The following is a 55,418-nucleotide window of genomic DNA, read 5'->3' as shown; positions in this document are numbered from 1 at the left end:
GGATCCCCGCCTTCGCGGGGATGACGGGACTATATGATACGCGACTAATATTTGGGCCGTACTGAGACCTGAAAGATCATCTCCGCACTCCCATCGTCATCCCCGCGAAGGCGGTCCTGAAAGCATTCGGGCCTAGCCCACCCGCTGGTTTCCCGCCCGTTCGGCAATGTCATTGGCGGCAACAAACCCGAAGGTCATGGCCGGCCCGATGGTAGCCCCCGCCCCCGGATAGGTATCCCCGAACGGCGTCCCCGAATTGTTGCCAGCCGCGTAAAGCCCCGCAATCGGCTGCCCCACCCCGTCCAGCACCCGCGCGCGAGCATCGCAGCGCAAGCCGCCCTTGGTGCCCAGATCGCCATTGTTGATCGGCACGGCGTAGAACGGCGCCTTGTCGATCGGCCCGATGTTCGGATTGGGCGTGGAGGAGGGATCGCCGAACATCTGGTCATAGGGATTCATGCCCCGCCCGAATTCGGGATCGACGCCGGTCTTCGCATAGGCGTTCATGTTGGCGACGGTCTGCCGCACGGCCTCCACCGGCAGATGCGTCTTGGCGCAAAGCCCCTCGATCGTATCGGCGCGGAACACGTAGTGATCCCACCAGTCGTCCGGCACTTTGTGCTCGGGCGTGTGGACCGTGGGCATCAGGCCGCCAGCGCTGAATTTCTTGCGGAACTTCGCATCGAAGATCAGCCAGCACGGGCAGTTCGCACCGCTCTCGATCTGATCGCGCACCATGGCCTGCCCGAACTGGTCGTACCCGCAGGCCTCGTCCACAAAGCGCACGCCCTTGCGATTGACCACCACGCTCCACGGACGGCCCACATCGAACGCGGCCTGATGGATCTCGTGGAAGTTCGACGCGCCCTTCATCGGCAGCGTCATCGTCGGGATCCACCAGCCCTGCGAGGTATGCTCGGTGGACGCCCCCACCGCCTCCGCCGCGACCAGCGCCTCGCCGCGATTGCCATCCTCGGGCGTGGAGGAGTGCCGCGTCAGCCCCGGCACCGGATAGAACCGATCCCGCAGCGCCTGATTCCACTCGAACCCGCCCGCCGCCAGCACCACGCCGTGCCGCGCCTCAACCGTATACTTGCGGCCGAAGTTGGACACCTCGATCCCGGTGACACGGCCGCCCTCATCGACGGTCAGCCCTTCCAGCGCAGTTTCCATTCGAAGGTCAACCCCGCGCGCAAACACCTGCTCGTACGTCGCCCCCATCAGCGCCGCACCTTGGGTGAAGCGCTTGTCGCGGTGCGAGACCTTGCGCGTCGAACGGTCCATCCAATACCGCCCGATCATCTTGCCCGCGACCATGCGCCAGCCCTTCGACTGCATCATCAGCGCAAACGTCTCGGTCAGGTCCATCGCATAGCGGCCGAACAGCTTGAAGCGGTTGTACTGCTCCCGCATCAGGGCATAGCGCCCGTCGCCCAACCGCCGCCCGTCGAAAGTCGGCACGATCACCGAACGATCCGCCCGCGCGCCGGCACGGTTCGGGAAATAGTCCGGCCATGCCGCCGCCGCCACTTGCACGCCGGTCGATTTCAGAAAGTGCAGCATCTTCGGCGCTTCATCCACGAAAGCTTCCAGCCGCTCACGGTTCACCGGTACGCCGATGGTGGCATCCAGATACTCCAGAGCGGAGGCCCGGCTGTCTCCCTGGTCGCCGTCCAGACCGTGGTTCGGTATCCACATCACCCCGCCCGATGTGGCCGAAGTGCCACCGAATTTGTGCGCTTTCTCGACGATCAGCACTTTCAGGCCAAGGTCCGCGCTGCGCAGCGCCGCCATCGCCCCGGCCGAGCCCGATCCCACCACCACGACATCGAAGCTCTCGTCGCTTCTGCCTTTGGCTGCCACCCGTATTCTCCCGAAGCGCATGTTCTTTCACGCGTCTTATCGCGTCGGCGGCTTGCCCACGAAATGACCGCCACGGTACAGCCTCTTGCTTGATCCTGCTTGCGGCCCGCCGACCCTTGCGTCACGAAGGCGCGACAAGCAGGTCGCACAGCAAGACCCCACGCAAAACCGGGAAGAAGATGACCGAAAAGACCTTCGTTGCCGCAGCCAAACTGGAAGACGTTCCCGCCGGCGCCAAGATCGTTGTCGAGGTGAACGGGATCAGTATGCTCTTGTGCAACACGAAGGATCGCATCTTCGCCGTTCGCAACTTGTGCAGCCATGCCTACGAAACGCTGGAATGCGGGCGAATGCGCAATGGCTGGATATCGTGCCCGGTCCACGGCGCACGCTTCGATCTGGAAACCGGCGCGCCGATGAACCCGCCTGCGACGATCGCGATCGAGACTTACGAAGTGCGGATAGAGGGCGACACCATCGAAGTGGGCGTCTGAAAAACGCCGGCAAGCCCGGAGCGCCTAGCAATCGGCGCCCCGGTCTCTGCCGCTATCCCTGAAACTTGTTGTCGCGCGGGAAGCCGGTCGGCGGTAGACGGCCCGCCGCGCCGCGCGCGACCTTCCACAGCCCCATGTCCTTTTCCGTCCGCGTGCGGCCGCTGTCGCCGCCCATCGTCCACGAAAGGCCATCCTCAAGCTTCAGCGTGATCAGGTCGGACAGTCCGCCATCGCGATAGCGCTGGAGCGTCACGCCCTGCCCCTTTGCCATCAGCGGCAGTTCCTCAAGGCTGAAGATCACCAGCTTGCGATTGTCGCCAACAACGGCGACGTGATCGTGCTCCGCCGGAATTTCACGCACGATCTTGAGCTGAACGCCCGGCTTGGTGGACATGACCGCACGGCCCTTGCGGGTTTCGGCGAGCAGTTCCTCGGCTTCCACCGCGAAACCGCGCCCGATGTTAGAGGCCAGCAGGATCTGCGACTTCGGCTTGTAAACCAGGGCCGCGATGATGTGCGCGTCTGCATCGATATCGACCATCGTTCGGATCGGCTCGCCAAACCCACGCGCCCCCGGAAGCTTATCGGCGCCGACCGTGTAGAAGCGGCCATTGTCCAGCGCGATCAGCACCTTGTCGGTCGTCTGCGCGTGGAAGGCGAAAGCGGGGCCATCGCCTTCCTTGAACTTGAAATCGCCATCCAGCGGCACATGCCCCTTCGCCGCACGCACCCAGCCGCGCGCGGAGAGGATCACCGTCACCGGCTCCTTCTCGATCATGGCGTCCATGCTGAATTCCACCGTCGGCTTGGCCTGCGCAATGGTCGTGCGGCGACGACCAAGCTCGGTATCCTCGGCATATTCCTTGCGCAGCGTCGTCAGGTCACGCTTCAGGCGCGTGCGCTGGCGGGCCGGGCTTTCGAGCAGCTTGTTGAGATCGTCCTGCTCCTTCAGCAGGTCCTCATGCTCCTTGCGAAGCTCCATTTCCTCCAGCTTGCGCAAGCTGCGCAGGCGCATGTTGAGGATGGCTTCCGCCTGCCGGTCGGTCAGCTCGAACTCGGCCATCATCACCGGCTTGGGCTCATCCTCGGTACGGATGATCTCGATGATTCGGTCGAGGTTGAGGTAGGCGATGATGTAGCCGGCGACCAGTTCCAGCCGCGAAGCGATCTTCTCCAGCCGGTGCCGGGTACGACGCAGCAGGATGTCGATCTGGCTGTAGACCCATTCGGACAGCAGCAGTTTCAGGCCCATCACCCCCGGCGTGCGGTGCGAATCCAGCACGTTGAGGTTGAGCGAGAAGCGGCTCTCCAGGTCGGTCAGCTTGTAGAGGCTCTCCTTGAGCATCTCAGGATCGACGTTGCGGCTCTTGGGCACGAAGACGATGCGGATCTGCTCGTCGCTTTCGTCGCGCACGTCTTCCAGGATCGGTAGCTTCTTGTCGCCGATCAGCGCGGCAACCTGCTCGATCAGCTTGCCCTTGGGCAGCATGTAGGGGATTTCGGAAATGACGAGCTGCCACTGGCCGCTGCCAAGCCGCTCGATCCCGGTTTCCTCCCAATTGCCCGCCGCATCCTTGCCGGTGGAGAAGCGGCCGCGCACGCGGAAGGCGCCCTTGCCGGTCTCATAGGCGTGGCTGATCGCTTCGGGGCTGTCCACCACGAGGCCGCCGGTTGCGAAGTCCGGACCGTGGAACACCTGCATCAGCTGTTCGTGCTCGGCATGGGGATTGTCGACCAGCATCATCGTCGCATCGATGATCTCGGCAACGTTGTGGCTGGGGATCGAGGTCGCCATACCCACGGCAATGCCCGTGGAACCGTTCGCCAGCAGGTTCGGGAACATGCCGGGGAAAATTTCCGGCTCGCTCTCTTCACCATTGTAAGTGGGGATGAAGTCGACAGTGCCTTCATCCAACCCTGACATCAGGTGGATCGCCGTGCGCGTCAGGCGCGCTTCGGTATAGCGGTAGGCCGCCGCGTTATCGCCGTCGATATTGCCGAAGTTGCCCTGGCCCTGCACCAGCGGATAGCGCAGCGAGAAGTCCTGCGCGAGGCGGACCATAGCATCGTAGACCGAGGCGTCGCCATGCGGATGGTACTTACCGATCACGTCGCCGACGACGCGGGCCGACTTCTTGTAAGCGCTGGCCGGATCCAGCTTCAGCTGGCGCATCGCCCAGAGCAGGCGGCGGTGCACCGGCTTCAGACCATCGCGCAAGTCCGGCAGCGAGCGGGCCGTGATCGTCGAAAGCGCATAGACGAGGTAGCGCTGAGAAAGCGCGGCATCGAAAGGCGCGTCGACAATGGCGTCAAACGGATCGGAGTCTTCGTCAGTCGTGGTCACCATGGGCGGAACCTAGCAGCGCTCCGCCCGGTGCCAAGTCAGATTCCCGCGTTTTCCAGAGCTTGGTTTCCCGATTCGTTCCAATTTATGCAGATCAACCGATCTGCATGTCCCGCGAGAAGCCGGGGATTCGCACTTCCAGACCGTCGAGCGCGTCGGTCAGTTCGATCTGGCACGACAGGCGACTGGTGCGGGTGACGCCGGCAGCCAGGTCCAGCATGTCTTCCTCGTCGTTGGAGGCAGGTTCCAGCACGTCGAACCATTCGGGCGAGACGATCACATGGCAGGTGGAGCAGGCCATCTGGCCCTCGCAGGTTCCCTCAAGCGGCATCCCGCAACGCTGCGCGAGGGCAAGGAGGCGCGTGCCCGGCTCGGCCTCAGCCGTGACGGACGCCCCTTCGGCGGTAACAAATCTGACGTTCAACAATTCAGACTCCCTGCGCCGCTGCTGCGGCATCAATACGTGCGCAGGCATCCTCGATTTCCCGGAGATCAGTATATCTCCCGAATCCCAGACGGATAGAGCTTTTGGCCTGTCCGTCGGAAAGCCCCAGTGCCTTCAGCACATGGCTAGGCCGGCCAGAGCCGCTGGCGCAAGCGGAACCGGCGGAAAAAGCCACGTCGCGCAAGTCGGACATCAGCCGGGCGACATCCAGACCATCGCGCCGCAGATTGAGATTTCCGCGCCAGCGATGCTCGGCCGAGCCGTTAAGCGTCCAGCGAGAGAGAATTTCGCGTGCGTGGGTCCAGAGCGCTTCGACATGGGCGATATCTTCCGCCATGTGCCGAGTTGCCAGCATGGCTGCCGTTCCGAAGCCCGCGCAAAGGGCGGGACTCAAAGTGCCGGAGCGCAAGCCCTGCTCCTGCCCGCCACCGAAAACCAGCGGCTTGAGATCGATGCCGTCGCGAATCCAGAGCGCGCCGATGCCCTTGGGGCCGTAGAGCTTGTGCGCCGAGATCGCGATAAAGTCGGCCCCAGCGGGCGGCGCGATCTTGCCTGCACCTTGCACGGCGTCGCAAAGGAACAGCGCGCCGGCGCGGTGCGCGGCTTCGGCCAGTGCATCCACGGGTTGGATGGTGCCGATCTCATTGTTCGCCTGCATGACCGCCACGAGTCCGACACCCGCCGGGATCACCGCATCGGGATCGACCAGCCCGTCATCGTCGACCGGCAGAACGGTCACGGCGGGATCGATCACCCGCGCGGTGTCGAGCACGGCGGCGTGTTCGATGGCCGAGACGGCCAGCCTGTTCCTTCCGCTACCGAATAGCGCGAGGTTGATCGCCTCCGTCGCGCCCGAGGTGAAGACCACCCTGCCCCCCGGCGGCAGCAGCGCCGCGACCTGTTCGCGTGCGACTTCCACGATGGCGGCGGCACCGCGACCGGGCCGATGCGGGCTGTGCGGATTGGCGAAGCCGACGCCTTCGGGCCCGCCCAGCCATGGCAACATCGCCTCACGCGCCTCAGGGGCGAGCGGTGTCGTCGCCTGATAGTCGAGGTAGATCACCCGTTCACCTGCCGCCACGCCTCTGCGAAGGCATCGAGTTCGGCCGGCGTTGTGTTCCAGCCGATGCTGATGCGCACGGTGCGGCGCGCGAGATCCTCATCGATGCCGAAGCCTTTCAGAACACGGCTTTGCTTGAGCGTGCCCGAAGAACAGGCGCTGCCGGCCGAAATCGCAAAGCCCATCGCATCCATGCGGATCAGCATCGCGGTCGCCGCCAGGCGCGGCGCGGCGACAGCAAAGATGTGCGAGCACTGCACGCCGGGCTGGATCACCTCACCATGTTCGAACAGGGCATTCTTGAAGTCGAAGCGCTGTTCGGTAGTGGTGGCCCAGTCCTCAAGCCCGCGCGCCTCCAACGCCGCCGCGAAGCCCAGCGCACCCGGTAGGTTCTCCGTTCCGGCCCGATAGCCGCGTTCCTGACCGCCGCTGGGTTCAAGCATCGCGAAGTCCTTCACCAGCAGCGCGCCGATACCGATGGGGCCGCCCAGCTTGTGCGCCGAGAGCACCACCATGTCCGCATCGGGAAGCGCGGCCTTGCCCGCCGACTGCGAACAGTCGGCCAGAAACAACCCGCCTGCCTCACGCACCTGCTGGATCAGCGGGTCCTGCGCATAAGGCAGCAGCACCGTGCCGGTTTCCGAATTGATCGACTGCACCGCCACCACGGCGCGTCCGCTTGCCGCCAGCGCAGTCGCAAGGGCATCGGGATCGACCTCCCCTTGCCGCATCGGCAGTTCCTGCGCGTCAGGCGCGGCGCGGAACACGGCGTCATGCTCCACGGCCGACACCAGTCGCCGCTGCGCTTTGGCCCGGCCGAGGCCGATTGCCAGCGCTTCGCTGGCGCCGGAGGTGAAAATCAGTTCACCCTGCCAGCCAAGCGCCTTTTTCAGCCGGTCGCGCGCGTCTTCCAGCGCGGCGCGGGCAGCGCGGCCGGCCTTGTGCGGACTGGAAGGATTGGCCCAGATCGTCGCGCCTTCCAGCCAAGCGTCGCGCGCCTCGGGCATGATCGGAGTGGTCGCAGCGTGGTCGAGATAGATCGTATGAGAGGCCATTGCTTGCAAAAGTTGTTTTCGGGGCGGTTGTTTCTATATAGCGAACCATTCCTTTTCCACTCCCGTGAGTGCCGACGCGGCAAATCGCCGCCGGTATTTCGCGGGAGTTTCAACAGGTCAGGCCCGCAAACACATGCCCGCAGTCATTTTTCCCGGACCCGAAGGCCGCCTCGAAGGCCGCTTCCAGCCCGCAACGCGCCCGCGCGCGCCCGTGGCCATGATCCTTCACCCGCACCCGCAGGCGGGCGGCACGATGAACGACCGCGTCACGCAGAACCTGTACAAGGCGTTCGTGGCCCGCGGCTTCGCCACCCTGCGCTTCAACTTCCGCGGCGTTGGCCGCAGCCAGGGCAGCTTCGACAACGGCGTGGGTGAATTGTCCGACGCCGCCGCCGCGCTCGACTGGGTGCAGTCGATCCACCCTGAAGCCTCCACCACCTGGATCGCCGGCTATTCGTTCGGCGCGCTGATCGGCATGCAGCTGCTGATGCGCCGTCCGGAGATTCGCGGCTTCATCTCGGTGGCGCCGCCGGCCAACATGTACGACTTCTCGTTCCTCGCCCCCTGCCCCGCTTCGGGCATCATCATTCAGGGCGCAGCTGACACCGTTGTTACGCCGAACGCGGTGCAGAAGCTGGTCGACAAGCTGCGCACACAGAAGCACATCACCATCCACCACGATGAAATTCCGCGCGCGAACCACTTCTTCGAAAACGAGATGGACGACCTGATGCGCTCGGTCGACAACTACCTCGATATGCGCCTCTCGCCGGATTGCCCGATCAAGTAATCGGACCGGGTTTCGATCAGGAATGCAAAAGGCGTCGGAGGGTTACTCCGGCGCCTTTTCCTTTGCCGCGGCGTCGGCCAGCGAATTGCCGTCGGGTGTCGGAACCACCAGAATCGCCACGTTCACCGCCATCACCCCGGCCAGCACCAGCATGAGCACTGCCTGCTTGCGATAGCCGCCACGCCGAAACAGCGCGATAGCGCCCAGCACAAGCGCGGCAATGGCGAGAACGAGCAGGGAAAGCGCTATATCCATCGTTTTCCCCTAGCCCAGCATGGTCCGGCAATCGAGCGGGTTTGACACACGCTCCACCGCTCGCCAGTTTCGCCGCCCATGAAGAACCAAGTCATGGGAACCGCGCCCCTCTCGCGCCGCACCACCCTCCAGCTTCTGGCCACCGGAACCGCTGCGCTAGCCCTGCCCGGCGCGCGGGCACTTGCCGCTGCACCTTCCGGCCAGAAGGCGGCTTCCGATCTGCTCGATTCGATCGCCTGGAACCTGCTGGAACACGCCCCTGAAAACGCCACCAGCCTGGGTGTCGATACTGGCGCTCACGCGGGCCTGCGTTCGCGCCTTGAGGATCGCTCCTTCGCCGGCCGCAATGCGCTGGCAAAGACGTTGCGCACCGATCTGGCCCGTGCCGAGGCGTTCGACACCACAGGGCTCGACCATGCCGATCGTACCAGCCTTGCCGTGATCCGCAGCGCCTATCGCACCGCGCTGGACGGTCTGGCCCAGCCTTATGGCGACGTGGCCGTGGGTGGCTGGCGCAACACGCCCTACGTCGTGATCCAGAACGTGGGCGCCTATCTCGATACGCCCAAATTCCTCGATGCCGACCATCAGGTAAAAACGGCCGAGGACGCGGAGGCTTACGTCTCACGCCTTGCCCAGTTCGATTCGCAGCTAGACGGCGAGCTGGAGCGGATGCGCGCGGCCACCGACAAGGGCCTAGTCCCGCCGGACTTTCTGCTGGACCGCGCCATCGCCCAGATGGAAAGCACGATTGCCGATGCCCGCAATAACGGCGGCGGGCTCGTTTCTTCGCTTGTGGGCCGCACCAAGACTATCCCCGGCGACTGGGAAAACCGCACCAAGACCATCGTCGCGGGCGAAGTGGTGCCGGCGCTGGAACGTCAGCTGGCCGAACTCAAGCGCCAACGCGGCCTTGCCAAGAGCGATCCGGGCATGGGCGCCCGTCCGCATGGCCCCGAATTCTACGCCTGGGCCCTGCGCGCCAGCACCACCACGACCGTTCCGGCAGAGGAAATCCACCAGCGGGGGCTGGAGGAACTGGCCGCGCTCCACGCCCGCATGGACCCGATCCTGAAGTCACTGGGCTACACGCAGGGCAGCGTGGGTGAGCGCATGACCGCGCTGGGCAGCGACAAGCGCTTCATGTTCCCCGAAGGCGATCCCGGCCGCGCCGAGATCATGGCCTTCATCCAGAAGCGCATCGACTGGATCCGCGCGCAGATGCCGCGTGCCTTCCGCGATCCGGTCAGCGGCAAAGTGGAAGTGCGCCGCCTGCCGCTTTCCGAAGAGCCCGGCGCGCCCACGGCCTATGGCGGCGGCGGCTCGAAGGACGGTACCGTGCCCGGCAAGATGTGGATCAACCTGCACACCACCGATCTGCACCGCAAGTTCGACCTGCCCACCTTGGTCCATCACGAAGCGATCCCCGGCCACGTCTGGCAGGGCGAATATGCCAACCGCCTGCCGCTGATCCGCTCCATGCTGGCGTTCAACGCCTATTCCGAAGGCTGGGCGCTTTATGGTGAGCAGCTTGCAGACGAGCTTGGCGCCTATGACGACGATGCGGTCGGCCGTCTGGGCTACCTCCAGTCCATCGCCTTCCGCGCCTGCCGCATGGTGGTGGATACCGGCCTTCACGCCAAGGGCTGGAGCCGCCAGCAGGCGGTGCAGTTCTTCGTGGAGAAGAACGGCAGCAACGCAGGCGAAATCGCCAGCGAAGTGGACCGTTACTGCTCGTGGCCGGGCCAAGCCTGCGGCTACAAGATGGGCCATTCGGAAATCAACCGCCAGCGCACCCGCGCGCAGCAGGCGCTGGGCTCGGCTTACGACCTGCGCGATTTCAACCAGGCCGTGGTCGATGGCGGCAACGTCCCGCTGGACGTGCTGGCGACCAATATCGACGAGTATATCGCGGGCCGAAAGACGCGCTGATCACTCCATCGCACTCACGGGGCACCGTGCCCCGTGGGTGCGGACATGGCGTAGGCAGAGCACCGGCTAACGGGCAGGATTGCTGCGCCGTGGGCACAAGGCCGACTCCGGCCCTTGTCGTTCGCGGCGTTCTGTACCCTGCCCCCCGGAACTCTGCCCCATGCGGCTTAGCCTCATGCGGTTCAGCCAAGGAGTACGTCCATGTCCATCTTCGGCTCGATCAAGGATGCCATCTTCGGCAAGAAGAAGGCCGCGCCCCCGCCTGCCGCCACAACTCCTGCTGCGGCGGCCCCAGCCCCGGCTGCAGCCGCTCCGCCACCCCCGGTCGCCGAAGAGCCGGTGGACGTGAACGCAGTGCTGACCGAAATGGCATCCGGCACCAATCTCGACTGGAAGCACTCGATCGTCGATCTGATGAAAGTGCTCAACATCGATTCCAGCCTCGGCAACCGCAAGGAACTGGCGCAGGAGCTGGGCTATACCGGCGCGCTGGACGGATCGGCCGAAATGAACCTGTGGCTGCACAAGGAAACGCTGCGCCAGTTGGCCGCACATGGCGGGCAAGTGCCGGCCGACATGCTGGACTGAACCGATCGCCGGAACCCCCGGCACGAGAAAGGCCGCCCCGCTTTGGCAGGGCGGCCTTTCTTCATCGCAGCAGAGGTGTTCAGCTCTTGCCGAACAGGCCCTTTGCCATGTCGGTAATGTCGTCGATCACGCTGCCATCGCCGTCCTTGTCCAGGAACGAGGCGAACTTGCCGGGGTCGCTCGACACCATGCTGGCGAACTGGCCCAGCGAACCTTCGCCGCCGATCGACGCGATGATCTGCTGAATGGTGCCGACGCCAAGGCCGGTCTTCTCCGCCGCCAGTTGCGCGGTATCGCCCTCTTGCTGATGCGCGAAGCCAAGCGCGGCAATAGCCTTTTCAGTCGTGGCCGTATCGAGGCCCAACTTGCCGGCAAGATTTTCGACATCGGGGTGATCGCTGACCTGGCCGAGAATTCCGTCGAAAAGTCCCATGGTGCAGTCTCCTTGATGAGTGCCGCCCGAATATGGGCGCAAACGATGACGAACGGAAGGCTTTCCGCAGTGTCCATTCGGCTACACGCGATCAACGCCCCGGATTGCAGGCCGTGACGATCCAGGCAACCCCTTCTATCTCCACCGAGCGCGCGCCGGAGCAAGCGGAAAAGGCGGCATGGACGGCTTTCTCGGCACGTTCGCGTATGGCCTCCGGCTGATCGGCCAGCGCGCGGGACAGCGGGCCGACCTCAAACGCCATGTTCACCGCATCGGCCACGGCGGTCGCACGATCCTCGCCCAGTCCGAAGCTGATAGTGTGGTCGAAGGGGCGCATTTCGCAGTCCACGAAGCCGGCCGCGGCCAAAATGCCTTCCACCCGCGCACGGTCTCCGAACGAGAACGGCCCGGGGGCGTCGGCGCTCGGCGGCTCGGACGGCGGAACGATGCCCTTGATCGCGCCCATCGGCAGGCGAACCCAGTCGTTCTCCGCAGCACCGCGCCAACAGACAAAGACCAAACGGCCGCCGGGTCGCAGCGAAAGGCGCATGTGCGCGAATGCTGCAACGGGATCGTCAAAGAACATCACGCCGAAGCGCGAATAGAGCAGGTCGAAGCCTTCCACAGGAAGCGGCGCAACGCTGACGTCCGCCACGTCGAAAGTGATCGGCAGGTTCGGCGGCGTGGTCTGGCGCGCCCGCTCGATCAGTGGTGTCGAGATATCGAGCGCCAGAACATGCCCGCGCGAACCGATCTGCCTGCCGATCTCGAACGTCTGCGTCCCGGCCCCGCATCCCACGTCGAGCACGTGCTCCCCAGTCTGCGGTGCGGCGGCTGCCAAAGCGGCCTGGCCGAAAGGCTGCAGCATCGCGTCGAGCCGCGCCTGATTGGTCACCCAGCGCTGGCCACTCGTTCCGTTCCAATCCGAGACCTGATAGACATTTTTGCGCGACATCGATGCTCCTTCGATATGCTATTGCGACTTAATATCATATTTGAGGAGCGCTTCAAACGCTATCCGATCGGGATAGCAAAAGGGCCCCGGAGCGTATGCTCCGAGGCCCTCGTGATTGCTTTCGCCTAAGCCGATCAGGCCGAGACGGGAGCCGCCCGGCGAACGCCTTCGTCGACATGGGCTTCGAACTGGGCGAAGTTGTCGATGAACTGCTTCACCAGCGTCTGCGCGGTCTTGTCGTATACCGCGCCATCAGCCCAGGCCGCACGTGGATCGAGCAGCTTGGCATCGACGCCCGGCACCGCCACCGGAATTTCGAAACCGAAGTTCGGATCTTCCTTGAACTCAGCGGTGTTCAGGCTGCCGTCGAGTGCAGCATTGAGCAGCGCCCGGGTGGCCTTGATCGGCATGCGCTTGATGCCTTCCATCGTGGCCTTGCCGCCCGACCAGCCAGTGTTAACCAGCCAGCACTTCACACCGCCCTTGGCGATACGCTCCTTGAGGAGGTTGCCGTAGACCGACGGGTGACGCGGCATGAACGGCGCGCCGAAGCAGGTGCTGAAGGTGGCTTCCGGTTCGGTAACGCCGATCTCGGTACCGGCGACGCGCGCGGTGTAGCCCGAGAGGAAGTGATACATCGCCTGATCGGGCGTGAGACGCGCGATCGGAGGCAACACGCCGTAAGCGTCGGCAGTCAGGAAGATGATGTTCTTCGGAACCGGGCCGAGGTTCTTTTCCGACGTGTTCGGGATGAAGTCGATCGGGTAGGAACCGCGGCTGTTCTCGGCCAGCGAGTTGTCGTCGAGGTCGATCTGGCGCGTCACCGGATCGATCACCACGTTTTCGAGAACGGTGCCGAAGCGCTTGGTAGTGGCGAAGATTTCCGGTTCGGCCTCTTCGGAGAGACGGATCATCTTGGCGTAGCAGCCGCCTTCGAAGTTGAACACGGCGGTATCCGACCAGCCATGCTCATCGTCACCGATCAGCGTGCGCGAAGCGTCGGCCGAAAGCGTGGTCTTGCCGGTGCCTGAAAGGCCGAAGAACACGGCTGTGTCACCTTCAGGCCCGATGTTGGCCGAGCAGTGCATCGGCATCACGCCCTTGGTGGGCAGCAGGTAGTTGAGAATGCCGAAGACCGACTTCTTCATTTCGCCCGCGTAGGAGGTGCCGCCGATCAGGATCAGCTTCTCGGTGAAGTTGACCGCGATTACGGTCTCGCTGCGGCTGCCATGACGCTCAGGATCGGCGCGGAAGCTGGGCAGATCGATGATCGTGTACTCGGGCGCGAAGCCTTCGAGTTCGGTCGCGGTCGGGCGCACCAGCAGGGTGCGGATGAACAGGTTGTGCCAGGCGAATTCGTTGATCACGCGCACGTTGACGCGGTGCTCGGGCTGCGAACCACCGAAAAGGTCGGCGACGTAAAGCGTGTCTTTCTCAGCGACCGCTTTAAGGAAGTCTTCCTTCAGTGCAGCAAAGTGCTCCGGCGTCATGGCGACGTTGGTCTTGCCCCACCACACCGTGTTCTCCGTCTCGGCATCCTTGACGATGAACTTGTCCTTGGCCGAACGGCCGGTGTGCTTGCCGGTGGCGACCACGAACGGGCCGTCGACGCTCAGCACGCCCTCTCCGTTCCTGACCGCATGTTCGACGAGCGGGGCCGTGCCCAGATTCGCGAATATTTCCGCGCTTGTTTCAATGCCTTGTTTGGCGAGCGAGTAGTTAAGGGTAGCGGTCAATGTCATCTCCTCCATTTTCAGACACCTCTCGATCGGGATCGAGAGGTACCCGGACATTTTTACGCAAGACTCGGGGGCGCGCTTAATCGCGCCCCTCTTTTCCGTCAAATCCACAGGAAAATAAACCAATCGGGTTGCGACGAACGTGATCTCTTTTGCGTCCGGAACGGAGATTGTCAGCCGGATGGAGTATCGCTAGGCGTTATCACCAAGCGAAAAGAGGAACCCGATCAGCCCCATGGCAGAGCCGTCGACACCGCCCGGGCAGAACGAGCCGCAGCGCAGCGACAGCGCCGCGCGACCTCAGACGATCGCGCTGGTCGACGATGACCGCAATATTCTGGCCACGCTGTCGATCGGTTTGCAGGCCGAAGGCTTTGTCACCCGCGTCTATACCGACAGCGAGGCAGCCTTGAAGGCGTTGCTCGACAATCCGCCAGACCTTGCGATCTTCGACATCAAGATGCCGCGCATGGATGGCCTGTCTTTGCTGCAGGCCCTTCGCGCACAATCGAGCCTGCCGGTCATCTTCCTCACCTCCAAGGATGAGGAGCCGGATGAAGCGCTGGGCCTGGCCATGGGCGCGGACGACTACATCACCAAACCCTTCAGCCAGCGCCTGTTGGTCGCGCGCATTCGCGCCATCCTTCGAAGAAGCGAACTGGTACGCGCTCCGGCGGATGCGGCATCCGGGGAAGCGGTGCCGGAAACCGTGGTGCGTGGCCGCCTGCAGCTCGATCCCGCGCGCCATCAGGTCTCCTGGCAGGGCCGGCCGGTCTCGCTGACGGTGACCGAATTCCTCATCCTCGAAGCACTCGCCATGCGCCCCGGTGTGGTCAAAAGCCGCAATCAGCTGATGGACGCCGCTTATAGCGACGACGTCTATGTCGACGATCGCACGATCGACAGCCACATCAAACGCCTGCGTCGCAAATTCCGCGCTGTGGATGCGGAGTTTGCGGCGATCGATACGCTCTACGGCGCCGGCTATTCGTTCACCGATGGCTGACCGCTCGCGCGCGCACCGGCCTACTGCGCGCAAGGCGCCTAAGCGGGTTCGCCTTGGGCTGCCGTGGCGCGTCTCGCTCACTGCACGCATCCTGGCCGTCAACGTCATTGCCCTGGCCCTGCTGGCGGGCAGCCTGTTCTATCTCGACAGCTACCGCCGCGAACTTCTGGACGAACGCTATCGCCTTGCCGCTTCGCAGGCGGAGATCGTCGCCCATGCCCTGGCCGCGACGCCGCGAGACCAACACCGGAAGCTGATCGCACGGATCGGATCGAGCGAGACACTCCGCCTGCGGCTGTTCGACGCCAAGGGCCAGTTGGTGGCAGACAGCTTCGCGCTTGCCCCGCCGTCGTACACGCTGGTCGACCCCGCCAAGGAACCCTGGCTGCAGGATGCCGCGCGCGTTCTCGATCGCAGCATGGACTTCGTGCTCGGCTCGCCCCCGGTTCCACCCTATCATGACAATCCCGGCGCCGATGCGCGGGCCTGGCCGGAGATTTCCGCCGCCCTCACCGCCGGACGCACGGAGGTGAGCCACGAGGCCGCGCCGGACCGCACACCCGTCATCATCGCCGCAACCCCGGTCGGCGCAACCGGCGGCGCACTGCTCGTCACCCGCAACGCCCGCGACATTACGGAAAACGTGCGCATGGCACGCCAGACGCTGGCCTTTATTGTCGGCGGCGCACTGGGTGTCTCGATCCTGCTCTCCCTGTTTCTTGCCCGCACGATCGTCGAGCCACTGCGCAAGCTGGTGCGCGCCACCGTCCGGGTGCGGTTGGGCCGCGATCGCAGCGTCGTGGTCCCCCGCCTGCCCGACCGGCGCGACGAGATCGGCCTGCTGGCCCGCGCGGTATCCGACATGAGCGGTGCGCTGCGCCAGCGCATCGACGCGGTGGAAAGCTTCGCAGCCGACGTCGCCCACGAACTCAAGAACCCGCTCACCTCGCTGCGTAGCGCGCTCGAAAGTCTGGACCGCGTGGATGAACCAGGCCTGCGCCGCCAGCTGATCGGCATTGCCAAGGACGACGTGCGGCGGATCGATTTCCTGGTGACCGAGATCGCTGACGCCAGTCGCATCGATGCGGAACTCAGCCGCACTACTTTCGAGCCGGTTGACATGCTGCGCCTGGTACGCGCGCTGGTGGCGGAGCGCGAGCAGCGCGGCGTCAACGGCAATTGCCCGATCGAGATCGCAGAAATTACCGCAAACGACGCGACCGGACAGCAAGGGCTCGTCGTGGCCGGCGACGCGGGCCGGCTGGAGCGGGTGCTGCAGAACCTGCTGGATAATGCGATCTCCTTTTCGCCTGGCGGAGCGCCTATCGAAGTCACCCTGGCGCGAGAAGGCCAGCGCGTGATCATCGGCGTCTCCGACCATGGCCCAGGCATTCCCGAAGCCTCGCGCGAACGCATCTTCGAACGCTTCCACTCGCTCCGTCCATCCGGCGAAGAGTTCGGCAAGCACAGCGGCCTGGGCCTCGCCATCGCACGCACCATCGTAGAGGCCCACTTCGGCAAATTGCGCGCGACGGACCGCACCGACGGCGAACATGGCGCCCGACTGGTGTTCTCGCTGCCCGCATGGCAGGGTGAATGACGATGCCCAGTTCGCCTGCGCCCGCCCCCGCCCCCGCCAATGTTCGACAAGCGACCTGCATCGCCATCGATGGCCGCGCGATACTGATCGAGGGAAATTCCGGCGCAGGCAAATCGACCCTCGCGCTGGAGCTTATCGATCGCGGCGCCGTGCTCGTGGGCGACGACGGCGTGGTGCTCGAAGCGGCCGACAATCGCCTGCTCGCCCATCCCCATCCCAACACGCGCGGGCTGCTGGAAGTCCGCAATCTGGGAATTCTGGCGTTTCCCTGCATCGACGAAGCGCCAGTCGTGCTGGTCATCGCGCTCGATCCGGAGGCGCCGCGCTTCATCGAAGCGGCCGAGACGGTGGAAATCGCCGGAATCGAGCTACCACTGGTGCGACTGTGGCCACAGGGTGGATCTCTTGCACTTAAGGTGGAACTGGCAGTGTCCCACTTTGGCAACAGGGTTTGCTGACTCTCCTTCCGCCCCCTTCCTTTTCCGGGCGGCCCGGCGCAAACAGGCCCCCATGACCCTCGATTCCCCCGAAACCGATCAATTGCCGGAAACCAGCGCCGCTCCCGACCGGCAGCGCGTGCTGCTGGTCACCGGCATGCTCGGTGCCGGCAAGACGACCGCGCTGCGGGTGCTTGAGGATCTGGGCTGGGAAATCATCGACAACTTCCCGGTGCGCCTGCTCGATCGCCTGATCGACAGCGCGCCGGTTGCGGACCAGTCGCCGCGGCCGTCGCTGGCGATCGGCTTCGATTGCCGCACGCGCGGGTTCGACCCCGACCGCGTGATTGCGCAAGTGAAGGCGCTCAGCGAACGCCACGACATCGAACTGAACACACTGTTCCTCGATTGTTCGAGCAAGGAATTGGAGCGCCGCTTCAACGAAACCCGCCGCCGCCACGCGCTGGCCGCGGATGCCCCCGTGGACACCGGCATCCGTGCAGAACGCGAATTGCTCGCCCCGCTGCGCCGCTGGGCGGACCTGCTCGTGGAAACCACCGAATTCACCTCGAACGATCTGCAGCGGGTGATTCGCGAACGCTTCTCCACCGAACAGCCTGACGATCTGACGCTGACCGTCTCCAGCTTCGGCTTCTCGCGCGGGATGCCGCCACTGGCCGATCTCGTCTTCGACATGCGCTTCGTGGAAAACCCGCATTGGGATCCGGAACTGCGCCCGATGACCGGCCTCGACGCGCCAGTGGGCGATTACGTGCGTCGCGATCCCGCCTTTGACGAGGCTTTTACCCGCATCCGCGACCTGCTTCTCCTGCTGCTTCCGCGATACCGGGCGCAGGGCAAGGCCTATGTCCACATCGCCTTCGGTTGCACCGGCGGCCGTCATCGATCGGTATACACAGCCGAACGCATGGCTGCGGCCTTGCGCGAAGCGGGATTTTCGCCCACATTGTTGCACCGCAACCTGGGCTCGCGAGCAGCCGATCTTCTGGAAGGAGGTCAGCGGCGTGAACGATAAGTATATTCCCCGGGAACTATCAACCTGGTCGCCCAAGCAAGAAAAATTTCGGAGCCCGTTTCCAGCATGATCGGCATGATCCTGGTGACTCACGGCAATCTCGCCGAAGAGTTCGTACACGCGATGGAGCACGTCGTCGGCGATCAGTCGGCGGTGGCGACTGTCTGCATCGGTCCCAATGACGATATGGAACGCCGCCGCAGCGAGATTGCCGATGCGATCGTCGCGGTCGACAGCGGCGAAGGCGTCATCATCCTCACCGACCTGTTCGGCGGCACCCCTTCCAATCTGGCGATCTCGCTGATGGAAGCCGGGCGCGTGGAAGTGATCGCCGGCATCAACCTGCCGATGCTGATTCGCCTCGCCAAAGCGCGTGCCTGCATGTCCGTGCGCGAAGCGGCAGCCGCCGCGCGCGATGCCGGACGCAATTACATTACCATTGCCAGCGAATATCTGGGACAAGATGCCGCATGAACGATTGCAGTGAGACCGTCCTGATCGTGAACCAGCGCGGGCTGCACGCGCGCGCCAGTGCCAAGTTCGTGAACCATGTCGCCGAATTGCCGACATCCGTACTCGTCAAGGTTGGCAAGGACGGCGTGGAAGCTGCCGGCAACTCCATTCTCGGCCTGATGATGCTGGGCGCCGCCAAGGGCGACAGCATCGAGATTTCCTGCGCTGGCGAAGGCGCGCCGGAAGCGCTGAATCTGCTCGCCGGCCTCGTCCGCGATGGTTTCGGCGAAGAATAAGGGCAGTACGTTGGCCGAGCGCCGCACTATTACCGGATTTTCGAACCCGCTGGTCAAGTTTTTGCGCTCCCTGCGCGAGAAGAAGCACCGCAAGCGGGAACAGCGGTTCCTTGCCGAAGGCCTGCGTCTGCTGACCGATGCCCGCGAATGCGGCATCGTGCCCGAGATGCTGGTCATGGCGATCGGCCGCGATCCGCACCCACTGCTCGACGCGCTGGAAGAAGCCGTGGCGGCTGCCGGCGGCGACATCGTCGAGATGGATGTCGACATCCTTGCCAAAGTCACCGGCAAGGACAATCCGCAGGCCGTTGCCGGCGTTTTCGCCGAATTCGACACCCGCATCGCCAATCTCGATCGCGCCGCCGCGCCGATCTGGCTGGTGGCGCAGGCCCTGCGCGACCCCGGCAACCTGGGCACCATGCTCCGCACCGGCGATGCCGTCGGCGCGGGCGGCCTGATCCTGCTGGATGACTGCGCCGATCCGTTCTCGGTAGAGGCCGTGCGCGCCAGCATGGGCGCGATCTTCACGCAGAAGATCGTCACCGCACGCTGGGACGAATTCCTGCCGTGGCTGCGGGGCGGCGAAGGCCAGTTGGTCGCCGCTTCGCTACGCGATCCGACCGACTATCGCGAGGCGGCCTATGCCGCACCATGCTTCCTGATGGTGGGCAACGAATCGCAGGGGCTTCCGCAGGAGTACGAGGAAGCATGCGATCTGCGAGTAACGATCCCGATGCTGGGTCGCGCCGATAGCCTCAATGCGGCAGTTGCCGGCGCGGTATTGGCATACGAAGCCTTGGCACATCTTCGCACCGACTAATTCCAGTCGCTTCGCGTTATTGAAGATTTGGGCGCAAGCAGGGGAGCAAAGCCCCTGCACCTCCATCACCACCTGCGCTTCGCCTCACATATCAGGTGAACAAGCATTGCCGGAATGAACACCTTTCGCGCCTGAATCCCTACAAAGGTGTTCATCACAGCCTCAGGTCGGATGTGCGAGAAACTTTCGCATGCTTCGTCACGCGATTTTTCCGGCCTCCTGCGCCGCCATGCTTGCTGCCTGTTCCGGTTCGGGCGGTAACGGCGATCCGCAGCTTGCCCGCAGTTCCTGGCGTATCACTCTGATCGATGGACAACGCCCGCAGGCCGATGGCGCCAGGATCTCGTTCGAAGGCCGGAAAATCGGCATCCGTGTAGGTTGCAACCAGATGGACGGCCCATGGCATATCGATGATGACCGGCTCATTGCCGGCCCCCTCTCTCTCACCGAGATGAGCTGCCCCACGCCTGCATGGGATCAGGAAAAAGCCATCGGCGCCCTGCTCGTCGCCACCCCGCGCCTTGTCATCGACAACAACCGGATGACCCTGCAATCGAGCGGCCATACGGCCGAACTGCAGCGCGAAACCAGCGTTGCCGGGAACGACAAAGCTAACGAAGCCAGCGGCAAGGCCTTCTAGGCTTACTCCGCCGCTTCGGCGCCTTCCGCTTCAAGATCATCCGAAAAATCGGCAAGCTGCGCCCCGGTGTCAGCATAACGCGGCATCTCTTCCACCGCCGCTACATCGTCGGAAATCTCGCGCTTGCCGATCTTGATGTGCTTTTCGGTAAGACGACGCGCGCGGCTCATCACATTGCCTTCGTAAGTTCTGGCAAATGCATTGAACGAGTTCACCGCTCGCCCAAGGTGCTGCCCTACTTTGCCGAGATCGTCCTGCGTCTTGGCAAGGCTGTCATAAAGATCACTGCCGAGCTTGCCGATCTCGCGCGCTTCCTTGGCGAGCCCTTCCTGCTGCCAGACTTGCGCAATGGTGCGGCAGATGGCGACGAGGTTGGTCGGGCTGGCAAGCAGCACGCGCCGCTCGAAGGCATAGTCCCACAAACTGGAATCGTGATCGAGCGCCGCGGCAATGAAATGCTCGCCCGGCACGAACATCAGAACGTAATCCGGGGCGTTCTCGAACTGGCTCTGGTAGCTCTTGTTGCCCAGCGTCTGGATGTGATTGCGCATCGAGGCAGCATGCTGGTCCAGGAACGCCATGCGCCGCGTCTCGTCATCGGCCTCGAACGCGTCCTGATAGGCGTTGAGAGAAACCTTGGCGTCGATAACGAGTTGCTTGTTGCCGGGAATCCGGACGATCGCATCGGGGCGGAGACGCCCTTCCTCGGTATCGACCGAATGCTCGGTCACGAAATCGGTATGTTCAGTCAGGCCGCACTGTTCGAGCACGTTCTTGAGCTGCTGCTCGCCCCAGCGGCCACGCGCCTTCGGGGCATTGCGCAACGAGTTGCCGAGACGGACCGCTTCCGCCCGCACTTGCTCCTGGCCAACGCGCAGCGCCTCGATCTGGCCGGTAAGCTGACCGAAGGCGTCGACGCGCTTCGCTTCCAGCGCAGTGACCTGCTCCTCATAGCTCTTCAACCGCGCGCCGACTGGGGCCAGCAGTGTGGCAATACGCTCTGCATTGGCCTTCTCGCTTTCCTCAAAACGCGCGCCAGCACGGTTGAGGAAGGCTTCCTGCGCGCCTGCCAGCACTTTGGCACCGGCGTTCTCGAACTCCTTGCGCAGCGCTTCCTGCGCTTCGATCAGCAGACGCTTCTGTTCGTCGAAGTTGGCAGACTTTTCGCGCAGCGTCGCCAGTTCCGACGCCAGTTCGCGCTGCTCGCGGCGCAAGGCATCAACCAGAGCCGCATGCTCTGAGCGTGTGTTTTCGAGGGTTTGAGTCAGGTCGCCGCGCGTGCGATCCAGCACGGTGCCGTGCTCCCCGCGCAGGCGTTCCACCGCTTCACCATGGCTGCGACGGGCGAGTTCCATCGCCTGCGCATGGTCAACGCGGGTACGATCCAGAGTTTCGGCAAGTTCATCCGCACGGCTGGCGCGTTCGCTGGCCGATGCGAGATCGCGAATCGCGGCGCGGAACTTCTCATCGAGTTCGCGCGCCTCTCGATCGCGGATTTCGTGGCGGTTTCGCCAGTCGGTGGCCGGCCTGGAACCGAAGAACCAGCCGGCCCCAAGACCGACAACGAGCGCGAGAATGGCGACGACAGCGATTTCCATTCCGGCAGCATAACCGGAACATTCAGGGAACGCCAGCCCTCAAGCCAGCTTTTCCCCAATGTGCGAAATCAGGCTGCCTTGCGCAGCTTGTCCAGCTTCTTGAGCGCCATCTGGCGCTTCAGGCGCGAGAGATGATCGATGAAGAGGATGCCTTCGAGGTGGTCCATCTCGTGCTGCAGGCAGGTGGCCATCAGGCCGTCCATCTCTTCCTCGTGCACCTTGCCGTCAAGATCCTGCCAGCGCGCACGGATTCGCGAGGGGCGTTCGACGTCAGCGAAGATCTCCGGCACCGAAAGGCAGCCTTCCTGATAGACCGTGTGGTCTTCCGAAGGATCGAGGATTTCCGGATTGATGAAGATCCGGGGTTCCTTCTTGGTCGGCTGGTGCGTGTGGTGGTGACCGCCGTGAGCAGAGCACACTTCCGGTTCCGCATCTTCGTCGTCAGGCTGGAGATCGATCACCAGCACGCGCAGCGGCACGCCCACCTGAATGGCGGCAAGGCCGATGCCCGGCGCATCATACATGGTCTCGAACATGTCCTCGACGAGCGTCTTGAGCTCGTCGTCGAACTTTTCGACGGGGACCGAAACCTGCTTGAGACGCGGATCGGGAACTTCGAGGATTTCACGGATAGCCATGCCCCGCAAATAAGCGCGATGGCCGATTCTCGCAAGATGGACGCTTCGATCACAGTGATCGGCCTTGCAAAGATCAGGCGACAGGCCGCCTTGCCCGGATCGCCTGAGCAAGCGTTCCTTCATCCAGATAGTCGAGTTCACCGCCCACCGGCAGGCCATGGGCAAGCTGGGTAATGCGCACCGGAAGTCCTTCAAGACGCTCGGCAATATAGTGCGCGGTGGTCTGCCCTTCGAGCGTGGCGTTCATGGCGAGGACGACCTCATCGACGCCCCCCGCCTCCACGCGGCCCAGCAAACGATCAATCGTCAGATCTTCCGGACGCACGCCGTCAAGCGCGGAAAGACGGCCGCCAAGGACGTGATATCGGCCGTTGAACAGCCGCGCGCGGTCCAGCGCCCAAAGGTCGGCCACTTCCTCCACCACGCAGAGCGAGCCCGCATCGCGGCGCGGATCGGCACAGATGCCGCAAGGGTTGGTGGTGTCGATATTGCCGCAGGTCTGACACTCGACCAGCGCTTCGCGGACAGCGGCAAGGGCATCGACCAGTTGCACCAGAGACGTCTCCCGCCGCTTGATAAGCCACAGCACCGCGCGGCGCGCGGAACGGGGGCCAAGGCCGGGAAGGCGCGACAGCGCGGCGGTAAGCGTCTCGATCTCTTGCGATGCCATGGCGGCGGAGATAGGGCCTCCGGAGCTTTTGAGAAAGTCCTTCGGAGAATTCCCCACACCATGCGCATCGTCTTTATGGGAACGCCCGATTTCGCGGTGCCAGCACTCGTCGCGCTGGTCGAGGCCGGGCACGAGGTCGTCGCCGTCTACAGCCAGCCGCCGCGTCCCGGCGGTCGTCGCGGCAAGGAACTGACCCCCTCGCCCGTCCACAAGGAAGCGGAAGCGCGCGGGATCGAGGTGCGGCACCCGGTTTCGCTCAAGAGCGCGGAGGAGCAGGAGAAGTTCGCTGCGCTGGAGGCCGATATCGCCGTGGTGGCGGCCTATGGACTGTTGCTGCCGCAGGCGGTGCTTGATGCGCCGCGCTTGGGCTGCCTAAACATCCACGCCTCGATCCTGCCGCGCTGGCGCGGGGCGGCCCCGATCCAGCGGGCGATTCTGGCCGGCGATCCGACCACCGGCGTGACCATCATGCAGATGGAGATCGGCCTCGATACCGGCCCGATGCTGGCGACGCTGCGCACCACGATCGACCGCAAGACGGCCGGTGAACTGACCACGGAACTCGCCGAAAAGGGCGCGCAGCTTATGGTCGGCACCCTGCGCGATCTTGCCGTCCATCGCGCCGTCACCCAGCCGGAGGATGGCGTTACGTACGCGAAGAAGATCGACAAGGCCGAGGCCCGGCTCGACTTCTCGCTTCCTGCCGAGCAGGTTGAGCGGCAAGTCCGTGCTTTCATGCCTGCACCAGGTGCGTTCTTCGAACTCGACGGCGAGCGGTACAAGGTGCTGGCGGTCGATCTTGCCGAAGGTTCGGGCACCCCCGGCGTAACGCTCGACGACGCCCTTACCGTGGCCTGCGGCGAAGGCGCCCTCCGCGTCACGCGCATCCAGCGCGCAGGCAAGCCCGCCATGGACACGGCAGACCTGCTGCGCGGGCGGCCGATCCCGGCCGGTACGCGCCTCGGCTGATCGTCAGGACGAGCTGGCAATCTTTTCAGGCACGCGGCGGACGGGCGGAGGCTCGTTCGCCCAACGATCCTGCGCCTCTCGCACTTTGTCGGCGGCCTTAGCCCAACCTTCCGGCGACTTGTCGCGCACGCGGATGTCGAATGCGTCGGTAGCGCGGAATTCCAGCACTTCCGCGCCTTCCGGGCCGGCAACGTAGGCATAGGGAACCTCGCTGCCGACAAAGAAGCCGTCGCCAGCGACCAGCGTTTCGGTGCCGAGTTCCACGCTGCCGGCGACGATGTAGTAAAGGCAATCGCAGTCATGGCTGTGGAGCGGCAGCGCAAAGCCGCTCTTGAGCAGAAGCCGGGCCAGGCTCATTCCCGGCCGGCGATAGGGCACGTCCACCAGTTCGCCGCTTTCCGGGCCGGCTCCGGCAAAGAGCGGCAGCGCGGCGATCATGTTCGGCGCTTCGCCCGCCAAAGTCATGCAGCCGCAGTCGTTCAGCGAAGGCGCATCGCCGCCCCGGAAAATCTCGAAGCGCGGTCGTTCCTCGGCCATTTTCACTCTCCCACGTGAACCGGCGCCAAGGATGCGCCGCTTCCCCACTGACGCCAAGCCGTTTGCAGCGGGGCCCCAGTCCTGTATCGGCGGCGCGATGACCCGTTTTGCTCTCACTCTCGAATTCGATGGCGCCCCATACATGGGCCTTCAACGCCAGGCGCACGGCCCCTCGGTCCAGCAGAGCGTGGAGGAAGCGGCCTTCGCGCTGACCGGTCAGGTCACCAGCATGCATGCCGCCGGACGCACCGACGCGGGCGTCCATGCGCTGGGCATGAAAGTGCATATGGACATCGACAAGCCGTTCACGCCCTTCCAGCTTTCGGAAGGCATGAACGCGCGGCTGCGCCCGCATCCGATCGCCGTGGTCGCCTGCGAGATCGTGCCGGACGACTGGCACGCCCGCTTCTCCTGCATCGGCCGTTCGTACATCTACCGCATCGCCAACCGCCGCGCACCGCTGACGCTGGAGCGCGGCAAGGCCTGGCAAGTGCCCAAGCCGCTGGATGCCGACGCCATGCATCACGCCGCGCAAACGCTGGTGGGGCTTCACGATTTCACCACCTTCCGCTCCGCCCACTGCCAGTCGCAAAGCGCGCTCAAGACGCTCGACCGGCTCGATGTGCGGCGCGAGGGCGAGATGGTGCTGATCGAGGCCGAGGCCCGCAGCTTCCTGCACCATCAGGTCCGCTCGATGGTCGGCTGCCTTGCACTGGTGGGCATGGGCCGCTGGGACGAGAGGAAGCTCGCCGAAGCGCTGGAAGCCCGCGACCGGCAGGCGCTGGGCCTCAATTCCCCGCCGGACGGACTCTATTTCGTGAAGGCGACCTACCCAGAGGGCTGACCCCGCCAGTGCCGCAAGGTGACAGTTTGGTTGACACAGTTGACACGGTCCTGATGAAATATGCCCTTCCGAGGGCAAACCTGTCACCTTGCGCCGAAATACTGTCACCTTGCGCCGAAATACCGTCATCTTGCGACAGCCAGGTGTCACCTTGCCCGCGACGCGCTTGCGCCTTCGAGCGGCGTTAGCGGCAAGGCGCCGGGTCCCTTGGGCGAGGTGAAACATCCGAACACGTTACCTCAGGCGCCGGGATGTAGGAAAAGCGCCTCCCACACAGCCTGGAGCATATTCTAATCAGGTGGAATAACCTGATGACTCGGAAAATACGCCAAACCAAAAACTTAGAGCAATCGATCCGACGCAGTCGGGTCGAAAACTGCTCTAGAATTCGGACCAATCCTCACCCGATTTCGCCGCGTTGACCGCCAGGTTCCCGTGCATCGCCACAGGTGCGAAGCGGGGCCGTGCAGGCGGGGGAACAGCCGGCGCTTGCCGGGGCAGAAAACGGACCGGCGCACTTTCGTCGGCATTCATCCTGAAGCGCGCAGTCAGTTCTGAAAGCCCTTCGGCTTCCGAGGCAAGGCCGCGTGCAGCAGCGGCGGTCTGCTCCACCATCGCAGCATTCTGCTGGACCATCTGGTCCATGCTGGCAACGCCCCCGCCGATGTCGGTCAAGGCCTCCGACTGCACTTGCGCGCCCCGGGCGATCGCATCGACCAGTTCGTTGATCTCGCCGATCCTGGTCCCGATCCGTTCGAGCATGCGTCCAGTCTGTCCGACCAGATCGACCCCTTCCGCGACCTGCAAGGACGATGTGGTTATCAGCGCGCGAATTTCCCGGGCCGCATCGGAAGATCGCTGCGCCAGCGCCCGCACTTCATTGGCGACGACGGCGAACCCGCGGCCGGCGTCGCCCGCACGCGCGGCCTCCACCCCGGCGTTCAGCGCCAAGAGATTGGTCTGGAAGGCGATACCGTCGATCAGATCGATGATCTGGTTTATCTGCAGCGAACTTTTTTCGATCGCATCCATGGCGGTGACTGCCTTGCTCACGACTTTTGCGCCATCGTCGGCATCACCGCTTGCCGCGCCTACGGCAACGCGCACCTCACCCGCGCTTCGTGCCGTTACTTCCACCATTCCCGTCACGTGGGTCATGGAAGCCGAAGTCCGTTCCAGCGTTGCCGCCTGGCTTGCCGTGCGCTGCGCCAGATCGTCCGAGGCGGCGCGAATTTCAGCCGACCCGGTGCGCACGCTGCTGGCCGAGGAAACCACTTGCGCGATGCTTGCCTCCAGGCCGGAAACGGTGCGATTGAAGCTGGCCCGCAGGGTTTCGTATTCCTCGGCGAAGGCTGTCTCCAGCTTCACCGTCATGTCCCCGCTTTCGAGGGCAAGCAGGCCGCGTTCCAGCGCTTCGACCATTTGCACGCGCGTGGAGTTGAGTTGCACTTGCAAGGCATTGTCCCGGAACACCGCCATGGCCTTGGTCATCCGGCCCACGCAGTCACTGTGGTCGGTGAAGCGTATCGGGCTGGCAAGATCGCCCGCCGCCAGCCCTTCCATACGCACCACGGTCTCGACATAAGGGTCGCAGATCAACTTTCCGCTGATCTTTACCGTCGCCAGCGATGCCAGCAGCGACAGCACGGCCAGCCCGATCCCCGCCGTGGTAAAATGTCGGGAGGCAAGAACCGCCCCGGCTGAAGAAAGCAGGCCCCACAAACCGTGGAGATAGAAAAGAGTACGGAATTTGAGCCGGATCGGCGCGTACTTTTCGAACCAGTCGAACATCCTCAGCCTCGCTGACCACGTTCCGCAAGGCCAAAATGCCCCGGGATAGCCCACGATGTACCGGTGATTTGCAAAGGGATTGGGGCGTGCCCGCTAAGGGCTTTCAGGTAACGCGATGTGTAGAAACGGCAAGGCGGGGCGCCAGGCGCATCGCCTTATCGCCTGCCGAGAGCAATCGCCTGGCCGCGATAGGGGCTTTCGTTCAGGACATTGCCCGGCGGATCGTATCGACACACCAGATATTCGAACCGCACTCCTCGGGACAAGGCGCAGCCGACTTCCGTCGTGCCGGACCAGATCATCTGCGTATAGTGGCCGACGCGATGATAATTGTCCTGCCACGACCGCATTCGGCGCAGCGGAATCTTTTCGTTGGTCCAGCCTGAAACCATCTCGTCGATGCCGTAGGCGCCGCGCGTTCCCATCCAGAGGTTTTCGCCCTCCGTCCGGTTCGATGCGTCGTGCTGGAATACGTTGGAAGACGCAAGCTTGTCTGCCCAATCGGCGGCGTCGCGCGCCAACTTGGTGCTCCAGCGCAGTGGCTGAGAATTTACGGCGGCGCGTTCCTCGTTGTGGATGGCAAGGACGACATCTTGAAACCGGGATTCGCTCACGGCAGGCCGAGTGCCCGACGCAGCAACAGCCGCCGCCGCGAGAACGCCAAACACCATCGAAACTCCTTGATTCCCGACCTCGCCGTCCAGCTACACCGGAAATCCTGTCAATTTGCCGAACGGCACCACCTTAATGCGACAACAGTTAACGCAAGTACCCACGCGCCATCCCTGCCGCACACATCTGCCGCCGCTCAGAGACCGTTTGAAAATCCGCGAAATGCGAATTTTGCGGCACCGGCCCTCTCCCCCACCCTACCACCCATCGGTAGTATCCTGCGGGTGGTAAGGTGGGGGAGAGGGCAAGTGCCGCCTCAAAAATGCCCCCAAGGGCATTTTTCAAACGGACTCTCAGACACAAAAAAAGAGAGGCCGCAGCCTCCCTTTTTCAAGGTCGTTCCTGTGTGTTCAGAGACCGTGAAATTCGCTCTTCGCGAATTTCCAGACAGACTCTCAGGCCTTGGAGACGACGCTCTCCGGCAGGTCGGTGCCGAACACCCGCTGGTAGTATTCGGCCACCATCACGCGTTCGGTCTCATCGCACTTGTTCAGGAACGAGAGGCGGAAGGCGAAGCCCACGTCGTTGAAGATCGCGGTGTTCTGCGCCCAGGTGATGACGGTACGCGGGCTCATCACGGTCGAGATATCGCCGTTCATGAAGCCCTGGCGCGAGAAGTCGGCCACCTTCACCATGTTGGCGATCGTCGCGGCATCGATCTGCGGCACCTTCTTCGAGACGATGTCGGTCTCGACCGGCTGCGGCAAATAGTTGAGGCCGACAACCAGATTCCAGCGGTCCATCTGGCCCTGGTTGATCTGCTGGGTACCGTGATAGAGGCCCGAGGTATCGCCAAGGCCCACCGTGTTGGCTGTGGCGAAGAGGCGGAAATGCTTGTCCGGGCGGATCACGCGGTTCTGGTCCAGCAGGGTCAGCTTGCCCTCGGTCTCCAGAATGCGCTGGATCACGAACATCACGTCCGGACGGCCGGCGTCATATTCGTCGAACACCAGTGCAACCGGGTGCTGCAGCGCCCAAGGAAGCAGGCCTTCGCGGAATTCGGTGACCTGAAGACCATCGCGCAGCACGATGGCATCGCGGCCGATCAGGTCGATACGGCTGATGTGGGCATCCAGATTGATGCGGATGCACGGCCACTTCAGACGCGCCGCCACCTGCTCGATATGCGTCGACTTGCCAGTACCGTGATAGCCCTGCACCATCACGCGGCGGTTGTAGGCAAAGCCCGCCAGGATCGCGAGGGTCGTGTCCGGATCGAAGACATAGGTCTCGTCAAGGTCGGGCACGCGTTCGTCGGCGACGGAGAAGGCAGGCACCTTCATGTCGATATCGATGCCGAACGTCTCGCGAACGTCGACTTCGATGTCGGGAGCGGCAAGGACGGTGGTGTCGCGGTTCTCGGGCTTCATGGTCTCTGACTCAGTCATCGTGCGTACCGGGTAGACAAGCGGGCGCTGCACCGCAACAGGCTTTGACCATGGAATGACATTGGAGGGCGCTGTACCCCGCTTCCTGTTTCGCTTCAGACGCGGAACTTGGGCGGCAATGCAAACAGATCGATGAAGCGCGCCGCCATGGCGGCATCCCCTTCGATGGCCAGCTTTCCGCCCGCCTCCTCCACCGACTTCTTGCCGTAGAAGACCGGGAGAAAATCGGACGCGCTGGCAGCGGAAAAGCGCAAATCCGGCGCGGTTGCGGAATCTCCGGCCGGGCGCACATCCAACACGCCATCGTGCAGTTGCGCCGCGAATTTCAGCCCGCCGATATCGAATGCGGTCAGCAGCGAAAGATCGCCCGCGCGCGGCCGGTCGATCAGCGCACGCAGCGAAAGCATCAGCGAAACCGGAGTGAAGGCCAGCGCCGGGTCGTGCCCGGGCGAACGCAGCCCCCAGCGCACCAGTTCCAGCAGTACCGGCTCAAGCCCCAGCCCCCATTCGGTGAGACCATAGACTTGCACTGACGCCGGCGGCGCCAATCGGGTGCGGCGGACGATCCCCGATGCCTCCAGCGAGTTCAGCCGTTCGGTAAGCACCTTGGCACTCAATGTCGGCAGCGCCGCGCGCAATTCGTTGAAACGGCGCGGGCCCAGCAGCATTTCTCGCACGATCAGCAAGGACCAGCGCTCTCCGATGAGTTCCAGCGCCAAGGAACCGCCGCAGGCATCCTCATACCACCGGCCATGGCGCGCACCAGTCTGCCCATCCGCCGTGCACGCACCTTTTGCCGGGGAACGCATTCGCTTCATCGTCACACTAGTTTCATTTGGTAACTTCATAGTTGCTTTTTGTAACCCATCAGCGCAGCGTCAGGCAATAACGATTCGCCGCAACATGGACGGGAAGAATCACTTCGCGGGTCCGCTCACCAGCTGACCTGTGTTATGGCCATCAGTGGGAGAAAGCAGATGCCTGTGTGCGACAACGCAGCAACGGTAGTCAGCGGATTCAACAACGTGCCACCGCCGGTGCGCGGCGTGGTGCGCGATCTTCGCATCCGCTGGGCGCTTGAGGAGATCGGGCGCGATTACCGGATGGAACTGTTCGATGCGATGACGCCGCGCAGCGACGAGTATCGCGAATGGCAGCCTTTCGCGCAGGTTCCCGCCTTCGACGATGGAGAGATCCGCATGTTCGAAAGCGGCGCGATCCTGCTCTATCTGGGTGAGCAGGACCCGCGCCTGCTGCCCATCGCATCGGCGCCGCGCTGGCAGGCGATCACCTGGCTGTTCGCCGGCATGAACAGCGTTGAACCGCATATCATGCAGGTCAACGCGATCGACATATTCTACGTCAATGAGCCGTGGGCCGCGCAGGCACGCCCCGGCGCGGTCAAGCAGGCGGAGCGCAAGCTGGCCGTGGTCGAAAAGGCGCTGGCAGGCCGCGAATGGCTGGCCGGCCCCTTCACCGTCGCCGACATCCTGATGGTCACCGTGCTGCGCTGCCTGGACCACACCGACATTCTGGCCGCTTTCCCCGCGCTCACTGCCTACAAGGCCCGCGCCGAAGCGCGGCGGGCCTTCCGCCACGCCCTTGCCGAACAACTGGACGCCTATTCCGCCCCCGCAGGAGAGTGAACCATGGCCTACATAGACGGCTTCGTCATACCCGTGCCGCTTGCCAACAAGGACAAGTTCATCGCGCATGCCCGTGAATTCGACGAATATTTCATCGAGTACGGCGCCACACGGGTATGGGAATGCTGGGGCGACGATGTGCCCCATGGCAAGCAGACCGACTTCTACATGGCCGTCGGCGCCAAGGAAGACGAAGCCGTCTGCTTCAGCTGGATCGAATGGCCGGACAAGGAAACGCGCGATCGGCAGATGGCCCTGCTGATGGAGCTGATGAAGAACGACCCGCGCTTCGATCCACAGAACAATCCGCCGCCGTTCGACGGTGCACGCATGATCTTCGGCGGGTTCCAGCCCGTCGTCGTGGTGGGAGAATGACCGTGGGCAATCCTGTCGGAAGCTTCATCTGGTACGAACTGCTCACCAGCGACATCGACGGCGCGGCCGCCTTCTACAAGGCGGTGGTGGGCTGGACGATCTCTCGCCACTCCGATCCCGACGCGGGCGGCATGGATTACCGCATGATCCAGCGCGACGACGGCGGCATGGCCGGCGGCGCGATGCAGATCACGCAGGATATGCAGATGGGCGGCGCCCGCCCCTGCTGGCTGCCCTACCTCAATGTCGACGACGTCGATGCCGAAGTCCACGCCATCGTTGCGGAGGGCGGCCGCGAACAGTTGCCCGCTTTCGACATGCCGGTGGGCCGCATCGCCATGGTGGCGGACCCGCAGGGCGTGCCGATCTACCTGATGAAGCCGGTGCCCCCAGCCGGTCAGACCGACGCCACCAGCGACGTGTTCTCCGTCACCGAGAACCAGCATGTTCGCTGGAACGAACTGGCCAGCCCCGATCAGGCCGCCTCCATGGCGTTCTACGGCAAGCACTTCGGCTTCACGTTCGACGAGAAGATGTCGATGGGCGACATGGGCGACTATTGCTTCATCGGCCATCACGGGCAGACGCTGGGCGCAATCATGCAGCGCCAGAGCGACCAGCAACCAGCGATCTGGATGTTCTACTTCGGCGTCCCCTCCATCGCGGCGGCGAAATCGGCGATCGAGAACAGCGGCGGCAAGGTCCTGATGGGCCCGCACGAGGTTCCCGGCGGCGACTGGATCGTCGTCGCCATGGACCCGCAGGGCGCGGGCTTCGGCCTGGTCGGCCCGAAAGGCGAATGAGCGGACAATTCATGGACATGCACCCGCCGATCAAGGCTTGACGGCAGGCGTTTGTTCCATGATTGTTCCACCCGGATGCACGTGAAGGAGCACGGGAATGGCCGACTACACCTTCTACACCAACCCCATGTCGCGCGGTCAGATCGCCCGCTGGGCGCTGCACGAAGCCGGCGCCGATTACGATCAGGTGATCATCGACTGGAAGGAGAAGCCGGCGGGCTTTCTGGACATCAACCCGATGGGCAAAGTGCCCACGATCGTCCACCACGCCGTATCCGGTGACCGGGTGGTGACCGAAGCCGCCGCGATCTGCCTCTATCTTGCCGAGATGCACCCCGAGGCCGGCCTGCTGCCCAGCGACACGGAAATGGCGGACTATTACCGCTGGACCTTCTTCGCATCCGGCCCGGTGGAACAGGCCATCACATCGCGCCACTTCAAGAGCGAACCCGCGCCCGAGCAGGAGATGATGGCCGGCTGGGGCAGCTTCGACCGGACGATGAACGCGCTGGAAAAGCACTTTGACGTCAACGACTGGGTCTGCGGCGGCCGCTTCACCATGGCGGACGTCTATGTGGGCAGCGCGGTGGACTGGGGCCTGACGTTCGGCACGATGCCCCCGCGCCCGGCCTTCGTCGCCTATGCCGAACGGCTGCAGGCCCGCGATGGCTACAAGGCCGCCAAGGCGGTGGACAACACCCTGATTGCGGAGATGAAGAAATGACCGCGAAAAACAGGATCTGCCTCTGGTATGACGGCACGGCCGAAGATGCGGCCAATTTCTATGCCAGCGTCTTTCCGGACACCAGGGTTACTCAGGTCGTCAACTCGCCTACCGACTATCCGGACGGCAAGGCGGGCGATGTCATCACCGTGGAATTCTCGGTGATGGGAATCGAATGTATCGGCCTGAACGGTGGCCCCACTTTCCCGCACTCGGAAGCGTTCTCCTTTCAGGTCGAAACGCTGACGCAGGAAGAAACCGACCGCTACTGGAACGCCATCGTCGACAATGGCGGCGCCGAAAGCATGTGCGGCTGGTGCAAGGACAAGTGGGGGCTGTCCTGGCAGATCACGCCCAAGGCCCTGTCCGACGCCCTTACCAATCCTGACCGCGCCGCCGCCAAGCGGGCGATGGAAGCGATGATGACGATGCGCAAGATCGACATCGCCACGATCGAAGCGGCACTGGCGGGGAGCACTGCGTGAACCCTGCCCCCAGTCTGGAACTCTTCGGCCACCCCTTCTCGTCCTATACGTGGAAGGCGCTGATCGCGCTCTATGCCTACGAAGTGCCGTTTGCATTTCGCATTTTGGATGCAGAGCACCCGGAAAATGCCGAAGTCGTGCAGACGGCCGGACCGCAAGGGAAGTTCCCGGTGCTCCGCGACGGCGAGAACCTGCTGTTCGAGGCAAGTTCCATCCTCGAATATATCGACCGGCACCATATCACCCCGGGCACCTTGATCCCGGAGGATCCCGATGCGGCAAACGCCATCCGGATGCTCGACCGCGTCTTCGACAATTACGTCATGAACGTGATGCAGGTGGTGGTGGACGAATACATTCGCAGCCCCGAGGCGCCGGACATGGCCCGCTGTGCCGAAGCGCGCACCAAGCTGGAACGCACTTACGCCTGGCTGGAAGGGTGGCTGCAGTTCTATCCGCGGATGGATCACATCACGCTGATCGAATGTGCCGCCGCGCCTTCGCTGTTCTATGCGGACTGGGTGCATCCCATTCCCGAAGAACTGCCACGCCTTCGGCAATGGCGCGCGCACTTGCTGTCGCTGCCCGCCATCGCCCGCTGCGTCGACGATGCGCGGCCGTTCCGCCCTTATTTCCCGCTGGGCGCGCCCGACCGCGATTGAACGAAAAAACGGAGAGAATGCCCGTGAGCGATACCGACCACGAACTTGTCGTCACCCGTTACATCGATGCCCCCGTTGGCGAAGTCTGGGACGTGCTGGCCAACCGTCAGGAAGAGTGGTGGTGCCCCCGCCCCTGGCGCGTCGAAGTGGATGAGCAGGACCGGCGGCCCGGCGGCGTCTGCCGGATGACCATGTACGGCCCCGATGGCGAAGTGGCGCCGCAGAACGGGATCTATCTGGCATTCGACGAAGGCCGGCGATTCGTGACTACCGACGCGGTCACCGGAGATTTCCACCCGGCCGGCCCCTTTATGATCGGCATCTGGGAAGTCGCCCCCGAAGGCAACGGCACCCGCTACACCGCCCGTGCGCGGCACTGGAACGCCGAAACGATGAAGCAGCATGCCGATATGGGCTTCGATGAGGGCTGGTCCGCCTGCGCCGAGCAACTCGCCGAAATCTGCGAAGGCAAGGCGGCTTGAGCCAAAGCTTGCACCGGGGAGCGGAAGGCGGCTGCACTTGCGGCAAAGTCCGCTACCGCCTGCTGGACGACCCCATCGTCGTTCATTGCTGCCACTGCCGCTGGTGCCAGCGCGAAAGCGGAACGGCCTTCGCGCTCAACGCCGTGATCGAGGCGGACCGGGTAGAACTGATCGGCGGAACCGCGCCCGAACGGATCGACACGCCCTCGCTCAGCGGCAGGGGGCAGGCGATCCTGCGCTGCCCCACCTGCAAGGTGGCGCTCTGGAGCCATTATGGCGGCGCCGGCGACAAGGCCGATTACATCCGCGTCGGCACGCTGGACGATCCCGACGCCTGCCCGCCGGACGTCCATATCTTCACGGAGAGCAAGCAGCCCTGGCTCGTCCTGCCCGATGGTGCGGAACAGTATCCGATCTTCTATTCGGGCAAGGATATCGTGCGCATCTATGGCGAGAGCGGCGCCGCTCGCTGGGCCGTGCTTCGGGGCCGCTGAACAAATAGGGCCACAGATCAGGCGAAGGCATTGGCCTTGTTGAGCACCTGATAGGCCTCCACCACCGCCTGAAGCCGCGCGGTATGGCCATGGTCGCCGCCATTGTGATCGGGATGGTACTGCCGCAGCAGGCGGGTGTAGCGCAGGCGCAGCGTCTTGCGGTCAATATCGCCATCCAGCCCAAGAATGCCCAGCGCGCGCCGCTCATCCAGCGTGAAGCGGCCATTCTCCGGCTTCATGTCGGCATGGCGCTGGCGAACATGGGCCCTCGCCCGTCCGCTGATCGCTTCCAGCGGGTCGGAAAAATCGGCCCAGCGCGGCGCACCGTCTACCCCGGCATCGGGCCGGAACGCGCGCGTCTGCGTCTCCCAGCCATGCAGGGGCGATTGAGCGCGGAAGATCTCCTCCGCATCCATGCCTTCGAAATAGTCATAGCCAGCGTTGAATTCGCGCACATGGTCCAGACAGAACCAGCGGTAGTCGCCCGGACCGTCGAAACTGGGCGTGCGTGCGCCCGGCGCGCGGAATTCGCCGTCCTCGTCGCATCCCGGCCAGCTGCATGTGCGCCCGCCGGATTCGACCCTGCCATGAAATCTAGAATGTCTCACCGGCTTCCAGATGGGGGATCGAACGCCTAAATGGAAGCCATGACCGGACCTCTCGAACAGGAAATGCGGCAATTGCTCGCCGCCGCCTTCGCCCCCACGCAGCTTGACGTGATCAACGATTCCGCCACCCATCGCGGCCATTCGGGCGATGACGGCAGCGGCGAATCGCACTTCACCATAGAGATCGAATCAGCCCAATTCGCCGGCGTTTCCCGCCTTCAGCGGCAACGGCTGGTCAATGCGGCGCTGGGCGACATCCCCGGCAACCGCGTTCACGCCGTCGCCATCAAGGCCCGTGCACCGGGAGAGTGAGCCCTTTCGGCTGAAGTTACTGACCCTGGTTCAAATAGACTGACCTAGGTGCAGATACATCGTCGCCCCCCGCGAAGGCGGGGGCCCCGCTTCCTTCGCGTCTCGCACCAGGAATATCGGGATCCCCGCCTTCGTGGGGATGACGGATGCCTTTATGACGTGGGGCAAAGTTCAGCGACGAGCGACTTAGCCCAGCCATTCGATCCACGCGCCGTGAGCATGGGCGTGGGCAAGCAGGTGCCATTCCTCACCGCCGGGCCAATAGCGCACCTTCACGCCGTGCCCCAGCAGTGTGCGGTCGGCCTCCACGGCGATCCACGCCAGCGGCCGCTCCGGGCTCGCCTTTGCACCTGCTGCCTCCATCGCGTGACGGATCCGTTCCCGCTGATCCTCGGGAACGTATTGCATCACGATCGAGTGCATCAGCACCCGCGTCACGCCCTCGGCCTGCGGCAGGGCCAATTGCTGCTCCACAAAATCTGCGGCGTTCATCTTCACCAGATCGGGGGCGCGCTCCTGCGCCGCGGCAATCGCGGCATCCAGCCGAGAGAAACGCTCGACATGTTCCGGCCAGATATAGGCACGCAGCCGCTGCGCCTGCGCCGGATCGGCAAGGTCCACCGGGGCGATGTCGCACCCTTTCAGCGACGCAAAGGAAATGGCTCCGGCCGGCGGCGGCGATCCGCGCCATTCCGGATTGAATGCCATCACCGGGGCTGCCGGCCCCACTTCCACACCGCCCAGATCGTAGCGGTAGCGATCCAGCATCAGGTTGATCCCGGCGCTCGCCCCGATTTCAAGGCATTCGAACCGCCCCGGCAGCCCCTGCCCCGCAAGCCACAGCATGGCCGCCACGAAATTCGACGAACGTCCCGCCTCATTGGTCTGCGGCGGTCCATCGAGCCAGGGCATCAGGTCTTCGCCCCGCCGTTTCGCCACCTCGCCGACGATGGCCGCATCATCCGCCGGCTCGCCCGCATAGAGCGCATGGATGCCCCCGGTCGCGCGCAACGGCACGGCGTCGGCCAGCGGCATGCCCTGCCATTCCCTGATCCGCGTCAGAAACGGGCCGGCATCGGCATCGTCCAGAACCGCCGCCAACGCCGCAACGATCCGTGCGGTGATCGGCGCGCCGTTCTTACGGCAATAGGCAACCTGATTGGCGAAAGCCTCAGCCACGCCATCACCGATACCATCGGCGAATCGTTTCTCGTCCTGTGCCATGTTGCCCTTTCGTCACTTGCCGCCTATGCGCGCACCATGCCGACAACCTTGACCTTTGCCGTGCCCAAGGGCCGAATCCTCGACGAAGCGCTGCCGCTGATGGCGCGTGCCAGTGTGGTGCCCGAGGCTGAGTTCCACGACAAGAAATCTCGCGCCCTCTCTTTCGCGTGCGAGAACAGCGACATGCGCCTGATCCGCGTGCGCGCTTTCGACGTGGCGACTTTCGTGGCGCATGGCGCGGCGCAAGTGGGCATCGTCGGTTCGGACGTTGTGGAGGAATTCGCCTATCCCGACCTCTACGCCCCCGTCGACCTCGATATCGGCCACTGCCGCCTGTCGGTTGCCGAGCGTGAAGGTGAAGTGGGCGGCGCGCTGCCCTCGCACTTGCGGGTGGCCAGCAAGTATCCGAACCTTACGCGCAAACACTACGAAAAGCTGGGCGTGCAGGCCGAAGTGGTGAAGCTGAACGGCGCGATGGAACTGGCGCCGTCGCTGGGTCTGTCGAGCCGGATCGTCGATCTGGTTTCCACCGGCCGCACGCTGAAGGAAAACGGCCTCGTCGAAACGAGCCGCATTCTCGACATTTCCGCGCGCCTCATCGTCAATCGCGCCGCTCTGAAGACCGACGAGCGTGTCGCCGCGCTGGTCGATGCCTTCCGCGCGCTGGTGGCAGAGCAGAAGGCCGCCGCCTGATGCAGCGTCTATCCAGCAAGGATGCCGGGTTTGCCGAAGCGTTCCAGCGCGTCGTCGCCGACCGCCGCGAGAGCGCGACGGACGTGGCGCGCGACGTGGCCGATATCCTCTCCGCCGTGCGTGAACGCGGTGATGCCGCGCTTGCCGACTACACCGCCCGCTTCGACGGCCACGATCTCGACCAAACCGGCTGGCGCGTCGACGCCGAGACCTGCCGCGCTGCGTTCGAGGCCCTGTCTCCCGAACTGCGCAGCGCCCTCGAACTCGCAGCGGAGCGCATCCGCGCCTATCACGCGGCCCAGTTGCCCGAAAACCGCGACTATACCGATGCCGCCGGCGTGCGGCTCGGTGCCGTATGGCGCGCGGTGGACGCGGCTGGCCTCTATGTTCCGGGCGGCCGCGCAGCCTATCCCTCGTCGATGCTGATGAACGCGATTCCCGCCAAGGTGGCTGGCGTCGAGCGTCTCGTCGTCGTCACGCCGACCCCCAAGGGCGAAGTCAATTCGCTCGTCCTCGCCGCCGCGCACCTTGCCGGTGTCGATGAAGTCTGGCGCGTGGGCGGCGCCCATGCCGTGGGCGCGCTGGCCTATGGCACCGACAAGATCGCGCCCGTCGACGTCATCACCGGCCCCGGCAATGCCTGGGTGGCCGAAGCCAAGCGCCAGCTTTACGGCGTCGTCGGCATCGACATGGTGGCCGGCCCCAGCGAAATCCTCGTGATCGCCGATGCCAAGAACGAACCGCGCCGCATCGCCGCCGATCTGCTGAGCCAGGCCGAGCACGACCCCACCTCGCAGTCGATCCTCATCACCGACGATGCCGCCTATGCCGACGCCGTTGCCGAGGCGGTGGAGATCGAACTCTCCGCCCTCGCCACCGAGGCGACCGCGCGCCAGTCGTGGAACGACTACGGCGTGATCGTCGTCGTCGAAAGCTTCGACGAGGCGCCGGCGCTGGCCGATGCCCTCGCCGCCGAACACGTAGAGATCGCCACCGACGATCCCGAAAGCCTGTTCCGCAAGATCCGCCACGCCGGATCGGTGTTCCTGGGCCGCATGACCCCCGAAGCGGTGGGCGATTACGTCGCCGGCCCCAACCACGTGCTGCCCACCGGGCGCCGCGCGCGGTTCGCTTCGGGCCTTTCCGTCCTTGATTTCATGAAGCGCACCAGCTTCATCCAGCTCGATCAGGCGGCGCTTGAGGCCATTGGCCCCGCCGCCGTTGCCCTTGCCGATGCCGAAGGGCTTCCCGCCCACGCGCGCTCCATTTCCGTGAGACTTTCCCAATGAGCAAATCCCAGCCCAATTCGAAGCAGGCCCGCTCGGCCGCGCGCCTCGCCGCCGTTCAGGCCCTCTATCAGTTCGAGATGGAAGGCACCCAGCAGGCCATCCTGCTCGACGAATTCCACCGCCACCGGCTTGGCGCGGAAATCGATGAGGAACAGTACGCCAAGGCCGAAGTCGCCTTCTTCGACGACGTGGTGAAAGGCGTGATCGCCCGCCGCGACGAGATCGATGAATTGCTGGCCGGCAAGCTGGCCGAAGGCTGGTCGCTCGCCCGTCTCGACAAGACCATGCTGCAGATCCTGCGTGCGGGCGCCTACGAACTGCTGGCCCGTCCGGACGTGCCGACCGGCGCGGCGATCGGCGAATATCTCGACGTCGCCCACGCCTTCTTCGACGCGCGCGAGGCGAAGTTCGTCAACGGCGTGCTCGATGCCGTTGCCAAGGCCGTTCGCTGACGTTTTTGCGCAGCATGAGCGTGCACTCCTGATCTCGACAATGGGCCCTGCGGGGCCCATTGTTATTTTTATGACCCGCGAATTCGCCTTCATCGAAGCCCTGCGCGCCATTGCCGTAAGCCCGGCCGCGCGCGGACTTGCCGACGATGCGGCCGTGCTGGAGATCGGCGGCGAAAAGCTGGTCCTGACCATGGACACGCTGGTCGAGGGCATCCACTTCCTGCCCGACGATCCGCCCGAAAGCATCGCATGGAAACTGGTCGCGGTGAACGCGTCAGACCTTGCCGCGAAGGGCGCCGAGCCGCTCGGTTGCCTCAAGTCGCACGCCCTTGGCGAAGACGAATGGGACCACGCCTTCCTTGGCGGCATGGATCAGGCCTGCCGCCATTTCCACCTGCCTTTGCTGGGCGGCGACACCGTGCGGATGCCGCGCGGTTCGGCGCGCAGCTTCTCGCTCACCGCTATCGGTCGCGGCCTTGAGGATGTGGCCGTTCCCACACGCAGCGGCGCACAAGTGGGCGACGTTGTGTGGTGCAGCGGTACGCTAGGCGATTCCGGCCTCGGCCTCGCCCTGCTGTCGGACAGGGTGAAGGACGTCAGCCCCGATCACACCTGGCTGATCGACCGCTACCGCCGCCCGATGCCCGAACCGGCTCTGGGCGTGGCGCTTGCCCCGCTGACCACTGCGATGATGGACGTATCGGACGGCCTGCTGATCGACGCACGCCGCATGGCGGACGCAAGCGCTGTCGCCATCCATTTCGATGCCTACGAAGTGCCGCTTTCGGACGCTTATTGCGCTGTCGCCGGAGACAATGTCGAACAACGCATCGCGGCGATGACGGCAGGCGACGACTACGTTTTGCTGTTCACCGCCCCGCCCGTGAACAGCGCTTATCTGCGCGCGGCAGCCAAAGGTCTCGATACGCAAATCCACGCCATCGGCACGGTTGCCGAGGGTAGCGGCATCGTTCTCGAGTGGAAGGGGGCGCCGATTTCCCTGCCGGATCGGCTGGGTTATCAGCATTAAACTGGAGCACGCACTTGCGCGGCGGCAATTGCCGCCCGCTTTGAGCGATTTTGGTACTTAAGCTGCCTTTCCGGATACGCCCCAAGTCGGCCGTTCAATTGCCCGGTGGCGCTTCCCGAAAGCAGCCGGTAAGCTAAATCGATGATAGCATTCCCAAGAGCGCTACGCCCGTCGGCATTCGGATTTGCTGCGTTGGTCGCAATCGCTTCGTCATCTCTGCAAGCCGCACCCCAGATACCGCTAGCAGCAGGAACCGACGCGCAGTTGAGTTTGGTGAAAGCGGCAGCGAAAAAGTGCGGATTCCGGCGTTTTCGCGTCGGGGAGAGCGCATTCTCGTATAGGTATCTCTATACTGACGACGATCTCGGGTCCTATCCCTGCATCAAAAGCTGGCTGAAAAAGTCGGCACGAGGCATCGGCCTTGCACCTCGTTACGAAGGTGATGCTTACGAGCGGTGAAAAGCACAACGTCTGCTATCTACGACCCGTTTCCTGAGAGCGCCATGTCAGCAATCCACCCAAAGTCGTCGTCCCCGCGTAGGCGGGGACCCCGCTTTTTCCTTCAGGCGTGAAGTCGTGGCACCAGGTAGCGGGGCCCCCGCCTTCGCGGGGGCGACGAGACATGGGAGAGACCTTGGACTGGCAACCTCCCACCAAAAGCTGCCCCCGCCGCCCGCTCAGGCTGAGCTTGTCGAAGCCCCCGAGACGAGGCGCAAGGCTCCCCATCCTTCGACAGGTTCAGGATTAGCGGGGGTGGATAGGGTGAGGTGCGCTTTCCGGACTGCGTACTGCCGTTCGGGCAAGATACTCCCTCATACCAAACACCCCTTCCCGCCAAGTTCCACCCCGACAAAATCGACTTCGGACGAAGTCGCTTGCCAGTAATCCTCCTTGTCTATAGCCCTTTACGTCCAGAACGGGAAAACCCGTCGAAATAGCGAATGTTCGCATTGGGAAAAAAGGGGGCGTTTTGTGAATCCAGTCACGATCGCAATTATCCTGGGGCTTCTAGCCATTCTCTATGGCTTCATTACGAGCAGACAGGTCCTTGGCGCTGCGGCCGGGACCGACAAGATGCAGGAGATCGCCGCCGCCATTCAGGAAGGCGCGCAGGCGTATCTGAAGCGGCAGTATTCGACCATCGCCATCGTCGGCATTGTGGTCGCCATCATCATCTCGCTGACGCTGGGACATGTCTCCGCCATCGGCTTCGTCATCGGCGCGATCCTTTCGGGCGCTGCCGGGTTCATCGGCATGAACATCTCCGTTCGATCGAACGTGCGCACCGCTGCCGCCGCGCAGACCGGGCTGCAACAGGGCCTGACGCTGGCGTTCCGCGCGGGCGCCATTACCGGGATGCTCGTGGCCGGCCTCGCGCTGCTCGCCATCGCGGTGTTCTACTGGTACCTAACCGGTCCCGGCGGCCACACCGTCGGCGGAGAGGACCGCACCGTGGTTCAGGGGCTTACCGCCCTCGCCTTCGGCGCCTCGCTCATTTCGATCTTCGCACGCCTCGGCGGCGGCATCTTCACCAAGGCCGCAGACGTCGGCGCCGACCTTGTCGGCAAGGTGGAAGCCGGCATTCCCGAAGACGATCCCCGCAACCCCGCCGTCATCGCAGACAATGTGGGCGATAACGTGGGCGATTGCGCCGGCATGGCCGCAGACCTGTTCGAAACCTACGTCGTCACCGTGGGCGCCACGATGGTGCTGACCGCGCTGCTGATGAAGGATATCGCCAATCTGCAGGCGCTGATGGCGCTGCCGCTGCTGATCGGCGGCGTCTGCATCGTCACTTCCATCATCGGCACCTATTTCGTGCGGCTGGGTGGTTCGCAGAACATCATGGGCGCCATGTACAAGGGCTTCCTGGTGACGGCGGTACTCTCGATCCCCGCGATCTGGTGGGCCATCGGCTATACCCTGGGCGATCGGAACGCAGAGATCGGCACGATGGGCTTTTCGGGCAACACGCTGTTCTATTGCGCGCTGGTCGGTCTGGTCATTACGGGCCTGATCATCTGGATCACCGAGTACTATACCGGCACCAACTATCGCCCGGTTCGCTCGATCGCCAAGGCATCGGAAACGGGCCACGGCACCAACGTGATCCAGGGCCTTGCCATCAGCCTTGAGGCGACAGCGCTGCCCACGCTGGTGATCGTTACCGGCATCATCGTTGCCTACCAGCTCGCCGGGCTGATCGGCATCGCTTATGCGGCGACCGCGATGCTGGCTCTGGCAGGCATGGTCGTGGCGCTGGACGCTTATGGTCCGGTGACGGACAATGCCGGCGGCATTGCCGAAATGGCCGGGTTGGACGACAGCGTGCGCGAAAAGACCGACGCGCTGGACGCGGTGGGCAACACCACCAAGGCCGTTACCAAGGGCTATGCGATCGGTTCGGCCGGCCTTGCCGCGCTGGTGCTGTTCGCGGCCTACACCACCGACTTGCGGGAGTTCTTTCCGGATCTCAACGTCGATTTCAGCCTTGAAAACCCCTACGTCATCGTCGGGCTGCTGCTCGGCGCGCTCTTGCCCTATCTGTTCGGCGCAATGGGCATGACGGCAGTGGGCCGCGCGGCGGGCGACGTGGTGGTGGACGTGCGAGAGCAGTTCAAGGCCAATCCCGGCATCATGACCTACGAATCCAAGCCGGACTATGCACGGACGGTGGACCTGGTGACCAAGGCGGCGATCAAGGAGATGATCGTCCCCTCGCTGCTGCCGGTGCTGGCGCCGATCGTCGTCTACTTCGTAATCTCGTTCGTCGCGGGGGTCGAGAACGGCTTTGCCGCGCTTGGCGCACTGCTGCTGGGCGTGATCGTCGGCGGCCTGTTCGTCGCGCTCTCGATGACATCGGGCGGCGGCGCGTGGGACAACGCCAAGAAGTACATCGAGGATGGCCATCACGGCGGCAAGGGCTCCGAAGCCCACAAGGCCGCGGTGACGGGCGACACGGTGGGCGATCCCTACAAGGATACAGCGGGCCCGGCCGTCAATCCGATGATCAAGATCACCAATATCGTCGCCCTCCTGTTGCTGGCCGCACTGGCCGCAGGTTGACGACAACGATCAAGCAGGAAGGCGCTGGCGGGAGATCCCTGCCGGCGTCTTTCGCTTTTTCCGTGTTGCCGTTAGCGTTTCCTTGAAACCAGGGCGCTAAAGACAGGCTCCATGTTCAGTTCCTCCTCCCCCCTGCACGAGGACGACATCGTCGATCCCGCCGTGCCGGCCTCCGCCGGGGACGGAACGATCGCCTGCGTCCCCTGGCGCGCGATGGAAGGCGAAGTGGAGGCGTGGGACGCGCTCGCCCGGCGGACCAGCGAACCCAATCCCTTTTACGAAAGCTGGTACCTGCTGCCTTCGCTGCGTCACCTTGGCGGCGCCGAAAGCGTGGCGATGCTGCGGTTTGAGCGGAACGGCCGGTTGGCGGGCCTGCTGCCGCTCGCCCGCAACCGCTGCTATTACCGCTGGCCCATCCCCAATCTGTCCGGCTGGCTTCACGCCAATGCGTTCCTGGGCACGCCGCTGATCGAGCGCGGAGCGGAAGCCGCGTTCTGGCGCGCCGTGCTTGCCTGGGCGGATGGTTCGCCGGGAACCGCGCTGTTCCTGCATTTGCGCGCCATGCCGCTGGACGGACCGGTTCATCGCGGACTGACCGACGCGCTGGGCACGCGCCTATGGGCGACGGTGCATCGTGAGGAACGCGCCCTGCTGCAGTCGAGCCTCTCTCCCGACGGCTATCTGGAATCCTCGCTCTCCGGCAAGAAGCGCAAGGAAATCCGCCGCCAGTGGAACCGGCTGGCCGAGCGGGGGCACCTCACGATAGAGCGCTGTCGCGACGAGAATGGGCTGGATGACTGGATCCGCACGTTCCTCGCGCTGGAAGCGGCCGGGTGGAAAGGGCGTACCGGATCGGCTCTGGCCAGTGACGAGGGCACCGCAGCCCTGTTTCGCGATGCGCTTGCCGGTGCCGCCGCCTATGGTCGGCTGGAACGCCTTGCCCTCAGGCTGGACGGCAAGCCGGTGGCCATGCTGGCGACGTTCCTTACCCCGCCCGGCGCCTTTTCCTTCAAGACCGCGTTCGACGAGCGGTTCGCCCGCTTTTCGCCCGGGGTCCTGCTTCAGCGCGAATATCTCGACATGCTCACCCGGCCCGAGATCGACTGGACCGACAGCTGCGCGGCGGAGGATCATCCGATGATCGACCATATCTGGCGCGAACGCCGTCAGGTCGGGCGGCTTTCCATCGCCATCGGCGGGCGCCTGCGCCAGGCGCTCTTTCGCCGTTTCGTCGCTGCCGAACTGGCGCGCAATCCCGCAGGACCCCGCGCATGAACGCCCTTCCCCCCTCTGGCCGTCCGGTTTTCGACGATGGCGCGCGCGACGCCTTCGTACAGAACTATCCCGAAGTGCCGCACAGGCTGGAGCATGGCCTGCGCAGCCTTCCGCTGCTGGAACTGGAAGCGCTGGCCCTGCTGGCCGAGACGCTCCCTGCCCGGTCGGTCGAATACAATTTCGGCAACCAGCCACTGGGCGTCGACGGCAAGCCGGAACCCACCGGCATTCCCATCGGCCGCACCATCCGCGAGATCGAGACGACCAACTCGTGGGCGGTGATCAAGAATATCGAGCAGCACCCGGACTACGCCCGTCTGCTGGAAGACCTTCTTTCGGAACTGCGCCCCGTCATCGAGGCCCGCACCGGGCGGATGATGAAGCTGCAGGGCTTCATCTTCGTCACTTCGGCCGGCGGCGTGACGCCCTATCACTTCGATCCCGAGCACAATATCCTGCTGCAAGTGCGCGGCCGGAAGGTGATGACCCAATTCCCCGCCGGAGACACCCGCTTCGCGCCGGATGAGGTGCATGAAACCTATCACACCGGCGGCGGGCGCGAACTCAGGTGGCGGGACGAGTTGCTGACCGGCGGCCGCGAATTCGCGCTGCAGTCTGGCGAGGCTGTTTTCGTGCCGGTGATGGCACCGCATTTCGTGCGCAACGGTGAGGAACCGTCGGTCTCGCTATCGATCACCTGGCGGTCCGAGTGGAGCTTTGCCGAGGCGGATGCGCGCGCGTTCAATGGCGTGCTGCGGCGTATGGGGCTGAAACCGAAAGCACCGGGCCGCTGGCCGGCGCGCAATCGCGGCAAGGCTTTGGCGTGGCGCGTGCTGCGCAAGCTCGGCGTTGGGCAGTAACAGGCGGCGCACCAGCCCAACCAACCACTACCTGCTCCTATCTCGTCATCCCCGCGAATGCGGGGATCCCGCTTTTACTCGCAGGCGTTGCGAGAAGGAAGCGGGGCCCCCGCCTTCGCGGGGGCGACGATTGAAGGAGGCCGATGGTGGAGGGAGAAAGGCTTGAAGCGCTCCCTCCCCGCCCTCGTTACTTCGCGGTCTTCACCCACTTGGCAACCTGATCGCGCTGACGCGGGCGGTTGGCAATGCGCTCTTTCAGAGAGGTCAGCGCCTGCACCACCGGCTTGGCCTCGTCCACCGGAAGCGTGGCGGCATAGGCCTCTACCTTGGCGACCATGGCCGGATCGGTGCTGCCGGCCACGATGCGGGCGAAGAAGCGCGCACGTCCCGAATGTTCGATCAGCGCGTCGACCTTGTCCTGATTGGCGCGCACGAAATCGAACGCCATTTCCGAATGCGAACGGGCTACCGAGGTGATGATCTGCGAGGCGCTGGTGGCATCGGGCGTGCCCGAAATCGCCAGTGCCAGCGCATCCTTGGCCAGCGCGTCATCCTTGGCGAGGCCGAGGTTGGAATAATACATCTGCCGCTCGACGAAGCTGGTGGCGCCGGCAGCCTGCTTGCGCAGCAGCTCCCAGTCGGCACGATTGGCGTTCGCCGCGGCAACCGCGAGCCAAGTACCCTTCAGCGGACCATCGAGCGACTTGGGATCGGCGGCAAGGCCCTGCAGACGGCGGCGCGCTTCTGCAACCACGCGCGGATCGCCCACCGAACCCAGCGTGTCGATCAGCTGCGCCCGCAGCTTGGTATCCACCAGCGGCTCCCCGGCAACCGGATCGAAGCCCAACTTGTCGAGGCGCGGCGACCACAGCTTGGAAATGCGGGCACCCAGCGCGGTGCGCGCCGGCTTGGCAGCGTCGCCATCGAGCAAGCCGTAGACGGACTGCCACTGCGCGGCGACCTTGCCCGCCAGCGTCGCATCGGCAGAATTCGGGAAGGCGGCCAGGAAATCGAGGCCGACCGACATGTCCTGATAGCCGGCCAGCGCCAGCGAGAGATTGTCGCGAACAAGGCCGTACTGGTCGATCGGCGCGAACGAGGCGAACGCACCGACCAGCGCCTTGGCGGCCGGGGCCGAATAGAGCGTACGGTAATAGCCAAGCTGGCCGGCGTTCACGAGCACCGGACCGCAGCCCTGCAACGTCACGCTTTCGCTGCGGCCCGCCATCAGGTGCCGCGCAGGCTGCGCATCACCCACGCGAACCAGCAGCGGCATCGGCCAGAGCGGCGATTCGGCCGCGCGCACAGCCGGGTCCAGCGTGAAGGCGTCTTGCGTCAGATCGAGGCGCGTCTGGCCGTTCTTGCACGCCACCGCGTTCACGCGCAGCAGCGGCACGCCCGGCGTGTGGGTGAACGCCTCCGCAATGCGGTCCACGTCCTTTCCGCCGGCATCTTCCATCGCCGCCCAGAGATCGCGGCTGGCGGTGTTCGAATAGGCGTGGCGCTTCATGTAAAGCTGCATGCCGCTGCGCCAGGTATCCGGCCCCACGTAGTCTTCCAGCATGGCGATGACCGCCTGCCCCTTCTGGTACGTGATCGAATCGAAGGCCTGCTCCATCTCCGAAACGGTGCGCACCTTCTGCACCACCGGGTGCGTAGTGGGCAGCGCGTCCAGTGCCATGGCGCCTTCGCGGCCGTCGATGCCGCCCAGCTTCCAGTTCCATTCGGGGTGGAAGTGATCGGTGACCTTGTCCGCCATCCAGCTGGCGAAGCCTTCGTTCAGCCAGATATCGTCCCACCAACCCATCGTCACCAGATCGCCGAACCACTGGTGCGCGGTTTCATGCGCCTGCACCGAATAGATCGACTGCACGCCGGAGGGGCTGGTGGTGGCGGGATCGAGCAGCAGGATGCGCTCGAACGTCATGATCGCGCCCCAGTTCTCCATCGCGCCGAAGAATTGCGAGGTGCCGGGCGCCGCAATGTTGTCCAGCTTGGGCAGCGGGAATTTCACGCCGAAGTAATCGTCGTACCAGGGCAGGATCTGGGCGAGGCCTTCGCGTGCGAAGTCCGCCTGCTTGCCGCTGCCGGTCGGGGCGACGATGCCCACTTCCACGCCGTCTGCCGCCCTCTGGGCAGAGCGTTCGAAATCGCCCACGCCGAAGAACAGCAAGTAGGAACTCATCTTCGGCGTGGTGCCGAAAGTCACCCGCTTCAAGCCGCCGGCCAGCACTTCCTGTCCCTTCACCGGCATGTTGCTCAGCGCCATGCGATCGGCCGGGACGATGGCCGAAAGGTCGAACGTCGCCTTATAGCTGGGTTCGTCGAAGCTGGGGACGAAGCGGCGCGCGTCGGGCGCTTCGAACTGGGTGAACAGGCCGCGCACTTCCTTGCCCGTGCGCTTGTCGGGATAGTCGAGCGCGAAGAGCCCCGAAGGCTGCGTGCCGATCTTGCCCGAATAGGCCACGTCGAGACGGTACTGGCCCGGCGCGATCGACTTGGGCGCGGCGAAGCGCAACGTCTGCGCAGCTTCGTCGGCCGTGACGGTCAGCGGAACCGGCTTGCCGTCCGCACCGACCAGCGCCGCATTGGCGACGGCAAGGCCGTTGCCGTGCAGCACCAGCGCGTCGGTCGCGGAAAAGACAGTGACGTCGATCGAGACTTTGCCAGTGAACGTCAGCGCCTGAGCGTCGGGCGTCACTTCGATGCGGTAATGCGTAGGGCGGGCATTGCGCGGCAGGTCGCTGGGCACGCTTTCGGCAAGCGGCGCGGCGGCAGGCGTGGGCTGCAACGGCGCAGCGGCAGCGAAAGCGTGGGCGGAAACGGCGAAAGCGATCACGGCACCGGCCGTGGCAAGGGAACGCAAGGAAGAACGCATGAGGAGGAAAGCTCCGGGAGATCGGGTGGCCGTTGCGCGATCGGAACGTCGCGCCAGTCATGCGCGCGTCATAGCCGGAACTGCGCTTGGGAGCCACTCAGGCCCCATGTCGTTCGTCGATGCGAGTCGGCTGTTGGTATCGAATTGGCGCGACGACAATCGGCGCCATTTCTGCAATTCTATCAGCATCGAAGTGCGACTCGGGGGATCGAATGAACGGGGTTGATCGCGGTGCGGTGCGCGCCTTTGCCATTGCATTGACACTGGGCGGCGCAATGGTTTCGACACCGGGCACGGCCAGGGACTATTCCGATCTCAACGATCTTGTCGGCATGCGCGCCAGTTCGGCGGAGCGCGAGTTGGACGATCGCGGCTATCGCTACCAGACCGGTTACGACGGCGAAAAGAGCGCACACGCCTTCTGGTGGAACAACAAGCATGACCGCTGCGTCGCGGTAGTGACGCGCAACGGCCGCATCCGTTCCGTCGACGAGGCCACGGACAAGGATTGCGGCAAGAAATCGGGCTCCGGCGCAGGCACGGCGGTCGCGGTTGTTGCAGGAGCAGCGCTGATCGCGGCGCTGGCTGCAGCAGCATCGCACAAGTCTGGCGACAAGAAGGCGACGGACGCCAGCTCAGGCACCAATGCAGTCACCAATACCGGCACCGCAACGAACGGCACCGTCACGGTTTCCGACCTCAACGGCTGGCGCGCCTCCACCGCCGATACCGAACTGCGCAATCGCGGCTTTGCCAATGTCGACGCATTCCAGAGCGGCAATGCCTCCTATACGATCTGGTATCGCCGGGAATCCGGGCAGTGCGTGCAAATGACCACCGCCGACGGCAAGGCCAGCGACGTGCGCGACATCGGCACGCACGCGAAGTGCAACTAGGTGAACTCTACCCGCCCGGATGGTAGAAATCGTAGATCGTCTGCGCCACCGCCGCGCTGACGCCGGGCGCGCGCTGAAGGTCTGCCAGACTGGCCGCCCTCACCTTCCCCGCCGTGCCGAAGTGCAGCAATAGCGCGCGTTTACGGGCCGGGCCGATGCCGGGAATCTCATCCAGCGGGCTGGCCGTGATCGCGCGGCTGCGCTTCGCCCGGTGTGCGCCGATGACGAAGCGGTGCACTTCGTCGCGCAAGCGCTGGAGATGGAACAGCAGCGGCGAATTGACCGGCAGCATCTTCTCGCGCCCATCGGGGAAGTGGAACACTTCGCGCCCGTCGCGCCCGTGGTGCGGGCCCTTGGCGATGGCGATCAGGTTCACATCCTCGATCCCCAGTTCCTCCAAGGCATCGCGTACCGCGCTCATCTGACCCTTGCCGCCGTCGATCAGCACCAGATCGGGCCAGGTACCGCCTTCGCGCTCCGGATCTTCCTCCTGCACGCGGCCGAAGCGGCGGGTCATCACCTCGCGCATCATCGCGAAGTCGTCATTCGACTGCGCCTCGCGGATGTTGAACTTGCGGTACTGGCTGGTCTGGAAGCCTTCCGGTCCCGCCACCACCATCGCGCCGACCGCCTTGCTGCCCTGAATGTGCGAGTTGTCGTAGACTTCCACGCGCTGCGGCAGGTCCGGCAGTTCGAGGAATTCGGCCATCTCGCGCCAGATCTTCGCCTGCGATCCACGCTCGGCCATGCGGCGGTCCAGCGCCTCGACCGCGTTGCGCATGGCCTGTTCGATCAGGCGGCGGCGGTTGCCGCGCTGAGGCACGGAAATCTCCACCTTGCCGCCCGCCAGTTCGCGGAACGCCTCTGCCATGAGTTCGGCCTCGGGCAGTTCGCGATCGACCAGAATGGTGCGCGCTGGCGGCACTTCCTCGTAGAACTGGGCCAGGAAGCTTTCGAACACTTCCTCTTCGGACAGTCCTTCGGTGTGGGTGGGAAAGAAGGCGCGATGGCCCCAGTTCTGGCCGCCGCGAATGAAGAAGGCCTGGATGCCGACTTGCCCGTTTTTGCAGGCCATCGCGAAGATGTCCGCGCTGTCCATGCCCTCGGCATTGATTGCCTGGCTGCCCTGGATGAAGGTCGCCGCGCGCAAACGGTCGCGCAGCATCGCCGCACGCTCGAAGTCCAGCGCTTCCGCCGCTTCCGCCATCTGGCTTTCGATCTTCTTCTGCACCGCGCTGGACTTGCCGCCCAGGAAGTCCTTGGCCTCCTTCACGAGTTCGCCGTAGCCAGCCTCGTCGATGCGGCCGACGCAAGGGGCCGAACAGCGCTTGATTTGATAGAGCAGGCAGGGCCGGTCACGGCGCGAGAAGAAGCTGTCCGTGCAACTGCGCAGCAAAAACAGCTTTTGCAGCGCGTTGATCGTGGTGTTCACCGAACCGGCGCTGGCGAAGGGGCCGTAATAGTCGCCCTTCATCTTGCGCGCGCCGCGGTGCTTCATGATGCGCGGAAAATCGTGCTCGGCGCGCAGCAGGATGAACGGGAACGATTTGTCGTCGCGCAGCAGCACGTTGTAGGCCGGGCGAAAGCGCTTGATCAGCTGCGCTTCCAGCAGCAGCGCCTCCGCCTCGGAATTGGTGGTGACGATGGTCATGCTGCGCGTCTGGCTGACCATGCGCTGCAGGCGGATCGGCAGGCGTTCCCACTGCGTGTAGTTGGCCACGCGATTGCGCAGCACCCGCGCCTTGCCGACGTAGAGCACGTCTCCACGCGCGTCCTGCATGCGGTAGACGCCCGGTTTGGCGGGCAGCGTGCGCACGACCTCGCGGATCGCCTCGACGCCTTGCTGAAGGTCGGGCTGGTCTGAGCCGCGCAGGGCCGTCGTCGCATGCTCCTCGTTGAAGCGTGCGGTGCCCTTGGGGTGTTCGGGAGTTCCGGCAGGTGTTCGCGCCATCACCGCCAGATAGGGTATCGTGGCCGGATCGGGTAGACCCGGCCGCGATCAATCCTCAGAGTGTTTTCACCTTCAGAACATCTTGCGCAGATCGATCCCGATCACCCGGCCTTGCGGATTGCGATAGGCCGGCTGGTAGGCGATCGGCACCGCGCCGGTGTCGTCGGTAACCTTCTGCCGCGAATTGAGCAGGTTGTCGGCCACGAACGACACGCGCATGCCCTTGAAGAACGGCACTTTCTTCACAAGCTCGGCATTGCGGCCGATATCCGCGAAGACACGCAGGTTGACCTCGAACGTGCTGCCGAAGCGCAAGTCGGAACTGTCCGGCGCGCCGGTGCCGTTCACCGTGCTGGGCGCATCCCATTCGCCCTTGAGGCGCAGGCCGTAGCCGTTCACGAACACACCGCCCTCAGCCTCGATCACGTGGCGCGGCACACCGCCGGCGGTAAGTGCGTCGCCATTGAGCTGATCCAGCACGGGAACGCCGTCCGCGATCTTCACGCGGTCCGTGAAACGCCAGGTGTGGTAGATAGAGAAGTTCCAGCGCGCCCCCTGCGGGCCGCGTCCGCCACCCATCATCGGAGGCGGACCACCGAAGCCGCCGCCACCTCCCCCGCCAGCGTGCGAACTGCCGGCACCGGAACTACCGCCGCCAGATCCGCCTCCGGGCCCTCCCGGCGGCGGACCACCCGGAGGCGGACCGCCGAACCCACCGGGCCCGCCCTGCTGCTGCGGACCGATGCTGCCCGACAGGTTGAGACCCCAGCGGATGCGCGAACTGGTTTCCTGCTGGAACGTCACCGGGCGGCGATCCAGCGCGATCAGATTGCCTGCCGCATCGCGAGTCACGCGATCGGGGAAAGCCTCCTCAACCGCCGGGGTGAACATCGGGAATGCTTCGGAGACATCGTTCGAGCGGTTGTGGAAGTATTCCACCAGCAGGTTGGAGCGCTGCATGAAGGGCAGCTGCCACGTTGCCGAGAACTTGATGTCCCGCTGTTTTTCCTTGAGCAGATCGGGATTGCCGCCGCTCGTCACCGTTACCAGCGCCGTCTGGTTGTTGGTGAAGTCGTAGACGGTGACATTATAGGTCTGCACCACCGGCGCGCCCAGCTGGGTAAGCGTAGGGGCCGCTTCCTCGACGATATAGCTCGCCTGAAAACTCAGCTTGCCGGTGGGTGCCCAGGTCAGCCCGCCGCTCCAGTTATAGAGCGTGCCGAAGTCGGAAAGGTGATCCAGCCCGCCGCTCAGGTTCAGCGTGATGTCGCCCACCGCGCCCAGCACGTCGCCACTGCGACTGGTCAGCGGCAGCGCAAGGTTGAGCCCGCCCGACAGATCGCCACGCGTCAACTTCAACGCGTCCATGATGGACGCGGAGTTTTCACTGGTGCTGTGCGTGTAATCGTACCCGCCCTTGAAAGTCAGGTTGGCGTCGCCGGCGGGCATCGCGAACGGCCGGCCGGACAGGGTCGCCAGCGAGGACAGCGTCGCCGTCCGGTTCAATGCCTCGTCCACGCCATCGCCCGGTACTATCCCGGATTCACTGCTACGCTGGTCAATGTCGGTCTCGGTAATCGTGTAGCTGCCGTCGTTGGTGACGTTGAAGTTCCACGCGCCGAGCATCCGGCTGTAACCGAGGCCGGCCTGGAACTCGTTGGTCTCCACCCGCGTCGCCAGCGGGTCGGGCTGGGTCGGGAGGTTCGCATTGCTGTCGTTCAGGCCGGACCAGCTGTTGGTGACCGAGTGCGTGAACGTGCCGTTGGTGGTGAACGACCCGTCGAAGCCGTCCTTGCCAAGGCCTTGCGTCATCGTGCCGTTGAGCGTGAATTCGGAATCGGCCGGGGCCAGACTGCGATAGCGCGCCGGATCCGGTTCGCCCGGCGCCGGCTCGGTACCGTCCGCCTGCCGCACATCGCGCTCGTTCTCGGTGAGCATCGAGGTGTCGGTATATTTGGCGCTGACGTTGAAGCGGCGGGGCCCCTCCACCTTGAAGAGGCCGGTCTCCAGCTCGTAGTTGTCGTAGCCGCCTTCGGTCGGGCGATTGTATTCGCCGGAAACGGTGGTCGCGGCGAACTTCTTCTTCAGAATGATGTTCACCACCCGCTGGTTCGCCGGATAGCCGAACCGCAGCGCCACTTCCTCGGGCATGATCTCCAGGCGGCGAATGGCCTCGGGCGGAATGTCCCGCATCTCTCGGAAGCTGGAAATGCGCGCGCCGTTGACCAGAATCACCGGCCGGCCGTCGCCACGGCCACGTCCGCTGCCCGTCTGCGGCGAAATCGCGTCGATCAGGTCGCTGATCGAATTGACTCCATATGCCGCGATGTCGTCCTCATCCAAGGTCTCGATCGGCTTTTGCGGCACGTCGAGCTGCCCGTCGATACGTGCGGCGGTAACGACGATCTCATTCTTCTTCACGACCACCGTGCCGGTACCGATACTGCCACCCTCGATCGAGGGCGCGCTATCTGTCACCACAGGTGCTTCGGCAGTCGCCGCCGAATTCGACGCCGCCCCCGAACCCGCCGCCGGGCTCTCCTGCGCATGGGCCAGCGCCGGCGCCATGGCAACCAGGCTGACGCCCGCAGCAAGGGGAATCAGATGAACGCAACGCAAGTCCGGTCTCCGCCAAGAAAAAATAGTATGTTGAAAGCCCCAAAACCCCCGGCGCGCTGATGCCGTGGCGGAGAATTGCTCGCAAGACGGGGGCGGGTAACATTTTGTCGCAGTGGCAACCGGGTCACGACAAATAGGCTCAATTTCGCCAAACGTTCGCCAAGGCTTCCATTTTCGACGAGTCGTAGCTATGTCGCGCCGCAACGACAAAGCTAGCTTATGGAAATTGATCGCCGATGGCGAAAGAAGAACTCCTCGAAATGCGCGGCCGTGTGGTCGAACTTCTCCCCAACGCCATGTTCCGTGTGGAACTGGAAAACGGTCACGAGATTCTCGGCCATACCGCAGGCAAGATGCGCAAGAACCGCATCCGTGTTCTGGTCGGCGACGAAGTGCTCGTCGAACTGACCCCTTACGACCTTACCAAGGGCCGTATCACTTATCGCTTCATGCCCGGTCGCGGTGGCCCCGGTCAGTACTGAAGCCGCGTCTCCTAATGGAGACGCCATCGCACCGCGCCCACACGCTTCGGCCGACGTTTCCGCCGATTTGCGGCTGGTTCTCGCTTCGGCGAGCCCGCGTCGGCGCGAACTGATCGGACGGCTTGGCGTGACGCCTCACGCCATCGTCGCCGCCGATATCGACGAAACGCACGATCCGCGCGAGCATCCGCGCGCCTACGCCCGCCGCATGGCGCGGGAAAAGGCGCTGGCGGTTACCGCTGACGATGCGCACGTCCTTGCCGGAGACACCGTGGTTGCCTGTGGCCGCCGCGTGTTGCCCAAGGCTGAGGATGAGAAGACCGCGCGCGAATGCCTCGCACTGCTGTCCGGCCGCCGCCACCGCGTGCTTTCCGCCATTGCCCTGAAATCGCCCGACGGCACGCTGCGTGAACGGCTGTCCGAAACGATCGTGTGCTTCAAGCCGCTGTCGAAGGATGAGGTCGAAGCCTACATCGCCGGCGGCGAATGGCACGGCAAGGCCGGCGGCTACGCCATCCAAGGCAGTGCCGAGGGGCTGATCACCTGGATTTCCGGCAGCCATTCCGGCGTCGTCGGGCTGCCGCTGTTCGAGACCCGCGCGCTGCTGAAGGCGGCGGGATTCGCAATTGGCTGAATGGCTGGTCGAGGACGGGATCGGCGAGAGCCGCGCGATCCTGGTCGATAACGACGAAGTGCTCGCCGCAAGGCTCGATTGGGACACCGGCCTGAAACCCGGTGAAGTGGCGGAGGCCGTGCTTGTTTCC

The 55,418-nt window shown here is 64.3% G+C and carries 56 protein-coding genes (1 of these 56 only partly in view); 34 read left to right on the top strand and 22 right to left on the bottom strand.

The window, feature by feature from the left end; genetic code table 11:
- Positions 1 to 132 precede the first annotated feature (132 nt).
- On the bottom strand, positions 133 to 1,863 hold the full coding sequence (locus tag ACZ1JV_RS17790; RefSeq protein ID WP_465149872.1) for an FAD-dependent oxidoreductase: 1,731 nt from the start codon (positions 1,861 to 1,863) through the stop codon (positions 133 to 135).
- A gap of 179 nt (positions 1,864 to 2,042) precedes the next feature.
- Here ACZ1JV_RS17790 and ACZ1JV_RS17785 point away from each other — a divergent pair, with 179 nt between their 5' ends.
- Positions 2,043 to 2,357 carry a Rieske (2Fe-2S) protein gene (locus ACZ1JV_RS17785; protein ID WP_465149871.1) on the top strand — a complete coding sequence of 105 codons (315 nt, stop codon included), beginning with the start codon at positions 2,043 to 2,045 and terminating at the stop codon, positions 2,355 to 2,357.
- Positions 2,358 to 2,409: 52 nt separating this feature from the next.
- Here the strand turns inward: ACZ1JV_RS17785 and parC are convergent, their stop codons facing one another.
- The 4 genes from parC to ACZ1JV_RS17765 all read right to left on the bottom strand — a co-directional run bounded on the left by parC (position 2,410) and on the right by ACZ1JV_RS17765 (position 7,261).
- Positions 2,410 to 4,704 carry a DNA topoisomerase IV subunit A gene (gene parC / locus ACZ1JV_RS17780; protein WP_465149870.1) on the bottom strand — a complete coding sequence of 765 codons (2,295 nt, stop codon included), beginning with the start codon at positions 4,702 to 4,704 and terminating at the stop codon, positions 2,410 to 2,412.
- Between the two features lie 91 nt (positions 4,705 to 4,795).
- Positions 4,796 to 5,128 (bottom strand): 2Fe-2S iron-sulfur cluster-binding protein, encoded by a 333-nt coding sequence (locus ACZ1JV_RS17775; RefSeq protein ID WP_465138423.1) that lies wholly within the window; start codon positions 5,126 to 5,128, stop codon positions 4,796 to 4,798.
- A 1-nt stretch (position 5,129) separates the two neighbouring features.
- Complete coding sequence (locus ACZ1JV_RS17770) at positions 5,130 to 6,209, bottom strand: cysteine desulfurase family protein (RefSeq protein WP_465152600.1); 1,080 nt, start codon at positions 6,207 to 6,209, stop codon at positions 5,130 to 5,132.
- Entirely contained in the window at positions 6,206 to 7,261 is a 1,056-nt protein-coding gene (locus ACZ1JV_RS17765; RefSeq protein ID WP_465149869.1) for a cysteine desulfurase family protein, read from the bottom strand. Before ACZ1JV_RS17765 ends, ACZ1JV_RS17770 begins: the two co-directional genes overlap by 4 nt.
- A 133-nt stretch (positions 7,262 to 7,394) precedes the next feature.
- Here ACZ1JV_RS17765 and ACZ1JV_RS17760 point away from each other — a divergent pair, with 133 nt between their 5' ends.
- Complete coding sequence (locus ACZ1JV_RS17760) at positions 7,395 to 8,051, top strand: alpha/beta hydrolase (RefSeq protein ID WP_465138420.1); 657 nt, start codon at positions 7,395 to 7,397, stop codon at positions 8,049 to 8,051.
- A 42-nt stretch (positions 8,052 to 8,093) separates the two neighbouring features.
- On the opposite strand, the gene ACZ1JV_RS17755 is transcribed toward ACZ1JV_RS17760, so the two are convergent.
- Positions 8,094 to 8,306 (bottom strand): hypothetical protein, encoded by a 213-nt coding sequence (locus ACZ1JV_RS17755; protein WP_465149868.1) that lies wholly within the window; start codon positions 8,304 to 8,306, stop codon positions 8,094 to 8,096.
- A gap of 93 nt (positions 8,307 to 8,399) precedes the next feature.
- Between ACZ1JV_RS17755 and ACZ1JV_RS17750 the strand changes: the two genes are divergently transcribed.
- Together ACZ1JV_RS17750 and ACZ1JV_RS17745 are read left to right on the top strand one after the other, a co-directional pair.
- Entirely contained in the window at positions 8,400 to 10,238 is a 1,839-nt protein-coding gene (locus tag ACZ1JV_RS17750) for a DUF885 domain-containing protein (protein WP_465149867.1), read from the top strand.
- 201 nt (positions 10,239 to 10,439) lie between these two features.
- Positions 10,440 to 10,826, top strand: a complete 387-nt coding sequence (locus tag ACZ1JV_RS17745) for a DUF3597 domain-containing protein (protein ID WP_465149866.1) — start codon at positions 10,440 to 10,442, stop codon at positions 10,824 to 10,826.
- Between the two features lie 79 nt (positions 10,827 to 10,905).
- Here ACZ1JV_RS17745 and ACZ1JV_RS17740 read toward each other — a convergent pair whose 3' ends face one another.
- The 3 genes from ACZ1JV_RS17740 to ACZ1JV_RS17730 form a co-directional block, all read right to left on the bottom strand.
- Positions 10,906 to 11,259 carry a hypothetical protein gene (locus tag ACZ1JV_RS17740; RefSeq protein WP_465138416.1) on the bottom strand — a complete coding sequence of 118 codons (354 nt, stop codon included), beginning with the start codon at positions 11,257 to 11,259 and terminating at the stop codon, positions 10,906 to 10,908.
- A 91-nt stretch (positions 11,260 to 11,350) separates the two neighbouring features.
- Positions 11,351 to 12,214: a class I SAM-dependent methyltransferase gene (locus ACZ1JV_RS17735; protein ID WP_465149865.1), complete on the bottom strand. Its 864-nt coding sequence runs from the start codon at positions 12,212 to 12,214 to the stop codon at positions 11,351 to 11,353.
- Positions 12,215 to 12,348: 134 nt separating this feature from the next.
- On the bottom strand, positions 12,349 to 13,956 hold the full coding sequence (locus tag ACZ1JV_RS17730) for a phosphoenolpyruvate carboxykinase (protein WP_465149864.1): 1,608 nt from the start codon (positions 13,954 to 13,956) through the stop codon (positions 12,349 to 12,351).
- A gap of 232 nt (positions 13,957 to 14,188) precedes the next feature.
- On the opposite strand from ACZ1JV_RS17730, the gene ACZ1JV_RS17725 reads away from it, so the two are divergent.
- From ACZ1JV_RS17725 to ACZ1JV_RS17690, 8 genes are all read left to right on the top strand, one after another.
- Positions 14,189 to 14,959: a response regulator transcription factor gene (locus ACZ1JV_RS17725; protein ID WP_465149863.1), complete on the top strand. Its 771-nt coding sequence runs from the start codon at positions 14,189 to 14,191 to the stop codon at positions 14,957 to 14,959.
- Positions 14,952 to 16,559 carry a sensor histidine kinase gene (locus ACZ1JV_RS17720; protein WP_465149862.1) on the top strand — a complete coding sequence of 536 codons (1,608 nt, stop codon included), beginning with the start codon at positions 14,952 to 14,954 and terminating at the stop codon, positions 16,557 to 16,559. Before ACZ1JV_RS17725 ends, ACZ1JV_RS17720 begins: the two co-directional genes overlap by 8 nt.
- Before the next feature lie 2 nt (positions 16,560 to 16,561).
- Positions 16,562 to 17,017, top strand: coding sequence for an HPr kinase/phosphorylase (locus ACZ1JV_RS17715; protein WP_465149861.1), 456 nt, complete (start codon positions 16,562 to 16,564; stop codon positions 17,015 to 17,017).
- A gap of 52 nt (positions 17,018 to 17,069) precedes the next feature.
- Positions 17,070 to 18,032, top strand: a complete 963-nt coding sequence (rapZ, locus tag ACZ1JV_RS17710) for an RNase adapter RapZ (RefSeq protein WP_465138410.1) — start codon at positions 17,070 to 17,072, stop codon at positions 18,030 to 18,032.
- Between the two features lie 66 nt (positions 18,033 to 18,098).
- Positions 18,099 to 18,506, top strand: coding sequence for a PTS sugar transporter subunit IIA (locus ACZ1JV_RS17705; RefSeq protein ID WP_395332833.1), 408 nt, complete (start codon positions 18,099 to 18,101; stop codon positions 18,504 to 18,506).
- Positions 18,503 to 18,781 (top strand): HPr family phosphocarrier protein, encoded by a 279-nt coding sequence (locus ACZ1JV_RS17700; protein WP_395332831.1) that lies wholly within the window; start codon positions 18,503 to 18,505, stop codon positions 18,779 to 18,781. Before ACZ1JV_RS17705 ends, ACZ1JV_RS17700 begins: the two co-directional genes overlap by 4 nt.
- Positions 18,782 to 18,791: 10 nt before the next feature.
- Complete coding sequence (locus ACZ1JV_RS17695; RefSeq protein ID WP_465149860.1) at positions 18,792 to 19,601, top strand: TrmH family RNA methyltransferase; 810 nt, start codon at positions 18,792 to 18,794, stop codon at positions 19,599 to 19,601.
- A 190-nt stretch (positions 19,602 to 19,791) separates the two neighbouring features.
- A complete protein-coding gene (locus ACZ1JV_RS17690; RefSeq protein WP_465138408.1) occupies positions 19,792 to 20,241 on the top strand; it encodes an META domain-containing protein in 450 nt (149 codons plus the stop codon).
- A gap of 2 nt (positions 20,242 to 20,243) precedes the next feature.
- Here the strand turns inward: ACZ1JV_RS17690 and ACZ1JV_RS17685 are convergent, their stop codons facing one another.
- From ACZ1JV_RS17685 to recR, 3 genes are all read right to left on the bottom strand, one after another.
- Entirely contained in the window at positions 20,244 to 21,839 is a 1,596-nt protein-coding gene (locus ACZ1JV_RS17685) for a DNA recombination protein RmuC (RefSeq protein ID WP_465149859.1), read from the bottom strand.
- 68 nt (positions 21,840 to 21,907) lie between these two features.
- The gene (gene def / locus ACZ1JV_RS17680; RefSeq protein ID WP_465138406.1) at positions 21,908 to 22,477 is read right to left on the bottom strand and encodes a peptide deformylase; all 570 of its coding nucleotides are present in this window, start codon (positions 22,475 to 22,477) and stop codon (positions 21,908 to 21,910) included.
- Between the two features lie 73 nt (positions 22,478 to 22,550).
- Positions 22,551 to 23,147 carry a recombination mediator RecR gene (gene recR, locus ACZ1JV_RS17675; protein ID WP_465138405.1) on the bottom strand — a complete coding sequence of 199 codons (597 nt, stop codon included), beginning with the start codon at positions 23,145 to 23,147 and terminating at the stop codon, positions 22,551 to 22,553.
- Positions 23,148 to 23,207: 60 nt separating this feature from the next.
- On the opposite strand from recR, the gene fmt reads away from it, so the two are divergent.
- Complete coding sequence (gene fmt, locus ACZ1JV_RS17670; protein WP_465149858.1) at positions 23,208 to 24,116, top strand: methionyl-tRNA formyltransferase; 909 nt, start codon at positions 23,208 to 23,210, stop codon at positions 24,114 to 24,116.
- A 3-nt stretch (positions 24,117 to 24,119) separates the two neighbouring features.
- On the opposite strand, the gene ACZ1JV_RS17665 is transcribed toward fmt, so the two are convergent.
- On the bottom strand, positions 24,120 to 24,653 hold the full coding sequence (locus tag ACZ1JV_RS17665) for a cupin domain-containing protein (RefSeq protein ID WP_465149857.1): 534 nt from the start codon (positions 24,651 to 24,653) through the stop codon (positions 24,120 to 24,122).
- 97 nt (positions 24,654 to 24,750) lie between these two features.
- Here ACZ1JV_RS17665 and truA point away from each other — a divergent pair, with 97 nt between their 5' ends.
- Entirely contained in the window at positions 24,751 to 25,497 is a 747-nt protein-coding gene (gene truA / locus ACZ1JV_RS17660; protein ID WP_465138528.1) for a tRNA pseudouridine(38-40) synthase TruA, read from the top strand.
- Positions 25,498 to 25,878: 381 nt separating this feature from the next.
- Here truA and ACZ1JV_RS17655 read toward each other — a convergent pair whose 3' ends face one another.
- The 4 genes from ACZ1JV_RS17655 to ACZ1JV_RS17640 all read right to left on the bottom strand — a co-directional run bounded on the left by ACZ1JV_RS17655 (position 25,879) and on the right by ACZ1JV_RS17640 (position 30,157).
- Entirely contained in the window at positions 25,879 to 27,288 is a 1,410-nt protein-coding gene (locus tag ACZ1JV_RS17655; RefSeq protein ID WP_465149856.1) for a methyl-accepting chemotaxis protein, read from the bottom strand.
- Between the two features lie 155 nt (positions 27,289 to 27,443).
- On the bottom strand, positions 27,444 to 27,959 hold the full coding sequence (locus ACZ1JV_RS17650) for a CAP family protein (RefSeq protein WP_465149855.1): 516 nt from the start codon (positions 27,957 to 27,959) through the stop codon (positions 27,444 to 27,446).
- Between the two features lie 396 nt (positions 27,960 to 28,355).
- Entirely contained in the window at positions 28,356 to 29,348 is a 993-nt protein-coding gene (gene cobS, locus ACZ1JV_RS17645) for a cobaltochelatase subunit CobS (protein ID WP_465138400.1), read from the bottom strand.
- A gap of 95 nt (positions 29,349 to 29,443) precedes the next feature.
- A complete protein-coding gene (locus ACZ1JV_RS17640) occupies positions 29,444 to 30,157 on the bottom strand; it encodes a winged helix-turn-helix transcriptional regulator (protein WP_465149854.1) in 714 nt (237 codons plus the stop codon).
- Positions 30,158 to 30,325: 168 nt separating this feature from the next.
- Between ACZ1JV_RS17640 and ACZ1JV_RS17635 the strand changes: the two genes are divergently transcribed.
- The 8 genes from ACZ1JV_RS17635 (at position 30,326) to ACZ1JV_RS17600 (ending at position 35,019) form a co-directional block, all read left to right on the top strand.
- Positions 30,326 to 30,994: a glutathione S-transferase family protein gene (locus tag ACZ1JV_RS17635; RefSeq protein WP_465149853.1), complete on the top strand. Its 669-nt coding sequence runs from the start codon at positions 30,326 to 30,328 to the stop codon at positions 30,992 to 30,994.
- 3 nt (positions 30,995 to 30,997) lie between these two features.
- Positions 30,998 to 31,369 carry a DUF1428 domain-containing protein gene (locus ACZ1JV_RS17630; RefSeq protein WP_465149852.1) on the top strand — a complete coding sequence of 124 codons (372 nt, stop codon included), beginning with the start codon at positions 30,998 to 31,000 and terminating at the stop codon, positions 31,367 to 31,369.
- Positions 31,366 to 32,172 (top strand): VOC family protein, encoded by an 807-nt coding sequence (locus ACZ1JV_RS17625; protein ID WP_465149851.1) that lies wholly within the window; start codon positions 31,366 to 31,368, stop codon positions 32,170 to 32,172. Before ACZ1JV_RS17630 ends, ACZ1JV_RS17625 begins: the two co-directional genes overlap by 4 nt.
- A gap of 97 nt (positions 32,173 to 32,269) precedes the next feature.
- Positions 32,270 to 32,896, top strand: a complete 627-nt coding sequence (locus ACZ1JV_RS17620) for a glutathione S-transferase family protein (RefSeq protein ID WP_465149850.1) — start codon at positions 32,270 to 32,272, stop codon at positions 32,894 to 32,896.
- The gene (locus ACZ1JV_RS17615; RefSeq protein WP_465149849.1) at positions 32,893 to 33,381 is read left to right on the top strand and encodes a VOC family protein; all 489 of its coding nucleotides are present in this window, start codon (positions 32,893 to 32,895) and stop codon (positions 33,379 to 33,381) included. The genes ACZ1JV_RS17620 and ACZ1JV_RS17615 overlap by 4 nt, the downstream gene beginning before the upstream one ends.
- Positions 33,378 to 34,043, top strand: coding sequence for a glutathione S-transferase family protein (locus ACZ1JV_RS17610; protein WP_465138393.1), 666 nt, complete (start codon positions 33,378 to 33,380; stop codon positions 34,041 to 34,043). The genes ACZ1JV_RS17615 and ACZ1JV_RS17610 overlap by 4 nt, the downstream gene beginning before the upstream one ends.
- A 23-nt stretch (positions 34,044 to 34,066) precedes the next feature.
- Positions 34,067 to 34,525: an SRPBCC family protein gene (locus ACZ1JV_RS17605; protein WP_465149848.1), complete on the top strand. Its 459-nt coding sequence runs from the start codon at positions 34,067 to 34,069 to the stop codon at positions 34,523 to 34,525.
- Complete coding sequence (locus ACZ1JV_RS17600) at positions 34,522 to 35,019, top strand: GFA family protein (RefSeq protein WP_465149847.1); 498 nt, start codon at positions 34,522 to 34,524, stop codon at positions 35,017 to 35,019. Before ACZ1JV_RS17605 ends, ACZ1JV_RS17600 begins: the two co-directional genes overlap by 4 nt.
- A gap of 17 nt (positions 35,020 to 35,036) precedes the next feature.
- Here the strand turns inward: ACZ1JV_RS17600 and ACZ1JV_RS17595 are convergent, their stop codons facing one another.
- Positions 35,037 to 35,627: a DnaJ domain-containing protein gene (locus ACZ1JV_RS17595; protein WP_465149846.1), complete on the bottom strand. Its 591-nt coding sequence runs from the start codon at positions 35,625 to 35,627 to the stop codon at positions 35,037 to 35,039.
- Positions 35,628 to 35,666: 39 nt separating this feature from the next.
- On the opposite strand from ACZ1JV_RS17595, the gene ACZ1JV_RS17590 reads away from it, so the two are divergent.
- Entirely contained in the window at positions 35,667 to 35,939 is a 273-nt protein-coding gene (locus ACZ1JV_RS17590; RefSeq protein ID WP_465138389.1) for a BolA family protein, read from the top strand.
- 186 nt (positions 35,940 to 36,125) lie between these two features.
- On the opposite strand, the gene ACZ1JV_RS17585 is transcribed toward ACZ1JV_RS17590, so the two are convergent.
- On the bottom strand, positions 36,126 to 37,163 hold the full coding sequence (locus tag ACZ1JV_RS17585) for a DUF2332 domain-containing protein (protein WP_465149845.1): 1,038 nt from the start codon (positions 37,161 to 37,163) through the stop codon (positions 36,126 to 36,128).
- A gap of 36 nt (positions 37,164 to 37,199) precedes the next feature.
- Here ACZ1JV_RS17585 and hisG point away from each other — a divergent pair, with 36 nt between their 5' ends.
- The 7 genes from hisG (at position 37,200) to ACZ1JV_RS17550 (ending at position 45,828) form a co-directional block, all read left to right on the top strand.
- On the top strand, positions 37,200 to 37,856 hold the full coding sequence (hisG, locus tag ACZ1JV_RS17580; RefSeq protein ID WP_465149844.1) for an ATP phosphoribosyltransferase: 657 nt from the start codon (positions 37,200 to 37,202) through the stop codon (positions 37,854 to 37,856).
- Positions 37,856 to 39,145: a histidinol dehydrogenase gene (gene hisD / locus ACZ1JV_RS17575; protein ID WP_465149843.1), complete on the top strand. Its 1,290-nt coding sequence runs from the start codon at positions 37,856 to 37,858 to the stop codon at positions 39,143 to 39,145. The genes hisG and hisD overlap by 1 nt, the downstream gene beginning before the upstream one ends.
- Complete coding sequence (gene nusB / locus ACZ1JV_RS17570; protein WP_465149842.1) at positions 39,142 to 39,597, top strand: transcription antitermination factor NusB; 456 nt, start codon at positions 39,142 to 39,144, stop codon at positions 39,595 to 39,597. The genes hisD and nusB overlap by 4 nt, the downstream gene beginning before the upstream one ends.
- Positions 39,598 to 39,667: 70 nt before the next feature.
- The gene (gene thiL / locus ACZ1JV_RS17565) at positions 39,668 to 40,627 is read left to right on the top strand and encodes a thiamine-phosphate kinase (RefSeq protein WP_465149841.1); all 960 of its coding nucleotides are present in this window, start codon (positions 39,668 to 39,670) and stop codon (positions 40,625 to 40,627) included.
- Positions 40,628 to 41,599: 972 nt separating this feature from the next.
- On the top strand, positions 41,600 to 43,693 hold the full coding sequence (locus ACZ1JV_RS17560; RefSeq protein WP_465149840.1) for a sodium-translocating pyrophosphatase: 2,094 nt from the start codon (positions 41,600 to 41,602) through the stop codon (positions 43,691 to 43,693).
- A 111-nt stretch (positions 43,694 to 43,804) separates the two neighbouring features.
- Positions 43,805 to 44,968, top strand: coding sequence for a GNAT family N-acetyltransferase (locus tag ACZ1JV_RS17555; RefSeq protein WP_465149839.1), 1,164 nt, complete (start codon positions 43,805 to 43,807; stop codon positions 44,966 to 44,968).
- Positions 44,965 to 45,828, top strand: a complete 864-nt coding sequence (locus ACZ1JV_RS17550; RefSeq protein WP_465149838.1) for a transcriptional regulator — start codon at positions 44,965 to 44,967, stop codon at positions 45,826 to 45,828. Before ACZ1JV_RS17555 ends, ACZ1JV_RS17550 begins: the two co-directional genes overlap by 4 nt.
- A 187-nt stretch (positions 45,829 to 46,015) precedes the next feature.
- Here the strand turns inward: ACZ1JV_RS17550 and ACZ1JV_RS17545 are convergent, their stop codons facing one another.
- Complete coding sequence (locus tag ACZ1JV_RS17545; protein WP_465149837.1) at positions 46,016 to 48,706, bottom strand: M1 family metallopeptidase; 2,691 nt, start codon at positions 48,704 to 48,706, stop codon at positions 46,016 to 46,018.
- Positions 48,707 to 48,918: 212 nt separating this feature from the next.
- On the opposite strand from ACZ1JV_RS17545, the gene ACZ1JV_RS17540 reads away from it, so the two are divergent.
- Entirely contained in the window at positions 48,919 to 49,602 is a 684-nt protein-coding gene (locus tag ACZ1JV_RS17540) for a hypothetical protein (RefSeq protein ID WP_465149836.1), read from the top strand.
- A 7-nt stretch (positions 49,603 to 49,609) separates the two neighbouring features.
- Here ACZ1JV_RS17540 and uvrC read toward each other — a convergent pair whose 3' ends face one another.
- Both uvrC and ACZ1JV_RS17530 read right to left on the bottom strand, forming a co-directional pair.
- On the bottom strand, positions 49,610 to 51,553 hold the full coding sequence (gene uvrC / locus ACZ1JV_RS17535; RefSeq protein ID WP_465149835.1) for an excinuclease ABC subunit UvrC: 1,944 nt from the start codon (positions 51,551 to 51,553) through the stop codon (positions 49,610 to 49,612).
- Positions 51,554 to 51,625: 72 nt separating this feature from the next.
- On the bottom strand, positions 51,626 to 54,172 hold the full coding sequence (locus ACZ1JV_RS17530; protein WP_465149834.1) for a TonB-dependent receptor plug domain-containing protein: 2,547 nt from the start codon (positions 54,170 to 54,172) through the stop codon (positions 51,626 to 51,628).
- Positions 54,173 to 54,408: 236 nt separating this feature from the next.
- Between ACZ1JV_RS17530 and infA the strand changes: the two genes are divergently transcribed.
- From infA to ACZ1JV_RS17515, 3 genes are all read left to right on the top strand, one after another.
- Positions 54,409 to 54,654: a translation initiation factor IF-1 gene (gene infA, locus ACZ1JV_RS17525; protein ID WP_007014967.1), complete on the top strand. Its 246-nt coding sequence runs from the start codon at positions 54,409 to 54,411 to the stop codon at positions 54,652 to 54,654.
- A gap of 67 nt (positions 54,655 to 54,721) precedes the next feature.
- A complete protein-coding gene (locus tag ACZ1JV_RS17520; protein ID WP_465152599.1) occupies positions 54,722 to 55,288 on the top strand; it encodes a Maf family protein in 567 nt (188 codons plus the stop codon).
- Positions 55,281 to 55,418 carry the beginning of a ribonuclease E/G gene (locus ACZ1JV_RS17515; protein ID WP_465149833.1) on the top strand. It continues 837 nt past the right edge of the window, so 138 of the gene's 975 nt are visible here — the first part of the coding sequence; it begins with the start codon at positions 55,281 to 55,283; the stop codon falls past the right edge of the window. Before ACZ1JV_RS17520 ends, ACZ1JV_RS17515 begins: the two co-directional genes overlap by 8 nt.

The sequence above is a fragment of the Novosphingobium sp. BL-S-19 genome (genome assembly GCF_055521675.1).
The sequence above is the reverse complement of the archived record's forward strand: the minus strand, read 5'-3'. Positions and strand labels throughout refer to the sequence as shown.

Excerpts from the sequence above, each read along its gene's own strand:
- parC (WP_465149870.1), bottom strand. The coding sequence starts at position 4,704 with ATGGTGACCACGACTGACGAAGACTCCGATCCGTTTGACGCCATTGTC.
- ACZ1JV_RS17540 (WP_465149836.1), top strand. The coding sequence starts at position 48,919 with ATGAACGGGGTTGATCGCGGTGCGGTGCGCGCCTTTGCCATTGCATTG.
- ACZ1JV_RS17755 (WP_465149868.1), bottom strand. The coding sequence starts at position 8,306 with ATGGATATAGCGCTTTCCCTGCTCGTTCTCGCCATTGCCGCGCTTGTG.
- ACZ1JV_RS17620 (WP_465149850.1), top strand. The coding sequence starts at position 32,270 with ATGGCCGACTACACCTTCTACACCAACCCCATGTCGCGCGGTCAGATC.
- uvrC (WP_465149835.1), bottom strand. The coding sequence starts at position 51,553 with ATGGCGCGAACACCTGCCGGAACTCCCGAACACCCCAAGGGCACCGCA.
- ACZ1JV_RS17550 (WP_465149838.1), top strand. The coding sequence starts at position 44,965 with ATGAACGCCCTTCCCCCCTCTGGCCGTCCGGTTTTCGACGATGGCGCG.
- hisG (WP_465149844.1), top strand. The coding sequence starts at position 37,200 with ATGCCGACAACCTTGACCTTTGCCGTGCCCAAGGGCCGAATCCTCGAC.
- truA (WP_465138528.1), top strand. The coding sequence starts at position 24,751 with ATGACCCGTTTTGCTCTCACTCTCGAATTCGATGGCGCCCCATACATG.
- ACZ1JV_RS17690 (WP_465138408.1), top strand. The coding sequence starts at position 19,792 with ATGCTTCGTCACGCGATTTTTCCGGCCTCCTGCGCCGCCATGCTTGCT.
- recR (WP_465138405.1), bottom strand. The coding sequence starts at position 23,147 with ATGGCATCGCAAGAGATCGAGACGCTTACCGCCGCGCTGTCGCGCCTT.
- nusB (WP_465149842.1), top strand. The coding sequence starts at position 39,142 with ATGAGCAAATCCCAGCCCAATTCGAAGCAGGCCCGCTCGGCCGCGCGC.
- ACZ1JV_RS17630 (WP_465149852.1), top strand. The coding sequence starts at position 30,998 with ATGGCCTACATAGACGGCTTCGTCATACCCGTGCCGCTTGCCAACAAG.
- ACZ1JV_RS17640 (WP_465149854.1), bottom strand. The coding sequence starts at position 30,157 with ATGCGTTCCCCGGCAAAAGGTGCGTGCACGGCGGATGGGCAGACTGGT.
- ACZ1JV_RS17700 (WP_395332831.1), top strand. The coding sequence starts at position 18,503 with ATGAACGATTGCAGTGAGACCGTCCTGATCGTGAACCAGCGCGGGCTG.
- thiL (WP_465149841.1), top strand. The coding sequence starts at position 39,668 with ATGACCCGCGAATTCGCCTTCATCGAAGCCCTGCGCGCCATTGCCGTA.
- hisD (WP_465149843.1), top strand. The coding sequence starts at position 37,856 with ATGCAGCGTCTATCCAGCAAGGATGCCGGGTTTGCCGAAGCGTTCCAG.
- ACZ1JV_RS17615 (WP_465149849.1), top strand. The coding sequence starts at position 32,893 with ATGACCGCGAAAAACAGGATCTGCCTCTGGTATGACGGCACGGCCGAA.
- ACZ1JV_RS17585 (WP_465149845.1), bottom strand. The coding sequence starts at position 37,163 with ATGGCACAGGACGAGAAACGATTCGCCGATGGTATCGGTGATGGCGTG.
- ACZ1JV_RS17725 (WP_465149863.1), top strand. The coding sequence starts at position 14,189 with ATGGCAGAGCCGTCGACACCGCCCGGGCAGAACGAGCCGCAGCGCAGC.
- ACZ1JV_RS17655 (WP_465149856.1), bottom strand. The coding sequence starts at position 27,288 with ATGTTCGACTGGTTCGAAAAGTACGCGCCGATCCGGCTCAAATTCCGT.
- ACZ1JV_RS17740 (WP_465138416.1), bottom strand. The coding sequence starts at position 11,259 with ATGGGACTTTTCGACGGAATTCTCGGCCAGGTCAGCGATCACCCCGAT.
- infA (WP_007014967.1), top strand. The coding sequence starts at position 54,409 with ATGGCGAAAGAAGAACTCCTCGAAATGCGCGGCCGTGTGGTCGAACTT.
- ACZ1JV_RS17715 (WP_465149861.1), top strand. The coding sequence starts at position 16,562 with ATGCCCAGTTCGCCTGCGCCCGCCCCCGCCCCCGCCAATGTTCGACAA.
- ACZ1JV_RS17665 (WP_465149857.1), bottom strand. The coding sequence starts at position 24,653 with ATGGCCGAGGAACGACCGCGCTTCGAGATTTTCCGGGGCGGCGATGCG.
- ACZ1JV_RS17765 (WP_465149869.1), bottom strand. The coding sequence starts at position 7,261 with ATGGCCTCTCATACGATCTATCTCGACCACGCTGCGACCACTCCGATC.
- rapZ (WP_465138410.1), top strand. The coding sequence starts at position 17,070 with ATGACCCTCGATTCCCCCGAAACCGATCAATTGCCGGAAACCAGCGCC.
- ACZ1JV_RS17590 (WP_465138389.1), top strand. The coding sequence starts at position 35,667 with ATGACCGGACCTCTCGAACAGGAAATGCGGCAATTGCTCGCCGCCGCC.
- ACZ1JV_RS17735 (WP_465149865.1), bottom strand. The coding sequence starts at position 12,214 with ATGTCGCGCAAAAATGTCTATCAGGTCTCGGATTGGAACGGAACGAGT.
- ACZ1JV_RS17750 (WP_465149867.1), top strand. The coding sequence starts at position 8,400 with ATGGGAACCGCGCCCCTCTCGCGCCGCACCACCCTCCAGCTTCTGGCC.
- ACZ1JV_RS17730 (WP_465149864.1), bottom strand. The coding sequence starts at position 13,956 with ATGACATTGACCGCTACCCTTAACTACTCGCTCGCCAAACAAGGCATT.
- ACZ1JV_RS17545 (WP_465149837.1), bottom strand. The coding sequence starts at position 48,706 with ATGCGTTCTTCCTTGCGTTCCCTTGCCACGGCCGGTGCCGTGATCGCT.
- ACZ1JV_RS17745 (WP_465149866.1), top strand. The coding sequence starts at position 10,440 with ATGTCCATCTTCGGCTCGATCAAGGATGCCATCTTCGGCAAGAAGAAG.
- fmt (WP_465149858.1), top strand. The coding sequence starts at position 23,208 with ATGCGCATCGTCTTTATGGGAACGCCCGATTTCGCGGTGCCAGCACTC.
- ACZ1JV_RS17635 (WP_465149853.1), top strand. The coding sequence starts at position 30,326 with ATGCCTGTGTGCGACAACGCAGCAACGGTAGTCAGCGGATTCAACAAC.
- ACZ1JV_RS17720 (WP_465149862.1), top strand. The coding sequence starts at position 14,952 with ATGGCTGACCGCTCGCGCGCGCACCGGCCTACTGCGCGCAAGGCGCCT.
- ACZ1JV_RS17650 (WP_465149855.1), bottom strand. The coding sequence starts at position 27,959 with ATGGTGTTTGGCGTTCTCGCGGCGGCGGCTGTTGCTGCGTCGGGCACT.
- ACZ1JV_RS17685 (WP_465149859.1), bottom strand. The coding sequence starts at position 21,839 with ATGGAAATCGCTGTCGTCGCCATTCTCGCGCTCGTTGTCGGTCTTGGG.
- def (WP_465138406.1), bottom strand. The coding sequence starts at position 22,477 with ATGGCTATCCGTGAAATCCTCGAAGTTCCCGATCCGCGTCTCAAGCAG.
- ACZ1JV_RS17555 (WP_465149839.1), top strand. The coding sequence starts at position 43,805 with ATGTTCAGTTCCTCCTCCCCCCTGCACGAGGACGACATCGTCGATCCC.
- ACZ1JV_RS17625 (WP_465149851.1), top strand. The coding sequence starts at position 31,366 with ATGACCGTGGGCAATCCTGTCGGAAGCTTCATCTGGTACGAACTGCTC.
- ACZ1JV_RS17785 (WP_465149871.1), top strand. The coding sequence starts at position 2,043 with ATGACCGAAAAGACCTTCGTTGCCGCAGCCAAACTGGAAGACGTTCCC.
- ACZ1JV_RS17705 (WP_395332833.1), top strand. The coding sequence starts at position 18,099 with ATGATCGGCATGATCCTGGTGACTCACGGCAATCTCGCCGAAGAGTTC.
- ACZ1JV_RS17760 (WP_465138420.1), top strand. The coding sequence starts at position 7,395 with ATGCCCGCAGTCATTTTTCCCGGACCCGAAGGCCGCCTCGAAGGCCGC.
- cobS (WP_465138400.1), bottom strand. The coding sequence starts at position 29,348 with ATGACTGAGTCAGAGACCATGAAGCCCGAGAACCGCGACACCACCGTC.